Annotated in this window: 55 protein-coding genes and 1 tRNA gene (1 of these 56 running past the window's edge); 18 read left to right on the top strand and 38 right to left on the bottom strand. The window is 67.5% G+C overall.

Translation table 11 applies throughout. From position 1 onward, the window contains the following. Both clpB and B3D50_RS12410 read left to right on the top strand, forming a co-directional pair. Positions 1-2,566, top strand: partial view of an ATP-dependent chaperone ClpB gene (gene clpB, locus B3D50_RS12415; RefSeq protein ID WP_286951562.1) — the 3' portion only. 20 nt of this gene lie to the left of the window's left edge; 2,566 of the gene's 2,586 nt are visible here — the last part of the coding sequence; its start codon lies beyond the left edge, outside the window; its stop codon occupies positions 2,564-2,566. Between the two features lie 242 nt (positions 2,567-2,808). After that, positions 2,809-3,144 carry a GIY-YIG nuclease family protein gene (locus B3D50_RS12410; protein ID WP_286951560.1) on the top strand — a complete coding sequence of 112 codons (336 nt, stop codon included), beginning with the start codon at positions 2,809-2,811 and terminating at the stop codon, positions 3,142-3,144. A 3-nt stretch (positions 3,145-3,147) separates the two neighbouring features. Here B3D50_RS12410 and B3D50_RS12405 read toward each other — a convergent pair whose 3' ends face one another. The 7 genes from B3D50_RS12405 to B3D50_RS12375 all read right to left on the bottom strand — a co-directional run bounded on the left by B3D50_RS12405 (position 3,148) and on the right by B3D50_RS12375 (position 10,817). Next, the gene (locus B3D50_RS12405; protein ID WP_286951557.1) at positions 3,148-3,504 is read right to left on the bottom strand and encodes a hypothetical protein; all 357 of its coding nucleotides are present in this window, start codon (positions 3,502-3,504) and stop codon (positions 3,148-3,150) included. Positions 3,505-4,487: 983 nt separating this feature from the next. Beyond that, the gene (lpdA, locus tag B3D50_RS12400; protein ID WP_286951555.1) at positions 4,488-5,888 is read right to left on the bottom strand and encodes a dihydrolipoyl dehydrogenase; all 1,401 of its coding nucleotides are present in this window, start codon (positions 5,886-5,888) and stop codon (positions 4,488-4,490) included. Next, positions 5,885-6,337 carry a hypothetical protein gene (locus tag B3D50_RS12395; RefSeq protein ID WP_286951553.1) on the bottom strand — a complete coding sequence of 151 codons (453 nt, stop codon included), beginning with the start codon at positions 6,335-6,337 and terminating at the stop codon, positions 5,885-5,887. The genes lpdA and B3D50_RS12395 overlap by 4 nt, the downstream gene beginning before the upstream one ends. Further along, positions 6,334-6,828: a hypothetical protein gene (locus tag B3D50_RS12390; protein WP_286951552.1), complete on the bottom strand. Its 495-nt coding sequence runs from the start codon at positions 6,826-6,828 to the stop codon at positions 6,334-6,336. Before B3D50_RS12390 ends, B3D50_RS12395 begins: the two co-directional genes overlap by 4 nt. A 1-nt stretch (position 6,829) precedes the next feature. Beyond that, entirely contained in the window at positions 6,830-8,467 is a 1,638-nt protein-coding gene (locus tag B3D50_RS12385) for a 2-oxo acid dehydrogenase subunit E2 (protein WP_286951549.1), read from the bottom strand. Between the two features lies 1 nt (position 8,468). Continuing rightward, positions 8,469-9,479, bottom strand: coding sequence for an alpha-ketoacid dehydrogenase subunit beta (locus tag B3D50_RS12380; RefSeq protein ID WP_349680882.1), 1,011 nt, complete (start codon positions 9,477-9,479; stop codon positions 8,469-8,471). A gap of 108 nt (positions 9,480-9,587) precedes the next feature. Continuing rightward, positions 9,588-10,817: a 3-methyl-2-oxobutanoate dehydrogenase (2-methylpropanoyl-transferring) subunit alpha gene (locus B3D50_RS12375; RefSeq protein ID WP_286951544.1), complete on the bottom strand. Its 1,230-nt coding sequence runs from the start codon at positions 10,815-10,817 to the stop codon at positions 9,588-9,590. A 148-nt stretch (positions 10,818-10,965) separates the two neighbouring features. Here B3D50_RS12375 and B3D50_RS12370 point away from each other — a divergent pair, with 148 nt between their 5' ends. Further along, positions 10,966-11,454: an Lrp/AsnC family transcriptional regulator gene (locus B3D50_RS12370; protein WP_003166242.1), complete on the top strand. Its 489-nt coding sequence runs from the start codon at positions 10,966-10,968 to the stop codon at positions 11,452-11,454. Between the two features lie 24 nt (positions 11,455-11,478). Here B3D50_RS12370 and pdeM read toward each other — a convergent pair whose 3' ends face one another. Both pdeM and B3D50_RS12360 read right to left on the bottom strand, forming a co-directional pair. Beyond that, positions 11,479-12,222 (bottom strand): ligase-associated DNA damage response endonuclease PdeM, encoded by a 744-nt coding sequence (gene pdeM, locus B3D50_RS12365; RefSeq protein WP_286951542.1) that lies wholly within the window; start codon positions 12,220-12,222, stop codon positions 11,479-11,481. A gap of 166 nt (positions 12,223-12,388) precedes the next feature. Next, positions 12,389-15,019, bottom strand: a complete 2,631-nt coding sequence (locus tag B3D50_RS12360; protein ID WP_286951541.1) for a ligase-associated DNA damage response DEXH box helicase — start codon at positions 15,017-15,019, stop codon at positions 12,389-12,391. A gap of 52 nt (positions 15,020-15,071) precedes the next feature. Between B3D50_RS12360 and B3D50_RS12355 the strand changes: the two genes are divergently transcribed. Beyond that, entirely contained in the window at positions 15,072-17,927 is a 2,856-nt protein-coding gene (locus B3D50_RS12355) for an ATP-dependent DNA helicase (protein WP_409516106.1), read from the top strand. Between the two features lie 2 nt (positions 17,928-17,929). After that, complete coding sequence (gene ybaK / locus B3D50_RS12350; protein WP_286951539.1) at positions 17,930-18,403, top strand: Cys-tRNA(Pro) deacylase; 474 nt, start codon at positions 17,930-17,932, stop codon at positions 18,401-18,403. Positions 18,404-18,408: 5 nt separating this feature from the next. Here the strand turns inward: ybaK and B3D50_RS12345 are convergent, their stop codons facing one another. Beyond that, complete coding sequence (locus B3D50_RS12345; protein ID WP_286951538.1) at positions 18,409-18,843, bottom strand: VOC family protein; 435 nt, start codon at positions 18,841-18,843, stop codon at positions 18,409-18,411. A 102-nt stretch (positions 18,844-18,945) separates the two neighbouring features. On the opposite strand from B3D50_RS12345, the gene B3D50_RS12340 reads away from it, so the two are divergent. From B3D50_RS12340 to hisC, 3 genes are read left to right on the top strand one after another with little or no spacing between them, the layout of a single operon-like run. Next, positions 18,946-20,004, top strand: coding sequence for a DUF2125 domain-containing protein (locus B3D50_RS12340; RefSeq protein WP_286951537.1), 1,059 nt, complete (start codon positions 18,946-18,948; stop codon positions 20,002-20,004). Next, positions 20,004-20,696 (top strand): hypothetical protein, encoded by a 693-nt coding sequence (locus tag B3D50_RS12335; protein ID WP_286951536.1) that lies wholly within the window; start codon positions 20,004-20,006, stop codon positions 20,694-20,696. Before B3D50_RS12340 ends, B3D50_RS12335 begins: the two co-directional genes overlap by 1 nt. A gap of 30 nt (positions 20,697-20,726) precedes the next feature. Continuing rightward, complete coding sequence (hisC, locus tag B3D50_RS12330) at positions 20,727-21,842, top strand: histidinol-phosphate transaminase (RefSeq protein WP_286951535.1); 1,116 nt, start codon at positions 20,727-20,729, stop codon at positions 21,840-21,842. 64 nt (positions 21,843-21,906) lie between these two features. Here the strand turns inward: hisC and B3D50_RS12325 are convergent, their stop codons facing one another. From B3D50_RS12325 to B3D50_RS12305, 5 genes are read right to left on the bottom strand one after another with little or no spacing between them, the layout of a single operon-like run. After that, complete coding sequence (locus tag B3D50_RS12325) at positions 21,907-22,713, bottom strand: MipA/OmpV family protein (protein WP_286951533.1); 807 nt, start codon at positions 22,711-22,713, stop codon at positions 21,907-21,909. A gap of 51 nt (positions 22,714-22,764) precedes the next feature. After that, positions 22,765-23,478: a lysophospholipid acyltransferase family protein gene (locus B3D50_RS12320; RefSeq protein ID WP_286951531.1), complete on the bottom strand. Its 714-nt coding sequence runs from the start codon at positions 23,476-23,478 to the stop codon at positions 22,765-22,767. Beyond that, positions 23,475-24,125, bottom strand: coding sequence for a YdcF family protein (locus B3D50_RS12315; protein ID WP_286951530.1), 651 nt, complete (start codon positions 24,123-24,125; stop codon positions 23,475-23,477). The genes B3D50_RS12320 and B3D50_RS12315 overlap by 4 nt, the downstream gene beginning before the upstream one ends. A 10-nt stretch (positions 24,126-24,135) precedes the next feature. Beyond that, positions 24,136-25,017, bottom strand: a complete 882-nt coding sequence (locus tag B3D50_RS12310; protein WP_286951529.1) for a cell division protein FtsX — start codon at positions 25,015-25,017, stop codon at positions 24,136-24,138. Beyond that, complete coding sequence (locus B3D50_RS12305) at positions 25,014-25,745, bottom strand: cell division ATP-binding protein FtsE (RefSeq protein ID WP_286951528.1); 732 nt, start codon at positions 25,743-25,745, stop codon at positions 25,014-25,016. The genes B3D50_RS12310 and B3D50_RS12305 overlap by 4 nt, the downstream gene beginning before the upstream one ends. A 69-nt stretch (positions 25,746-25,814) precedes the next feature. Here B3D50_RS12305 and B3D50_RS12300 point away from each other — a divergent pair, with 69 nt between their 5' ends. Then, entirely contained in the window at positions 25,815-26,612 is a 798-nt protein-coding gene (locus B3D50_RS12300) for a DUF3426 domain-containing protein (protein ID WP_286951526.1), read from the top strand. Between the two features lie 68 nt (positions 26,613-26,680). Next, entirely contained in the window at positions 26,681-27,220 is a 540-nt protein-coding gene (locus B3D50_RS12295; protein ID WP_046652372.1) for a phosphoribosyltransferase, read from the top strand. 3 nt (positions 27,221-27,223) lie between these two features. Here the strand turns inward: B3D50_RS12295 and lysA are convergent, their stop codons facing one another. The 3 genes from lysA to argH are packed head-to-tail and all read right to left on the bottom strand — an operon-like array spanning position 27,224 to position 30,201. Continuing rightward, the gene (gene lysA / locus B3D50_RS12290; protein WP_286951524.1) at positions 27,224-28,498 is read right to left on the bottom strand and encodes a diaminopimelate decarboxylase; all 1,275 of its coding nucleotides are present in this window, start codon (positions 28,496-28,498) and stop codon (positions 27,224-27,226) included. 36 nt (positions 28,499-28,534) lie between these two features. Beyond that, on the bottom strand, positions 28,535-28,786 hold the full coding sequence (gene lptM, locus B3D50_RS12285) for an LPS translocon maturation chaperone LptM (RefSeq protein WP_223850705.1): 252 nt from the start codon (positions 28,784-28,786) through the stop codon (positions 28,535-28,537). Continuing rightward, the gene (gene argH / locus B3D50_RS12280) at positions 28,783-30,201 is read right to left on the bottom strand and encodes an argininosuccinate lyase (RefSeq protein ID WP_286951523.1); all 1,419 of its coding nucleotides are present in this window, start codon (positions 30,199-30,201) and stop codon (positions 28,783-28,785) included. The genes lptM and argH overlap by 4 nt, the downstream gene beginning before the upstream one ends. Between argH and B3D50_RS12275 the strand changes: the two genes are divergently transcribed. Next, on the top strand, positions 30,200-30,838 hold the full coding sequence (locus B3D50_RS12275) for a TlpA family protein disulfide reductase (RefSeq protein WP_286951521.1): 639 nt from the start codon (positions 30,200-30,202) through the stop codon (positions 30,836-30,838). The genes argH and B3D50_RS12275 overlap by 2 nt on opposite strands. Before the next feature lie 53 nt (positions 30,839-30,891). On the opposite strand, the gene B3D50_RS12270 is transcribed toward B3D50_RS12275, so the two are convergent. Next, entirely contained in the window at positions 30,892-31,197 is a 306-nt protein-coding gene (locus B3D50_RS12270; RefSeq protein WP_269296913.1) for a hypothetical protein, read from the bottom strand. 70 nt (positions 31,198-31,267) lie between these two features. Beyond that, positions 31,268-32,554, bottom strand: a complete 1,287-nt coding sequence (locus B3D50_RS12265; protein WP_286951518.1) for a hypothetical protein — start codon at positions 32,552-32,554, stop codon at positions 31,268-31,270. A gap of 137 nt (positions 32,555-32,691) precedes the next feature. On the opposite strand from B3D50_RS12265, the gene B3D50_RS12260 reads away from it, so the two are divergent. Next, positions 32,692-32,768 (top strand) — tRNA-Arg (locus tag B3D50_RS12260). Here B3D50_RS12260 and B3D50_RS12255 read toward each other — a convergent pair. Further along, a complete protein-coding gene (locus tag B3D50_RS12255) occupies positions 32,739-33,593 on the bottom strand; it encodes a hypothetical protein (RefSeq protein WP_286951516.1) in 855 nt (284 codons plus the stop codon). The two genes, B3D50_RS12260 and B3D50_RS12255, sit on opposite strands and share 30 nt — an antisense overlap. A 108-nt stretch (positions 33,594-33,701) precedes the next feature. Then, on the bottom strand, positions 33,702-34,223 hold the full coding sequence (locus tag B3D50_RS12250; RefSeq protein WP_286951515.1) for a hypothetical protein: 522 nt from the start codon (positions 34,221-34,223) through the stop codon (positions 33,702-33,704). Positions 34,224-34,329: 106 nt separating this feature from the next. Here B3D50_RS12250 and B3D50_RS12245 point away from each other — a divergent pair, with 106 nt between their 5' ends. The 4 genes from B3D50_RS12245 (at position 34,330) to B3D50_RS15795 (ending at position 39,646) form a co-directional block, all read left to right on the top strand. Next, positions 34,330-34,533 carry a helix-turn-helix domain-containing protein gene (locus B3D50_RS12245; RefSeq protein ID WP_087138713.1) on the top strand — a complete coding sequence of 68 codons (204 nt, stop codon included), beginning with the start codon at positions 34,330-34,332 and terminating at the stop codon, positions 34,531-34,533. A gap of 123 nt (positions 34,534-34,656) precedes the next feature. Further along, complete coding sequence (locus tag B3D50_RS12240) at positions 34,657-36,096, top strand: SIR2 family protein (protein ID WP_286951511.1); 1,440 nt, start codon at positions 34,657-34,659, stop codon at positions 36,094-36,096. A gap of 963 nt (positions 36,097-37,059) precedes the next feature. After that, on the top strand, positions 37,060-39,198 hold the full coding sequence (locus B3D50_RS12235) for a GNAT family N-acetyltransferase (RefSeq protein ID WP_286951510.1): 2,139 nt from the start codon (positions 37,060-37,062) through the stop codon (positions 39,196-39,198). Then, positions 39,188-39,646, top strand: a complete 459-nt coding sequence (locus B3D50_RS15795; RefSeq protein ID WP_414632915.1) for an ASCH domain-containing protein — start codon at positions 39,188-39,190, stop codon at positions 39,644-39,646. Before B3D50_RS12235 ends, B3D50_RS15795 begins: the two co-directional genes overlap by 11 nt. Before the next feature lie 211 nt (positions 39,647-39,857). Here the strand turns inward: B3D50_RS15795 and B3D50_RS12230 are convergent, their stop codons facing one another. The 4 genes from B3D50_RS12230 to B3D50_RS12215 all read right to left on the bottom strand — a co-directional run bounded on the left by B3D50_RS12230 (position 39,858) and on the right by B3D50_RS12215 (position 45,890). Beyond that, on the bottom strand, positions 39,858-43,247 hold the full coding sequence (locus tag B3D50_RS12230) for an error-prone DNA polymerase (protein WP_286951508.1): 3,390 nt from the start codon (positions 43,245-43,247) through the stop codon (positions 39,858-39,860). Beyond that, positions 43,244-44,803, bottom strand: coding sequence for a Y-family DNA polymerase (locus B3D50_RS12225; RefSeq protein WP_286951506.1), 1,560 nt, complete (start codon positions 44,801-44,803; stop codon positions 43,244-43,246). Before B3D50_RS12225 ends, B3D50_RS12230 begins: the two co-directional genes overlap by 4 nt. Beyond that, positions 44,694-45,482, bottom strand: a complete 789-nt coding sequence (locus B3D50_RS12220) for an ImuA family protein (protein ID WP_286951505.1) — start codon at positions 45,480-45,482, stop codon at positions 44,694-44,696. The genes B3D50_RS12225 and B3D50_RS12220 overlap by 110 nt, the downstream gene beginning before the upstream one ends. A 102-nt stretch (positions 45,483-45,584) precedes the next feature. Beyond that, entirely contained in the window at positions 45,585-45,890 is a 306-nt protein-coding gene (locus B3D50_RS12215) for a hypothetical protein (RefSeq protein ID WP_003166169.1), read from the bottom strand. Positions 45,891-45,942: 52 nt separating this feature from the next. On the opposite strand from B3D50_RS12215, the gene B3D50_RS12210 reads away from it, so the two are divergent. Together B3D50_RS12210 and B3D50_RS12205 are read left to right on the top strand one after the other, a co-directional pair. Then, positions 45,943-46,545, top strand: a complete 603-nt coding sequence (locus B3D50_RS12210) for a hypothetical protein (protein WP_286951503.1) — start codon at positions 45,943-45,945, stop codon at positions 46,543-46,545. 402 nt (positions 46,546-46,947) lie between these two features. After that, positions 46,948-48,066, top strand: coding sequence for a tyrosine-type recombinase/integrase (locus B3D50_RS12205; protein WP_286951501.1), 1,119 nt, complete (start codon positions 46,948-46,950; stop codon positions 48,064-48,066). Positions 48,067-48,305: 239 nt separating this feature from the next. On the opposite strand, the gene B3D50_RS12200 is transcribed toward B3D50_RS12205, so the two are convergent. From B3D50_RS12200 to B3D50_RS12145, 12 genes are all read right to left on the bottom strand, one after another. Continuing rightward, the gene (locus B3D50_RS12200) at positions 48,306-48,554 is read right to left on the bottom strand and encodes a hypothetical protein (protein ID WP_286951499.1); all 249 of its coding nucleotides are present in this window, start codon (positions 48,552-48,554) and stop codon (positions 48,306-48,308) included. Continuing rightward, a complete protein-coding gene (locus tag B3D50_RS12195; protein WP_286951497.1) occupies positions 48,551-49,780 on the bottom strand; it encodes a tyrosine-type recombinase/integrase in 1,230 nt (409 codons plus the stop codon). Before B3D50_RS12195 ends, B3D50_RS12200 begins: the two co-directional genes overlap by 4 nt. A gap of 229 nt (positions 49,781-50,009) precedes the next feature. Further along, positions 50,010-50,408 (bottom strand): ClpXP protease specificity-enhancing factor SspB, encoded by a 399-nt coding sequence (locus B3D50_RS12190; protein ID WP_286951494.1) that lies wholly within the window; start codon positions 50,406-50,408, stop codon positions 50,010-50,012. A 51-nt stretch (positions 50,409-50,459) separates the two neighbouring features. Further along, a complete protein-coding gene (locus B3D50_RS12185; protein WP_286951491.1) occupies positions 50,460-50,657 on the bottom strand; it encodes a hypothetical protein in 198 nt (65 codons plus the stop codon). After that, on the bottom strand, positions 50,654-50,923 hold the full coding sequence (locus tag B3D50_RS12180; protein WP_286951488.1) for a hypothetical protein: 270 nt from the start codon (positions 50,921-50,923) through the stop codon (positions 50,654-50,656). The genes B3D50_RS12185 and B3D50_RS12180 overlap by 4 nt, the downstream gene beginning before the upstream one ends. Beyond that, positions 50,923-51,270 (bottom strand): hypothetical protein, encoded by a 348-nt coding sequence (locus B3D50_RS12175; RefSeq protein WP_286951485.1) that lies wholly within the window; start codon positions 51,268-51,270, stop codon positions 50,923-50,925. The genes B3D50_RS12180 and B3D50_RS12175 overlap by 1 nt, the downstream gene beginning before the upstream one ends. Then, on the bottom strand, positions 51,267-52,127 hold the full coding sequence (locus B3D50_RS12170; protein ID WP_286951483.1) for a hypothetical protein: 861 nt from the start codon (positions 52,125-52,127) through the stop codon (positions 51,267-51,269). The genes B3D50_RS12175 and B3D50_RS12170 overlap by 4 nt, the downstream gene beginning before the upstream one ends. Further along, entirely contained in the window at positions 52,124-52,966 is an 843-nt protein-coding gene (locus B3D50_RS12165; protein WP_286951480.1) for a DNA cytosine methyltransferase, read from the bottom strand. Before B3D50_RS12165 ends, B3D50_RS12170 begins: the two co-directional genes overlap by 4 nt. Continuing rightward, a complete protein-coding gene (locus B3D50_RS12160; RefSeq protein ID WP_286951479.1) occupies positions 52,963-53,301 on the bottom strand; it encodes a hypothetical protein in 339 nt (112 codons plus the stop codon). The genes B3D50_RS12165 and B3D50_RS12160 overlap by 4 nt, the downstream gene beginning before the upstream one ends. Then, the gene (locus B3D50_RS12155; protein WP_286951478.1) at positions 53,298-53,981 is read right to left on the bottom strand and encodes a hypothetical protein; all 684 of its coding nucleotides are present in this window, start codon (positions 53,979-53,981) and stop codon (positions 53,298-53,300) included. Before B3D50_RS12155 ends, B3D50_RS12160 begins: the two co-directional genes overlap by 4 nt. Beyond that, positions 53,978-54,454, bottom strand: a complete 477-nt coding sequence (locus B3D50_RS12150) for a hypothetical protein (RefSeq protein WP_286951477.1) — start codon at positions 54,452-54,454, stop codon at positions 53,978-53,980. The genes B3D50_RS12155 and B3D50_RS12150 overlap by 4 nt, the downstream gene beginning before the upstream one ends. After that, the coding region (locus B3D50_RS12145) for a hypothetical protein (RefSeq protein ID WP_286951473.1) at positions 54,451-54,770 on the bottom strand (320 nt) is incomplete at its 5' end. The genes B3D50_RS12150 and B3D50_RS12145, both read right to left, overlap by 4 nt.

The following is a 54,770-nucleotide window of genomic DNA, read 5'->3' as shown; positions in this document are numbered from 1 at the left end:
CGACCGCGCCAAACAGGCCGTCCAGTCCGCCCAGTCGCTGGCCCTGGCCCGCCGCCACCAGCAGTTCGCGCCCGAGCATCTGCTCAAGGTGCTGCTCGAGGAGCGCGACGGCCTGGCCCGCAAGCTGATCGACCAGGCGGGCGGCGACCCGTCCGCCGTCGAACTCGTCACCGAGGGCCTGCTGAAGAAGCGGCCCCAGGTTTCGGGCGGCTCGGGCCAGATCTATCTGGACGGCGACACCGCCCGCGTCTTCAACGCCGCCGAGGAGGCCGCGAAAAAGGCGGGCGACGCCTTCGTCACCACCGAACGCCTGCTGGCCGCCATCGCCAAGGAGGGCGGCGCCGCCGCCGAGGCGCTGAAGTCCGCCGGGGTCACGGCCAAGAAGCTGGACGACGCCGTCGCCGAAATCCGCAAGGGCAAGACCGCCGACAGCGCCGGCGCCGAGGACAACTTCGACGCCCTGAAACGCTACGCCCGCGACCTGACCGAGGCCGCGCGCGACGGCAAGGTCGACCCCGTCATCGGCCGCGATGAAGAAATCCGCCGCACCATTCAGGTGCTGGCCCGCCGCACCAAGAACAACCCCGTCCTGATCGGCGAACCCGGCGTCGGCAAGACCGCCATCGTCGAGGGTCTGGCCCTGCGCATCGTCAACGGCGACGTGCCGGAAAGTCTGAAGGACAAGAAAGTCCTGTCGCTGGACATGGGCGCCCTGATCGCGGGCGCCAAATACCGCGGCGAGTTCGAGGAACGCCTCAAGGCCGTGCTGAACGAGGTCGCCGCCGCCGAGGGCCAGATCGTGCTCTTCATCGACGAGATGCACACCCTGGTCGGCGCGGGCAAGGGCGACGGGGCCATGGACGCCTCCAACCTGCTGAAGCCCGCCCTGGCGCGCGGCGAACTGCACTGCGTCGGCGCCACCACGCTGGATGAATACCGCAAGCACGTCGAGAAGGACGCGGCCCTGGCCCGTCGCTTCCAGCCGGTCTTCGTTTCGGAACCCACCGTCGAGGACACGGTGTCGATCCTGCGCGGCCTTAAGGAGAAGTACGAGGTCCACCACGGGGTGCGCATTTCCGACAGCGCCATCGTCGCCGCCGCCACCCTGTCGAACCGCTACATCACCGACCGCTTCCTGCCGGACAAGGCCATCGACCTGATCGACGAGGCCGCGTCGCGCGTCCGCATGGCCGTGGATTCCAAGCCTGAGGCTCTGGACGAGATCGACCGCCGTCTGGTCCAGCTCAAGATCGAGCGCGAGGCCCTGAAGAAGGAGAGCGACAGCGCCTCGCAGCAGCGTCTGGAGAAGTTGGAGGACGAGATCGCCGACCTCGAGGGCCAGTCGGACGACATGACCGCCCGCTGGAAGTCGGAAAAGGACAAGGTGGGCCAGGGCGCGCAACTGCGTGAGACCCTGGACCGTCTGCGCGCCGAACTGGCCGCCGCCCAGCGCGCCGGCGACCTCGGCCGCGCCTCAGAGATCGCCTATGGCCAGATCCCGCAGTTGGAGAAGCAACTCGCGGACTCCGAATCCCCGGCGGCGGTCGCCGCCCCGCTCACCCCCGAGGTCGTCGACGGCGAACAGATCGCCGCCGTGGTCAGCCGCTGGACCGGCGTGCCCGTCGACAAGATGCTGGAGGGCGAGCGCGAGAAGCTGCTCAAGATGGAGGACGAACTGGGCCGCCGCGTGGTCGGTCAGGACGAGGCCCTGGCCGCCGTCTCCGACGCCGTGCGCCGCGCCCGCGCCGGCCTGAACGACCCCAACAAGCCGCTAGGCAGCTTCCTCTTCCTGGGCCCCACGGGCGTCGGCAAGACCGAGCTGACCAAGGCGCTCGCCGGCTATCTGTTCGACGACGACAACGCCATCACCCGCATCGACATGTCCGAATACATGGAGAAGCACTCGGTCAGCCGCCTGATCGGCGCCCCTCCCGGCTATGTCGGCTATGACGAGGGCGGCGCCCTGACCGAGGCCGTGCGTCGTCGCCCCTATCAGGTCGTCCTGTTCGACGAGGTCGAGAAGGCCCACCCCGACGTCTTCAACGTGCTGCTTCAGGTGCTGGACGACGGCCGCCTGACCGACGGTCAGGGCCGCACCATCGACTTCAAGAACACCCTGATCATCATGACCTCCAACCTGGGCAGCCAGTATCTGGCCGATCAGCCCGAGGGCGAGGACGTCGAGGCCGTTCGCCCGCTGGTCATGGAGCAGGTCCGCGCCCACTTCCGGCCTGAGTTCCTGAACCGCATCGACGAGATCATCCTGTTCCACCGCCTCGGCCGCGAACAGATGGGCGGCATCGTCCGCATCCAGCTGGCGCGTCTGGAGAAGCTGATGGCCGACCGCCGCCTGACGCTGGCCCTGGACGACAGCGCCCTGACCTGGCTCGCCGACAAGGGATACGACCCAGTGTACGGCGCCCGCCCCCTGAAACGCGTCATCCAGAAGGAACTGGTCGACCCGATGGCGAAGAAGCTGCTGGCTGGCGAGATTGAGGACGGCAGCGTGGTCGCCGTATCAGCGGGCGCCGACGGGCTGGAGATCGGGAAGGCGCGGGTGCATTAACGCGCCTTCCAGCGTCGATCCGAGAAAGGGGCCGCGTCATTGCGGCCCCTTTTTTCTTTCGTCATCCTCCGGCAAGCCGCGTCAGCGGCGCAGACCGGGGGACCCAGCGGCGCGCGGGAGCGCGAAAGATCCACGCTCGGCGGCCGCGCTAAGATCGCCTTCGGCGCCGCTGGGTCCCCCGGTTCCGCGCTGCGCGCGGCCCGGAGGATGACGAAAGAGGGGGAGCGGCATAGGCTGTGTGCATGGCGACCCATCGCACCTTCATCGCGACCTACATCATGGCCAGCGGGCGCAACGGGACGCTCTACGCCGGCTCGACCTCCAATCTGGAAAGCCGCGTGTGGAAGCACAGGACGCGCGCCTTTCCCGGCTTCACCGACGCCTATGACTGCACCCGTCTGGTCTGGTTCGCGCAGCACGCCCTGATGCTGGATGCGATCCGGCGCGAGCGGCGGATCAAGAAATGGCTGCGCGACTGGAAGCTGGCCCTTATCGAGAAGGACAACCCGGACTGGCGCGACCTCGCGGCCGACTGGTTTTCTGATCCGAACTGGACCCCGCCGCCCGGCGCCGACTGAGCCTCACCCCAGCACCGGCATCACCTCCACTCCGTCGCAGGGGAAGGGGTTCATGTGCGGGTGGTTCTCGAACAGGCGGGCCGCCGCCTCGTGGCTGTCGGCGCGTACGACCATGAAGACGGTCAGCAGGTTGACCACGTCGGTCACGGCGCCGTCGTCGTCGATGCGTTTGGTCGGGCCCAGCGGGCCGCCCTGAAAGACGATGGAGTCGCGGTGCGCCTCCTCCCAGGCGGCGACGGCGGCGACGCCGAGGCGGGCCGTCTCGGCCTGGTCGGCCTCGCTCATGGCGCGCCAGGCCCGCCATTTGGGGCCGGTCTTGTCGCTGGTGAAGACGGCCAGGTAGTGGGTCTGCGCGCTCATCGAAGCCTCCCGTTTGCGCAAAGGGTCGGTCTTTCGTCGGCCGTGGGCAAGCGGGACCGCCTCCCCTTGTGGGAGAAGGAAAATCCGCCGGCCTTCACATCAAGGCTTCGCAGCGCCTGATATTTCCCGCCTCCGCGCCCCGCTCGTCCTCATCTCCCCGCCCCACCTCCCGCCTGCCGCATCCTGCCCCTCGTCCCGTCGCAGGGGAGGGCTCGCTCGGCCGGCGAACCGAAGCGGCGGCGGGAGCGGAGAGAACGGGGTCCGTGTCGGACCGTCGGCCTCCCATCGCGCGCGCCGGGCAAGGGGAACCCCAGCGGAAGGCGGCGACGGTTCGGGCGGGCGGTTCAGGATGTCCTGCGGGCGGCGGAACGAGGCGAACGCCTCCAACGCCGTTCCGCGGCCTCAAGCCGCGCGCAAGCGCGACCGGCCGCAGACATCGGGACGCGGAGCCGACGGGGCCTAGCGACGGGGCGTTCGACCCGTCCGCCAGAGAGGCTCCGGCCAGGGTCGAGGGGGTTACTCGGACCGTTCCAGGACCGCGTCGTCGCGCGGCCTGCCCGTCATGGGCGCCGGGGGTAGCCGCGAACAACGGCGCCTGCCCCGAGCTCATGTCCGACTCTTCGCGCGGGGCGTCGGCCTTCGTCGAAACGGTAAATCACATCTTCTCCGGGCGAAGCCCCGGCGCCCCGCCCAGCCCTCTCGCCGCCCGGTCACGCCGAGGCGGGTAAAGCTGTTCCTTCTCCCCTTGTGGGAGAAGGTGGGCGAGCGGAGCGAGGTCGGATGAGGGGTTGCGCGACCTCAAATCCTCGGCCTTCATCCAGCTTCGGAAAGACCCCTCATCCGGCCCTGACGGGCCACCTTCTCCCACAAGGGGAGAAGGATGCTCAGGCCGCGTCGGGTCGGGAGGTCCCGAAGGGCCGACGATCGCGGCCTGCTCGACTGCGCTCAAGCAGCGAGCGACCGCGTCGCGAGCGATAGCGCTCTCAGATGTGTATGGCGTGGCCCAGCGCGCGCAGGGACGCCTCGTGGAAGGCTTCGCCCAGGGTCGGGTGGACGTGGATGGTTCCGGCCACGTCCTCCAGCACCGCGCCCATCTCCAGCATCTGGGCGAAGCTGTTGGACAGCTCCGACACGTGCTGGCCGACGGCCTGGACGCCCAGCAGGCGGTGGTCCGTCTTCGAGGCGATGACGCGGACGAAGCCGCCGTCCTCGCCCGCCTCGATGGCCAGGGCGCGGCCGATGGCGGCGAAGGGGAAGACCGCCTGAATCACGTCGTCGCGGCCCTTGACGTCGTCGGGGCCGAGGCCCGCCGAGACGATCTCCGGCTCGGTGAAGCAGACGGCGGCGATGGTGGTCGGGTCGAAGACGCGATCATGCCCGGCGATGATCTCGGCCACGACTTCGCCTTGCGCCGAGCCCTTGTGCGCCAGCATGGGCTCGCCGGTCAGGTCGCCGATGGCCCAGACGTTCTTCATGCTGGTGGCGCAGCGCTCGTCGATCTTCACGAACGGGCCGTTCATGGCCACGCCCATGTTCTCCAGGCCCCAGCCCTTCGTCCGCGCGCGGCGGCCGACGGTGACCAGCACCTTGTCGGCGTCCAGCTGCATCGGATTGCCGTCCTTGTCGGTGACGTTCAGCTTGCCGTCGCCGAACCCGCCCGCGCGGGCGCCGAGCAGCAGCTGCACGCCGTGCTTCTCCAGCCACTTGGCGACCGGGTCGGTCAGGGCCTTGTCGTAGAGCGGCAGGATGCGCTCGGCCATTTCGACGATGGCGACTTCGGCGCCCAGCTTGCGGAAGGCGATGCCCAGCTCCAGGCCGATGTAGCCGCCGCCGACGACTACCAACTTCTTGGGAACCTCGGGCAGGCTCAGGGCCTCGGTGGACGAGATCACGTCGCCGCCGAACGGCAGGAAGGGCAGTTCGACCGGCTCCGACCCTGTGGCCAGGATGACGTGTTCGGCGGTGATGCGGATGTCGCCGTCGTCGGTTTTGACGGTGCAGGTCTTGGCGTCCGAGAAGTCGGCCCAGCCCTTGATGACCTTGACCTTGGCCTTCTTCAGCAGGGCGGCGACGCCGGCGTTCAGCTTCTTGACCACGCCGTCCTTCCACTCGACCGTCTTGGACAGGTCGATGGCCGGGGTCGAGGCGGTGATGCCCAGGGTGCCCGCGTCAGACGCGGCCTTGGCCACCGTCTCAAACTTGCCCGCCGCGTGAATGATGGCCTTGGACGGGATGCAGCCGACGTTCAGGCAGGTGCCGCCGAGACCGGGCGACGCATCCACCAGCACGGTCTCCAGCCCCAGCTGGCCGCAACGGATGCCTGCGACATAGCCGCCGGTCCCGGCGCCGATGATCAGGACTTTGGTTTTCAGGGTCTGGGTCAACGATAGGCCTCGATGCGAGAGGTGAATTCGGGAGGAATTTGCTGGGGTTCAAAAAGGTGTACGGCGCCGTTCGGGGTTTCCATCCCGAGCACGAGGTCGCCGACTTTCACGCGCTGAAAATCGACGCAGACCATATCGGAGTAGTCACCAAGGCGACGAACGCTCTCGGCTGCTGTCAGGGCATAGGTCGGCTTGGGCTGGCCTTGGATCGCTTCCAGACGCTCGATAGTGGCCTTGGATTCCGAGATTTCCAGGGTCGCTGTGCGACGAGGTTCCTGCAGTCGCTCCACCGTTGTCACGCGCCCGATGAAGAGTGCTGGACCATCGGCGCGCAGAAGCGAAGGCCAGTGAGGCGGAGGCTCAGGAATGCAGGCCCAGGCGGAGGTCGCACTGAGAGCGGCGAGGGCGAACCCAATGATCAGAACTTTGGTTTTCAGAAGCTGGGTCATTCGCGTTGATAGCGCTCTAGGAGATTCTGAATTTTTGAGAGATCGTCGGTGTACGGATGCACTTCCATGGGGGCGCGATAAGCTGATCCGTCAATGGAGGCGGGCGCGCGTGTATCTTCGCCGTGGGAGGGCGTGATGACCTCGGCGAAGAGACGTTGGGCTTCCGCTGGATCAGCTTCGAGCAGCAGCAAAACGCGTTGACCTTCTTTAACGGAGAAAATCGGTTCGCAATCATCCTTCGTAGCCCAGCGATAGCTTGGCAAGGTTCGTAAGCGGGCAGGACCAGTAAGTCGAAAATTGGCTACGTACACGGGACCCATGCCTTCTTCCCACTCTCTGGGCTGCACCCGTCGAACTTCGGCGACCTCAGCTTCGAATGCTGCGGGGGCGGTAAGGAAGGTGAAGTTCAGGGGAAGAAGCGTACAGGCGTTGGTTTTGCCTGCCGCCAACAGCGCGGCTATTGTCAGAGCTATAGCCGCGCTGCGCTTCATCCTAGTTCATCCACAAGGTCGCCGGATTTTCCAGCAGGGTCTTGATCTTCTGCACGAAGACCGCCGCGTCATGGCCGTCGACGATGCGGTGATCGAAGCTGGAGGACAGGTTCATCATCTTGCGCACGACCATCTGGCCGCCTCGCACCACGACGCGCTCCTCGATCTTGTTCGGACCGACGATGGCGACTTCGGGGTGGTTGATGATGGGCGTGTGCACCACGCCGCCGAGCGTGCCCAGCGAGGTGATGGTGATGGTCGAGCCGGACAGCTCCTCGCGCTTGGCGCTGCCGTCCTTGGCGGCGCCCGAGACGCGGGCGATCTCCTCGGCCGTGTCGTAGGCGTCGCGCGCCTCGGCGTGGCGGACGACCGGGACCATCAGGCCGTTCGGCGTCTGGGCGGCGATGCCCAGATGGACGGCGTTGTGCTGGGTCAGCACGCCCGCCTCGTCGTCATAGGTGGCGTTGATGTTCGGCTGGTCCTTCAGGGCCACGACGATGGCGCGGGCGATGAAGGGCAGGACGTTGAGCTTAGGCTTCCCTGTGCCCTTGTTCTGGGCGTTCAGGTGGGCGCGCAGCTCTTCCACCGCCGTCATGTCGATGTCCTCGACATAGGTGATGTGCGGGATGCGACGGACGCTCTCGGCCATCTTCTCCGCGATCTTGCGGCGAAGGCCGATGATGCGGACTTCGTTGGCGCCCTCGGCCCTGGCGTAGAGCGAGCCGCCCGAAGCCGTGGCCGGGGCGAACGTGCCGCCGCGCGCGACGAAGGCGTCCAGGTCGGCGTGCTCGATGCGGCCTGCGGGGCCGCTGCCCGGCACAAAGACAAGGTCGATGCCCAGATCACGCGCGCGGTTGCGCACGGCGGGCGAGGCTAGCGGGCGCTCGCCCGGCTGGCGGCCGGTCAGGGCCGGAACGGGCTTGGCGTCGGCCTTGGGCGCAGCAGCAGGCTTGGCGGCCGGTGCGGCGACAGGCGCCGGCGCAGCCTTCTCGGCCTTGGCGACAGGCGCCGGAGCGGCGGCAGGGGCTTCGGCGACATTGCCCTTGCCCTCGACCTTGAAGCTGACCAGCGGGCCGCCGACGGCGATCTGCTGACCGGCTTCGCCGTGCAGGGCGACGACGACGCCAGAGACCGGGCTGGTCAGTTCGACCGTCGCCTTGTCGGTCATGACTTCGGCCAGGATCTGGTCTTCCTGAACCGTGTCGCCGACCTTGACGTGCCAGCCGACCAGTTCGGCCTCAGCCGTGCCTTCGCCCACGTCGGGCAGTTTGAAGACGTGGTTCGCGCCAGCGGCGGCGACGGGCGCCGCAGCGGCTTCAGCCTTGGGCGCTTCGACGGCGACCGGAGCGGGCTCAGGGGCAGCGGCGGCCGGTTCGTCGGCGGCGGCGTTGCCTTCACCCTCGATCTCGAACTCGGCCAGCGGGCCGCGCACGGCCATCATCTGACCGGGCTCGCCGTGCAGGGCGGTGACGACGCCCGCAACCGGGCTGGTCAGTTCGACCGTGGCCTTGTCGGTCATGACGTCGGCGACGATCTGATCCTCGGCGACCGTATCGCCGACCTTGACGTGCCAGCCGACGAGCTCGGCCTCAGCGGTGCCTTCACCAACGTCAGGAAGCTTGAAAACAAAACGACCCATCTTAGCGACCTCCCGTCATGACGGCTTTCAGCGCGTCGGCGACCCGCTGCGGTCCGGGGAAATATTCCCATTCAAAGGCGTGCGGATAGGGCGTGTCCCAGCCGGTCACGCGCGCCACCGGCGCCTCCAGGTGATAGAAGCAGCGCTCCTGAACCAGGGCGCTCAGTTCGCCGCCGAAGCCCGAGGTTTTCGGCGCCTCGTGCACGATGACGCAACGGCCGGTCTTCTTGACCGAGGCCTCGATGGTCTCGATGTCCAGCGGAACCAGGGTGCGCAGGTCGATGACCTCGGCGTCGACGCCCGCATGTTCAGCGCCCGCCAGCGCGACCCAGACCATGGTGCCATAGGCCAGGATGGTGACGTTGGACCCTTCCTTCATCACGCGGGCCTTGCCGATCGGCTCGACGTATTTGCCGGTCGGGACCTGGGCCAGTTCCTGCGCCTTCCACGGGCTGACCGGCTTTTCGTGCCAGCCGTCGAAGGGGCCGTTGTACAGGCGCTTGGGCTCGAAGAAGATGACGGGATCGTCGTCCTCGATCGCCGCGAGCAACAGGCCCTTGGCGTCATAGGGGTTGGACGGGATCACCACCTTCAGGCCGGCGATGTGGGTGAACAGGCTTTCCGGCGACTGGGAGTGCGTCTGGCCGCCGAAGATGCCGCCGCCGTAGGGGCTGCGCACCACCATCGGCGTGGTGAACTGGCCGCCCGAGCGATAGCGCATCTTGGCCGCTTCGGAGACGATCTGGTCGTAGGCTGGATAGATGTAGTCGGCGAACTGGATCTCGACCACCGGGCGCAGGCCATAGGCGGCCATGCCGATGGCCGTGCCGACAATGCCGGATTCCGAAATCGGGGCGTCGAAGCTGCGGTTCAGGCCGTGCTTCTTCTGCAGGTGGTCGGTGACGCGGAAGACGCCGCCGAAATAGCCCGCGTCCTCGCCGTAGGAGACGACGGTCGGGTCTTCGGCCATCTTGACGTCCAGGGCCGAGTTCAGGGCCTGGATCATGTTCATCGGCGCAATGGGGGGGGCGGCTGCAGAGGCTTCTGGGGCGACCGACGCCGGTGCGTCCTTCTGGTCGACCATGTCGGCTTCAATCTTGTCGTTGATCTCGGCCATCACTCAGACTCCTACTTCGCGGCGCTGTTCGACCAGACGCCAGTCCTCGGTCGCATAGACCTCCTCGAACATGGTCTTCACGCTGGGGCGCGATTGGCCCAGGGTGCCGATGGCCTCGGATTCCTTGGCGGCGGCGCGGACTTTCTCGACCGCTTCCTTCTCGGCCTCTTCCTGCTGTGCGTCCGACCATTCGCCCAGACTGATCAGGTGCTGCTTCAGGCGGGCGATCGGATCGCCCAGCGGCCACTTCTCGTGCTCGTCGCCGGGGCGGTAGCGGCTGGGATCGTCCGAGGTCGAGTGCGGGGCGCCGCGATAGGTGAACAGCTCGATGATCGTCGCGCCCTGATTGGTGCGGGCGCGTTCTTCGGCCCACTGGGTCGCCGCCCAGACGGCCAGGAAGTCGTTGCCGTCGACGCGCAGGGCGGGCAGGCCGTAGCCGATGCCCTTGGAGGCGAAGGTGGTCTCAAGCCCGCCGGCGATGCCCTGGAAGGAGCTGATGGCCCACTGGTTGTTGACGATGTTCAGGATGACCGGCGCGCGATAGACGGCGGCGAAGGTCAGGGCCGAGTGGAAGTCGCTTTCGGCCGTCGAGCCGTCGCCGATCCAGGTGATGGCGATCTTGTCGTCGCCGCGGATGGCCGAGGCCATGCCCCAGCCCACGGCCTGAACATACTGCGTGCCCAGATTGCCCGAGATGGTGAAGAAGCCGTAGTCCTTGGCCGAATACATGATCGGCAGCTGGCGGCCCTTGATGGGGTCTTCGGCGTTCGAATAAATCTGGTTCATCATGGTCGCGAGCGGATAGTCGCGCGCGATCAGAAGGCCCTGCTGGCGATAGGTGGGGAAGCCCATGTCCTCGCGGCTCAGGATCATGCCCTGGGCGACCGCGATGGCCTCTTCGCCGGTGCACTTCATATAGAAGCTGGTCTTGCCCTGACGGTGGGCGCGGTGCATCCGGTCGTCGAAGGCGCGCGTCAGGATCATGGCCTTCAGGCCGCGACGCATCGTCTCAGGGGCCAGCTTGGGATCCCACGGGCCCACGGCCTGGCCTTCATCGTCCAGCACGCGGATCAGGCGGAAGGCGAGATCGCGCATCTCGGCGGGCGCCGTGCTGACCGCCGGGCGGTCGACCGCGCCCGGCGCATCGAGCTTCAGGTGGCTGAAATCAGGCGTGTCGCCCGGCCGACCCGAAGGCTCCGGCACGCGCAGCGACAGCGTCGGGGTGTTCTTCATCAATGCCTCCCGTCCGGTTGAACCGGCCGCGTTTCCTTATGGATGAGGGCATAGCATGGCGTATGATTGTTGGCTCTCCTAAAAACACCCTTGCCAAATGGCGTTTTGGGGTATTTTATTGCGCAGAAAGCTAATTCGGAGAAAGCCTTTGGCCGACGACCTCGACCCTATCGACGCGCGCATCCTCGACATCCTTCAACAGGACGCAGGCCTGTCTGTCGCCGAGGTCGCCGATCGCGTCGGCCTGTCAGCCTCGCCGTGCTGGCGCCGGATCAAGAGACTGGAGGACTCTGGCCTGATACGCAAGCGTGTCACGCTATTGGACGCTGGTCTTCTGGGTCTGGACTTCGAGGTCTACGCCATCGTCAAGCTGAGCCTGCCGACCCGCGACAACCTGCAGATCTTCGAACAGGCCGTCGAAAGCTGGCCCGAAGTGGTGCAGTGCGCCACTATCACGGGGCGCGAGGATTACGTCTTGCGCATCATCACCACCGACATGCACGCCTTCGACCAGTTCCTGCGCGACAAGCTGCTGACGCTGGGCATCGTCTCCAACTGCGAGAGCCACATCGTCACGCGCGGGGTGAAGAACGTCACCACCCTGCCGCTGGGCATCATCACCCCGCACGTCGGCTGAGGCTGATCCCGCCGTCGCCTTTGGTCAGCTCAGGCGGTCGAAGGCGACGGCGTGAACCTTGTCCCGCCCCAGCAGGGCGGTCAGCGGCGGGCTAGGAAACAGGCCTGCGATCGCGGGATCGCGCACGTCCAGCCCGCCGGTGAAGGCGCCGAAGGCGGGCAGGATCAGCCGCCGCCCGTCGGTGACGAAGCAGGGGCGGCGCACGCCCCGGCCATAGGCGGCGACGCGGGCGGCGGGATGCAGATGGCCCGCGATCTCGCCCGGCGTAGGCTCGGCCTGCGGCTCATGGATCAGGAACAGGCCGCCCAGCGCCAGGGTCTCGACCACCCGGCCGGGCAGGCGCTTGAAGGGATTGGCCAGCGCGCCGGCCAAGGCGTCCAGGTCGTGATTGCCCTCCAGCCAGATCCAGTCGCGCCCGGCGGCCAGGGTTTCCAGCCGCGTCAGCTGAGCGCCGTCCATGCGCGACACCGCCTTTGAATCGTGGAAGCTGTCGCCCAGCAGGACGACCGTGCGCGGATCCAGCGCCTCGATCTCGGCCTCGAGCCTGGCCAGGGTCGCGGGGCTGTCATAGGGCGGCAGCATCTGCCCGCGCGCCGCAAAGGCCGAGCCCTTCTCCAGATGCAGGTCCGAGGCGATCAGGGTCTTATGCGTCGGCAACCACAGGGCGCCGGAGCAGCGCAGCACGCAAGGCTCGCCGTTGACCGTCAGCTTCAGCCCGCCACATGGATGGCGGAACGGGGATAGGGCCGCGCGCAAGGCTGCGTTCATCGCCCTTCTCCCCTTGGAGGAGAAGGTGGCTCGCGCAGCGAGACGGATGAGGGGGCTGCAGGCCTCGCCCTCATCGTCTGACATGTAGCTCGCTGAAACAGCCCCCTCATCCGAGCGGCTCCGCCGCCCACCTTCTCCCACGAGGGGAGAAGGAAGCATGATCGCATCACGCCGCCCCCTTCAGCGCCTCGGGCGCGTCTTCCATGACCTCGGCGATCAGGGCCTCGGCGCTTTCGTCCAGGATCATCTCGGCGGCGTCTCCCCCGACCCGCTCGCGCCCGATCTGCACCAGAACCGGCACGCTGAAGGGCGAGGGCCGGTCGAGCACCTTGTGCACGATGCGGCCGTGGATGCGGCTCAGCAGCTGGCCCAGCCGCGCCACGTCCAGCAGGCCCGTCGCCGCATCCGCCCGCGCCGTCCTCAGCAGCAGGTGGTCCGGCTGATGCCGCCGCAGCACGTCGTAGATCAGGTCGGTCGAAAACGTCACCTGCCGCCCGGTCTTCTCCGCCCCCGGCTGGCGTTGTTCGATCAGGCCGGAAATCAGCGCGCAGTTGCGGAACGACCGCTTCATCATGAAGCTTTCCTCCAGCCAGGCCTCTAGATCGTCGCCCAGCATGTCCGGCTCGAACAGGGCGTCCAGATCGAGGCCGTCCATCGGTCGGATCGACCAGATGGCCAGAGAATAGTCCGTCACCACAAAGCCCAGAGGCCCGACGCCCATCCGGTCCAGCCGCCGCGTCAGCAGCATGGCCAGGGTCGTGTGCGCCAGCCGCCCCTCGAACGGATAGGCGACCATGAAATGCCGCGTCCCGCGCGGAAAGGTTTCGACCAGCAGGGTCTGCGACTCCGGGATGGCGCTGCGGACCGCCTGAAGTTCCAGCCACTCCTGCACGTCGGGCGGCAGGACGCGCCAGTGGTCGCGGTCCTGCACCATGCGCCGCACCCGCTCGGCCAATGATGTGCCCAGCGGAAATTTCGAGCCGCCGTAGGAGGGGATCTTCGGGTCTTTATCGACGGCGGGCGAGACGAGGGCGTCCGTCTTCACCATGCCCTGAAAAGCCCACACCTGACCGGCGAAGACGAAGGTGTCGCCCGGCGTCATCTGCTCGAAATACCACTCTTCGGCCTCGCCGATCTTGCGTCCCGAGACCAGATGCTTGCCGCCCGCACGCCGCCCGGCGACGCGCACGTTCAGATTGGCGGCCGAGACGATGGCCCCGACGTTCATCCGGTGCCGCTGGGCCATCTGGGCGTTGCGCACCGTCCACTTGCCGTCGCGGGTGCGCACGATGCGGGCGAAGCGGTCATAGGTCCGCAGCGCATAGCCGCCTGTGGCGACCAGATCGACCACCTCCTCGAAGGCCTCATAGGTCAGGCTGCGATAGGACCCCGCGCTCGTCACCTCGGCGAACAGCTCGGCCAGGTCGAAGGGTTCGGAACAGGCGCAGCCCATGACGTGCTGGGCCAGGGTGTCCAGCGTGCCGGTATGCTCCGGCTCCCAGTCGAAGGCGTTTTCGGCCACGGCCTCCCGCGCGGCCTGGCACTCCAGCATCTCGAAGCGGCTGGCGGGGACCATCAAGGCGCGCGAGGGCTCGTCCAGCCGGTGGTTGGCCCGACCGATGCGCTGGACCAGGCGACTGGCCCCCTTGGGCGCGGCCAACTGGATCACCAGATCGACGTCGCCCCAGTCGATGCCCAGGTCCAGCGTCGAGGTGCACACCACGGCCTTGAGGTCGCCGCGCGCCATGGCCGTCTCGACCTTGCGTCTCTGCTCGGCGGCCAGCGAGCCGTGGTGCAGGGCGATCGGCAGATCGTCCTCATTGATCGCCCATAGCGACTGAAACACGAACTCGGCCTGCCAGCGGGTGTTGACGAAGATTAGGCTGAGGCCCGCGCGCTTGATGGCGTCATAGACCTCGGGGATGGCGTGGACGCCGGTGTGGCCGGCCCAGGGCACGCGGCCTTCGCTGACCAGCACATCCACCACCGGCGGCGCGCCGGGATCGCCGAGAACGACGCGAATCCCTTCTCCCCTTGTGGGAGAAGGTGGGCCCGAAGGGCTCGGATGAGGGGTGTCTCCGGCGCGGTGGGGAGGGGGCTCGGCAACGTCGCGAGACCCCTCATCCGTCAGGCCCCGCCTGCCACCTTCTCCCACAAGGGGAGAAGGAGAGAGCCAGTCGGCGATCTTTTGCGGATCGTCCACCGTCGCGCTTAAGGCCACCCGCCGCATCCCCGGCGCGAACCTCTGCAACCGCGCCAGCCCCAGCGCCAGCAGGTCGCCGCGCTTGCCGCTCCAGATGGCGTGCACCTCGTCCAGCACCACGCATTTCAGGTCGGCGAAATAGTCTCTCGCTCCTTCCCAGGCGCAGAACAGGGCCAACTGCTCCGGAGTGGTCAGCAGGATATCGGGCGGGAAGTCGCGTTGGCGCTGCTTCTTCGACTGTTTGGTGTCGCCGGTGCGGCTTTCGGCGTGGATGTTCAGCCCGATCTCGCGGATGGGTCTCATCAGGTTGCGCTCGACGTCGGTGGTCAGGGCCTTCAGCGGCGACAGATAGAGGGTGTGAACGCCCGATCCCGGCCCCGTCTGCGGCCTCGGTCCCCGTTCGGCCAGATCGATCAGGCTGGGCAGGAAGCCCGCCAGCGTCTTGCCCCCGCCCGTCGGCGCCACCAGCAGGGCGTGCTGCCCGGCCTGCGCCGCCGCCACCATCTCCAACTGATGCCGACGCGGCGACCAGCCCCGACCGGCGAACCAGTCGGCGAACAGGGGCGGAAGCGTTGCAGTGATCGGCGGCGTCACGACAGGCCTATAGCATGTTCCCGTTCCGTTTCGTCACCTCTGGCGCTATCTAATGAGGGTGACTGTCGAATCCGCCGAGATCAGCACCGCGTCGTCCCTGACGTTCGACCTGCCGCCTGCGCTGGCCACACCGCCGGGGGCCGGCGCCGTGTGCGACGATCAGGGCGCGCGCAAGATCGGACGCGGCGCCGCCGAGGGCCTGTTCGCCGGCGGGGACGTCATCGTCGCCCACGCCGGGCTGACGGCGCGGCGTCTGGGTCTGGCGCCGCCGCCCCGCTCTCCCGAAATGCTGGATGCGCTCGAACTGTTCGCCTTCGTGCGCCCGGCGCGGTTCTGCGCCCCGTCGGCCACCGGGCTGGCGCTGGCGCTGGGGCGCGAGGAGCCGAGAGGGGCGGAGGCGCAGGCCGCCGCCCTGCGCGCCGCGGCCGCCGACCTGCTGGCCGAACTGGCCGCGCCCGCCTATCCGGGGCGGGAGGAAGCCTACACCCTGGCCCTGACGCTGGAGAGGGCGGGATGGGGCTGGGCGCCGCGCGTGCTTCAGGCCCTGCGCGCCGGGCCGTTGCGGAGCCGCCAGCAGCGCGGCTCGGGCCTCGACGTCTGGGCGCGGCTTCAGGAGTGGGAGGATGAGGCCCCGCGCGGCGAGGCCGGGTCGTCCGCCGTCGATTCCGAGAGCGCCCGCATCCGTCTGGACAAGCTGCTTCAGGCCTCGGGTCTGGACGAGACGCGGCCCGCCCAGTCCGACTATGCGGCCGAGGCCGCCTACGCCTTCTCGCCCCGCAATGAAGAGGGGCGCCCGCGCGTCCTCCTGGCCGAGGCGGGAACCGGCACGGGCAAGACCCTGGGCTATCTGGCGCCCGCCAGCCTGTGGGCCGAGCGCAACGCAGGCGCAGCGTGGATCTCGACCTACACCCGCGCCCTGCAACGCCAGATCGACCGCGAGAGCCGCGCCCTGTGGCCCGATGAGGCCGAGCGGCGGCGAAAGACTGTGGTGCGCAAGGGACGCGAGAACTACCTCTGCCTGCTGAACCTGCAGGACATGGTGCAGGCGGCGCAGCTGGGGAACGGCGACCTGATCGGCATGGCGCTGGCCGCGCGCTGGGCCGCCCATACCCGCGACGGCGACATGACCGGGGGCGACTATCCCGGCTGGCTGTCCGGCCTCTATGCGACCGCCCCCATGCATCAGGCGGGCCCGGCCAATCTGGTCGACCGGCGCGGCGAGTGCGTCCACGCCGCCTGCCCCCACTATCGCCTGTGTTTCGTCGAAAAGACCATCCGCGCCAGCCGCCGCGCCGATCTGGTGGTGGCCAACCATGCGCTGGTGATGACGCAGGCGGCCTTCGACGGCGCGCGAACCGCGCGGGGGCTGAAGCAGGACGGCGAGACGGCGGCGCTGAAACGCATCGTCTTCGACGAGGGCCACCACCTGTTCGACGCCGCCGACAGCGCCTTCTCCGCCTGCCTGTCGGGGCAGGAGGCGGCCGAGCTGCGCCGCTGGATACGCGGGCCGGAGGGGCGCGGCCGTCGCGGGCGCGGGCTGGAACAGCGTCTGGGCGACCTGACCGCCGACAACGAAGCCGCCGCCAAGGCCCTGAAGGACGCGCTGCAGGCCGCCGCCCAGCTTCCCGGCGAAGGGGTGTCAGGCCGTATCGCCCCGGCGTCGGGCGAGGTGAACCCCATCGGGCCGATCGAGCGGTTTCTGGTCGCGGCGCTGGAGCAGTTGCGCGCCCGGGCGGCCGAGAACGGCGGCGCCGAGTTCGGACTGGAGTGCGCCCTGCGCCCCGTCACCGAGCCGGTGCTGGAGGCTGCGCGCGAGGCCGCCCGCGCCATCGCCGCGGTCGAGGCGCCCCTGCTGGCCCTGTCGCGCCATCTCGAAGACATTCTGGACGAGGAGGCGGCCGAACTGGACGGCGCCGCCCGCGCCCGCATCGAGGGGTCACTGCGCGGACTGGACCGGCGCGCGCGCATGACCCTGCCCGGCTGGCGCTCCATGCTGGCGGCGCTGGAGGAGGGCGGCGACGAACCCGATCCTGACTATGTCGACTGGCTAAGCGCCGAGGCCGCCTTCGGCCGTATCCACGACGTGGCCCTGCGTCGCCACTGGATCGACCCGACCGTGCCGCTGGAAGCCGCCGTGGTCATGCCGTCGCACGGGGTGCTGGTGACCAGCGCCACCCTGTCCGACCCGGCGGCGGAAGACCCTTTCGACCTGGCCCGCCTGCGGACCGGCGCCGCGCGCCTGATCGAACCGGCGCGGACGCTGAAGGTCGACAGCCCGTTCGACTATGCGACCAACAGCCGGGTCATCGTCGTCAATGATCTGGTCAAGGACGACCCGCGCCAGATCGCGGCGGCCATGCGCGAACTGTTCCTGGCGGCGGGCGGCGGAGGCTTGGGCCTGTTCACCGCCATCCGGCGGCTGAAGGCGGTCTATGAGCGGCTGGGGCCGGAACTGGCGCGGGCGGGCCTGCCCCTTTACGCCCAGCACGTCGATCCGCTGGAGGTCGGGGCCCTGGTCGACGTCTTCCGGGCCGAGCGGGACAGCTGCCTGCTGGGCACCGATGCGGTCAGGGACGGGGTGGACGTGCCGGGGCGGTCCCTTCGCGTTCTGGCCTTCGACCGGGTGCCGTGGCCGCGCCCGGACCTGCTGCACAAGGCGCGGCGCGAGCGGTTCGGCACGGGCTCGGGCGGGCGTTCGTGGGACGACGCCCTGGCGCGCGGGCGCATCGCCCAGGCGTTCGGCCGCCTGATCCGTCGGGCCGACGACCGGGGCGTCTTCGTCATGCTGGACGCCGCCTGCCCGACCCGCCTGTTCGCCGCCCTGCCGCCGGGGACGGAGGTGCTGCGTCTGGGGCTGGCCGAGACGGTGGAGTTGACCAAGGGCTTCCTGGCGGAGCAGACCGGCTGACCATGTCGCGCACCACTCCCGCCACTGTCGCCCTGACCAGGGCCGGCGTCGCTTTCGAACTGCATCCCTACGATTACGACCCCGATGCGCCGCGCGTGGGCCTTCAGGCGGCCGAGGCCCTGGGTTGGGCGCCCGAGCAGGTGTTCAAGACACTGATGACCTTGGTCGACGCCAAGCCCGTCTGCGTCGTCGTGCCGTCCGACTGCGAGGTCAGCATGAAGAAGCTGGCCGCCGCAGCCGGGGGCAAGTCGGCCCAGATGATGAAGCCCGCCGACGCCGAGCGTCTGACCGGCTTCAAGGTCGGCGGCGTCAGTCCCTTCGGCCAGAGGAAGGCCGTCCCGACCTTCATCGACGAGACGGCGATCCTGTTCGATCGGGTGCTGATCAACGGCGGCCAGCGCGGCCTGCTGCTGGAGCTGGCGCCGGACGAGGCGGCGCGCGCCTGTGCGGCGACCTGGGCGGACCTAACCGCCTGATCGGCCTAGCTCTCGAACGTCACGACCACGCTGTCGGCGGAACGCTCGGCCTCGCCGTGGAACACCGCCTCGATGTTGTTGCCGTCCGGGTCCAGCAGGAAGGCGGCGTAGTAGCCGGGGTGATAGGGCCGCTCGCCCGGCGCGCCGTTGTCGGTTCCGCCCGCCGCCAGGCCCGCCTTGTGGAAGGCCTCGACCATGGCGCGATCCTTGGCCTGGAAGGCCAGGTGGCAACGGCCGGTCGGACGCCCCGCCGCCGCTATGCTGTCCACCGCCGACACGAACAGTTCGTCGGCCCAGAAGAAGCGTTCGGCCTCGCCGGCGATCGGCACGCCAAGGGCCTCCAGCACCGCGCCGTAGAAGCGACGACTGGCCTCAAGGTCCGGCGTCACCAGTTGCAGATGGTCGATCAGCCGACCGCGATGAAGCTGTTGCGTCTCCATGGTCCTCGTCTCCTGTCAGATTGCGATTCGAACGGACGGCAACCTGGCCTGTTCCTGCTGACAGGACGTGTCAGCAGCCGCGCATCCTGCTAAAGCGCGCTCATGACCGACGCCGCACCGCATCACAGCCGCAAGGGGCTGATCATCCCCTTCGTCATCGTCGCCGTGGGCCTGGTCCTGTGGACCGGCTGGTGGTTCTTCCTGACCCAGCAGATCGAGCGCCGCATGGAGACCAAGATCGCCGGACTGAAGGAGAGCGGCTGGACCATCAAGCACGCCGGAATCGCCACCACCGGCTGGCCCATGCACGCGCGGGTGACGATCAAGCACCTGGATGTCGTCGCTCCGTCCGGCCATGCGATCGCGACGCCCGAGATGATCGCCCAGGCCAACGCCTACAACCCCACGCGCTGGGTGCTGGCGGCGCCCGACGGCCTGACCGTCACGCGCGGCGAAAAGGGCAAGACCGCCATTCGCGCCGAGGGCATCCGCATGAGCGTGCACGGCCTGACCCAGCGGTGGCCCAATGTGGCTTTGGAGCTGGAGAAGCCGGTCTTCACCGCCCTGCCGGAGGCCGAGCCCTTTCCGCTGAAACAGGCGGCGCTGGTGCAGTTCTATATGCGGCCGCATCTGGTCGGCTCGGACACGCCGACGGATGATGTCGACGTGCTGTTCCGTCTGGTCGACGGCGAGGGCCGCGCGAACGGCCCGGTCGAGGGCTTCACCCAGTCGGGGATGCTGAACGCCCAGATCGAGGCGGTGATCGAAAAGGCCTCGGCCCTGCGCAAGGGGGCGGACGCCAAGGGGCTGCTGACCGCCTGGACGGCGGCGGGCGGACGCTTCATCGATGTGAAGGGCCAGCTTCAGGCGGGCGAGAGCAAGGCCTTCGTCTCCAGCGACGCCCTGTCGGCGGACGCCAAGGGGCAGCTGGAGGGTCAGGTCTTCGTGCGCGCCGAGAAGCCGCTGGCGGCCATCGTCGGCCTGGCGGGCGCCCAGCAGGGCGGTTCGCTGGACCGCGCCGCCGCCGCCAAGGCCGCCGCCGCCACGCCTCAAGGCGGGACCGGCGACGACGGCCAGGGCGTGGAGCTGGCCATCCTGTTCCGCGGCGGCCGCACCTATCTGGGGCCGTTCGCCCTGGCGCCTGCGCCGCAGCTGTTCTGATGCTGACGGAGCCGCCCGTCGACGAAGCGCGCCTGTCGCTGGAGCGGGCCGTGGCCGAGGCCGTCCGCGCCCGACTGGCGGCGGGGCCGCGCGGCTCGGTCGACGGCGACGCCATCGCCCTGCGCGCCGTTCTGTCGGGAACGAGCCTGTTGGAAAAAGCGGCGGTGCGCGCCGTGCTAGGGCGGCTGGAAGCGGCGGACGGGCGGCCCTTGATCGCCAGCGGAGCGCTGTCGTCGGTGCTGGCGGCCGATCGCTGGGGGCTGGCGGCGCGGCCGATGGTCGAGGCGGATCAGGCCCTGATCGCCGTGCGCGACGGGGTGGCGCAAAAGACGCGGGCCCTGATCGATCTGTCGGCGCGGCCGTGGTGGGGGCGGCTGCTGGCCCTGCCCATGCTGAAGGTGATCGCCGCCCTGCCGGATGACGCCGCCGGGACGCCGCGCGCCCTGATGGTCGGAACCGAGACGCCGGGGCCGACGGGCGACGACCGCACCTTCTGGGTCACGGACAGCGGCTGGCGGGATGCGCGCATCGTCGAGGCCCTGGGCCAGGCCGGTCTGGCGGCCGAATTTCTGTCGGGCGGAGGCGGGTTGAAGCTGTTCGTTCTGACGGGCTATGTGCAGGCGGAAGACATCAGGCTGGACGGCGCGCCCGGCGGCCTGACCGGCGTCATCGGCGCCGCTCCCGTCTTTTGAACATTGCGGCCGGCAGGGGATGACGCGCGCATGACCGAAGCGAAACAGGTGCCGTCCGGCGGCGCGCCTCAACCCAAGCGCGGCGTGATGGATATCGCCCCCTATGTCGGCGGCAAGAGCGCCATCGCCGGCGTAGCCAAGCCGATCAAGCTGTCCTCCAACGAAAACGCTTTGGGCGCAGGCGAAAAGGCGCGCGAGGCCTTCGCCGCCGCCGTGTCCTCGATCCACCTCTATCCCGACGGCCGGGCCGACCGTCTGCGCGCCGCCGTCGCCGAGGCGCACGGGCTGGAGCCGGAACGGCTGATCTTCGGCAACGGCTCGGACGAGGTCTTCGCCCTGCTGAACCAGACCTATCTGGAGGCCGGGGACAACATCGTCACCAGCCAGTACGCCTTCGTCGCCTATCAGATTTCCGCCCGCGCCTGTCAGGCCGAGGTCAGACTGGCGGCCGAACCGGATTTCCGCGCCGACGTCGACGCCATGCTGGCCCTGGTCGATGCGCGAACCAAGCTGGTCTATCTGTCGAACCCGGCCAATCCGACGGGCAGCTACGCCACGGGCGAGGAGATCCGCCGCCTGCACACGGGCCTGCCGCCGCATGTCATCCTGGTGATCGACGAAGCCTACGCCGAGTTTGTGACCGAGCCGGATTGGGAAAGCGCTTTTGATCTGGCGCGCACGGCGGCCAACGTCGTCGTCACCCGCACCTTCTCCAAGCTGCACGGTCTGGGCGGTCTGCGCGTCGGATTCGGCTATGCGCCGCTGGCGGTCGAGCAGGCCATCGACCGCATCCGCCTGCCGTTCAACGTCTCCGTGCCGGGGATCGAGGCGGCCATCGCCGCCCTGGCCGACGAGGCGCACCAGAAGGCCTCGCGCGATCTGGTGGCCGAGTGGCGGCCGCGCCTGATCCAGGCCATGCGCGGCTTCGGGTTTGAGGTGCTGCCCGCTTCGGGCAACTTCATCCTGATCCGCTTCCCGGATGCGAAGCGCCCGGCCTCGGCGGCGCAGGACTATCTGCAGTCCCAGGGGATCATCGTGCGCGGCGTGGCCAGCTACGGCCTGCCGGACTGCCTGCGGGTGACGGTCGGGACGGCGGATCAGAACCGCGCCGTCCTCGACGCCCTCAGCGAGTTCGCGGCGCGCTGACGCGTTAGAACTTAAGCGGACCATTGATCTGGATCGGGATGGATTATTCCCGATCGATAATGGTCTAGTCCCCGCTGTTGAAGCGCACCACGCCGATCACACCGGCGCGCCAGATGTAGTCGTCCTCGATCAGGGGGCTGTCCTTGATGTCGCCCAGGCGCTGTTCGTAGTTGACGAAGGCGCCCATGCCGTAGCGATCGCCGATCGGGATGGCCAGCAGGGCCGCCGCCCCCGCCGCCGACAGTCCGCCTGAGGGTTCGAAGGCGGTCAAGCCGCTGCTCGCCGCCTCGGCGGCGCTGACGCCGTAATAGCGCTGAACCCGCTCGTCGCTGGCGCCGCGCATATAGGCCATGGTCTGCAGCAGGCCGACGCGAGTCACGCGCTGGTGGCTGATGGAGCCGTAGTATTCCATTCCGGCGTCGTCGCCGGTGGCGTCATGCTGGATACGGCCGCCGACGACGATATTCCCCGGCAGCCGTTTGAAGGCGTAGAGCGCCGCGTCGGCGCCCAGGTCCGGGCGATCCATGCCGTCGATGTCGCCTGCGGCGAAACGCGGACGCAACTGCACCCCCGCGTGGAAGCCGTCGCGCTTGACCGCATTCCAGCCCAGGCCGTCCAGACCGTTGGCGTAGACGATGTCGCGATAGGAGGCCGAGCCCCAGGCGGTGAAGTTGGCCTCGTCACTGTTGCTGCCGGTGGCGCTGAAGCCGCGCACGACGCCGCCGCCGACATCGACCTTCCACGTCTGAGGAGCCTCAGCCGGGATGAACGGCTGCGACTGCGCCATGGCTGAGATAGGCAGGGCCGAGACTGGCAGGACTGAGAGGCCCGCCGCCAGCAGCGCGAGGCGGAGGGGGCTGTGTGCGGTCATGAACGAGTCCCAGGTCAACAGCTGATGATATAGGGTCTCGCTCTCCAAAGCTTAGGTTTTGGGCGGCAACAAGGCGGTTGAGGCCGTTTCGATCCGGCTTTCCAATTCCGCCATGAAGGCGGCGCGCTTCAGCCCGGCCGGGATCGGCGGCAGGAACTCGAAAACGACCGTGCCCGGATAGCGTTTGAAGCCGTGAGCCGGCCAATGCACGCCCGAGTTGGTGGCGACGGGCCAGCAGGGCGCGTCCACGTCGCGATAGATGGCGGCGACGCCGGGTTTGTAGTCCGCCGGTTCGCCCGGCGTCGTGCGGGTGCCCTCGGGGAAGATCAGGATCTGACGGCCCTCGGCCAGACGCGCGCGGGTCTGGCGCACCATGTCCTTCAGCGCCTTGGCGTGGGCGGCGCGGTCGATGGCGATCATCTTCGTCTTCCAAGCGAACCAGCCGAAGAAGGGCAGGGGCATCAGCTCCTTCTTCATCACGAAACAGGCGTCGTCCAGGAAGGCGAACGGGGCGATGACGTCCAGCATGCCCTGGTGCTTGGCGGCGATCAGGGCCGGGCCGGTCGGGCGATGCTCCAGCCCGCGCACCTCGACCTTGACCCCGGCGATCCAACGCAGGCCGAACAGGACGAAGCGCGCCCACAGCTTGATCACCGCAATGGCGACGCCGTGCGGCATCAGCAGCGCCGGCGACAGGCCGATGGCGAACAGCGGCATCGACAGGTAGAGCCACAGGGTGAAGATCAGGGATCGGACAGTCGTCATGCGGCGGCCTTGCTCGGTTCGGAGGCGTCGGCCTCGGCGGTCGAGCCGGGGCGTTCGGGGTGACGGCCGGTCAGGCGGTGCATACCCTCGCGGCCCAGCACGGCCAAGTATTTCATGTATTCCAGCGTCATGCGCCGCGCTGTCTCGGTCGCGCGCCACCATCCGGCGTTGTCCAGCGACGGGGTGGAGACGGCGTAGGGCGTCAGCCGCACGCCCGGCGCGGCGCCGCGGATCTCCAGCAGGCTGCGCGGCATATGATAGTCGGAGGTGACGACGATCAGGTCGTCATAGCCCTTGGATCGCGCCCAGGCGGCGATCTCCTGGGCGTTGCCGACGGTGTTCTCGGCCTCGAAACCCAGGTCGACGCAGCAGTTGAACAGCTTGCTGGAGCCCGGCGTCAGGGCGCGCAGCTCCTGGCGGCGGACCTCACGGTTGACGCCCGAGATCAGCAGCCGGTCGCCCTTGCCCTGCTCCAGCAGGCGGATGGCGGCGTTGACGCGCTCGGCCGAGGGCCCGGTCAGGGAGACGATGGCGTCGGCGCGCGCCGGTTCGGGCGCAGGCGTGAAGCCGCGCACCCGCTCGGCGAAGACGAACAGGCCCGTCAGCCACATCAGCGCCACCACGGCGATCAGCGTCAGGAACTTCATAGGAGACTAACTAGCTACGCTGGCCCAGCTTCGCCAGCGCCGTGAGGCGGGCGGCCAGGACGGCGACGGCGCCCGCCAGCAAGGGGCAGGCGATCAGCACCAGCAGATCGACCCAGGCCAGCGGCAGGGCCGGGGTCAGCCCGCCTTCGCCGCCGATTAGGCGCAGCCCGGCCAGCATCAGCGCCGCCAGGCCCGCGCCCGCCGCGCCCGCGGTCGCGGCCAGCAGGCCGAAACGTTTCTGGAACAGGGTGGCGACGGCGCTGTCCGAGGCGCCGTTCAGGCTCAGCGTCTCGATCACCGCCGCCTGGGCCGCCATGCCCGCGCGCGTGGCGTAGGCGATGGCCGCCGCCGTCGCCGCCGCGATCAGCAGGAAGGCTGCCCCGGCCAGGGCGGTGATCAGGCCCGCCGACCGCTCGACCTCGCCGCGCCACAGGCTGTGGTCGTCCACGGTGGCGTCCAGCCCGGCCTCGGCCAGGGCGCGGCTCAGGCTGGGGGCGCTGGCGGGCGCTTTCGGGTCCAGGTGGACAATGACCAGATAGGGCAGGGGCAGGTCGGGCAGGGCCGCCTCGCCGACCCAGGGGCGCAGCAGGGCCTCGGCGGCCTTGCGGTCCATCGCCTGGGCCTCGGCCACGCCGTCGACGCCAGCCAGGGTCTCGGCGGCGCGGGCGGCGGCGGCCGGGCCGGTCTCGTCGACGCGCGGGCGCACCTGCACGGTCGCTTCGGCCCGCAGTTGCCGCGCCCAGCCGTGCGCGGCCCGGTCGGCGGCCAGGGCGCCCACGGCGGCGATCGAGGCCAGGAAACACAGCACGGCGATGACCACGACCAGCCAGCGTTCGCCGCCCGCCTCGCGCGGGAGCAGCTCGGGTTGGGCGCTGCGGAAGCGGCCGATCATGCGAGGCCCTCCGGTGCGGCGGCGGCGATCTGCTCCAGCCGTCCGCCTTCCAGCCGCAGCACGGCCGCGCCGCTGCGCTCGGCCAGGGCCTCGTCGTGACTGGCGATCAGGACGGTGGCGCCCAGTTTGTTCAGCGACTGGAACAGCCGCATCAGCTTCTCGCCCATCGGCCGGTCGACGCTGCCGGTCGGTTCGTCAGCCAGAATCAGGCGCGGGCGCGCGACCACGGCGCGGGCGATGGCGAGGCGCTGCTTTTCGCCGCCGGACAGGGTTGGCGGCAGGGCGTCCAGCCGCGCGCCTAGGCCGACCCAGCGCAGCATCTCCTGCACGTCGGCGGCGTATTCGGCCGGTCGCTCGCCCGCCAGGCGCAGCGGCAGGGCCGCGTTGTCGAAGGCCGACAGATGGTCCAGCAGGCGGAAGTCCTGGAAGATGACGCCCATGCGGCGGCGAAGCGCGGGAATCTCACGGCGAGGCAGTTGGGTCACATCCTGGCCGAACAGACTGATTCGCCCCGCCTGCGGTCGCGCGGCCAGGGTCAGCAGCCGCAGCAGCGAGGACTTGCCCGCGCCCGAGGGTCCGGTAAGGAAGTGGAAAGAGCCGTTTGGCAGTGTAAGGTTAACGTCCCGCAGCACGGCGGGCCTGTCCGCATAACCGAAGCCCACGCCCCTGAGGCGGACGGCGTCAGGCGCGGAGTCAGGGTCGGCGGCGCGGCGGATCGGATCGGGCATCGAGTTTCGTATTGGACCGGGGCGTTGCGCCGCGACAGGAGGGGGCGATAAGCCTCGCAGTCAGCTGACATGATACTGACCTGCCCCGCCTGCGCCACTAGCTATTTCGTTTCCGACGAGGCGATCGGCCCGAACGGCCGTCGCGTGCGCTGCAAGGCGTGCGGCCACGACTGGCGCGCGACCCTGGAAGACGCCCCTCTGGAACTGGAGCCGGCCGCCGCTCCGGCCGCTGAGGCCGAGGCCGCGCCGCACTATGACACCTTCGCCGAGACCCCGGCGCCGGAACTGCCCCGCGCCTTCCGCGCCAAGGCCGAGCGCAAGCGTCGCGTGCGCCAGGCAGCGGCGGCGGGGGCGGCCTGGGCGGCGGCGGCGGCGGTGGTGTTGGGCCTGCTGACCGGCGGCGTCCTGTTCCGCGAGGAGATCGCCCGCGCCTTTCCCCCGGCGGCGGGGGTCTACAAGTCGCTGGGCCTGGACGTGAACACCGTCGGGCTGGAGGTCGAGGCGCTGCGGGGCCGCACCACGCCGCATGATCCCGGCCGCACCCTGGTGTCAGGCGCGCTGCGCAACATTCGCGACATCGAAGTCGTCCCGCCGCCGCTGGTCGTGGTCCTCAAGGACGCCAAGGGCGCCACGGTGACGCGCCGCGTCGTGCGCCTGGACGGACCGCCCATCCTGCCGGGGCAGGTTCAGGGCTTCGCCGTGGTCATTCCTGATCCACAGGGGCGGGTGGCGGGATTGAGCGTCGACTATCTCCTTGAGGACGCGCCCAGGCCTGCCGCCCAGGCGTCCTCCAAGTCGACCTCCGCGCCGCGCGCAAAGACCTCGGACGACAGCGCCGTGCGGGAAGACGGCGGTCTGCGCCGCTGAGCGGTCTCGACCTGGGTCCAGCCGCTTCGCCTCTCGACACCGCCCCCGTCCAGGCGGTATCGCCGGGCATGGCTGACATCCAAGCGACCCCCGCCCCCACGGTTCTTCTGTCCCAGGCCGAGATCGAGGCCGTCGTGGCCGATCTGGCGCGCCGCATCGCCCCCCATGTCGACGATGAGACGGTGGCCGCCGTCCTTCTGACCGGCGGGCTGTGGTTCGCCGCTGACCTGACCCGCGCCCTGGCGCGCGAGGGCCGCAACGTCCGCTTCGACGCCCTGTGGCTGGCCTCCTACGGCGACGAGCAGACCAGCCGGGGCAGGATCGAGGTCCGCGCCCCCTATCAGCGCTCGCTCGACGGGCGGAAGGTGCTGATCCTGGACGATGTCTTCGACACCGGCCTGTCCCTGGCCGAGGCGGTGCGGATCACCAAGGAAGCGGGCGCGGCCGAGGTGCTGACCTGCGTCTTCGCCCGCAAGCCCTGGCCCAAGCCCCGTGCGCCTGAGCCCGACTTCGTCGGCTGGGAGGCGCCGAACCGCTTCCTGGTCGGCTACGGCCTGGACCACGCGGGCGGCATGCGCGGCCTGCCCGACATCTGCGCTCTGGACTGAGGCTTAAAGCCAGTCGGCCATCGGCTCGCGGGCGAACATTTGCTCATAGGTCGGGCGCGGACGGATGACGGCGTAGCGTTCGCCGTCGACCAGAACCTCGGCGGCCAGGGGGCGGGTGTTGTATTCGCCGCTCATCACCGCGCCATAGGCGCCGGCGCTCATGAAGACGACGAGGTCGCCCGCCTTCAGCGGCGGCAGGTCGCGGTCGCGGGCGAAGGTGTCGCCGGTCTCGCAGACGGGGCCGACGACGTCGTAGGGTAGGGCTTCGCCCGGCGTCGGCCGCACCGGCTTCAGGTCGTGGAAGGCGTCGTAGAGGGCCGGACGCATCAGGTCGTTCATCGCCGCGTCCAGCACCAGGAAACGGCGGCCGTCGGTGCGTTCATTGACCTGGATGACGCGGCTGAGCAGGACGCCGGCGTTGGCGGCCATCAGGCGACCGGGCTCGAAGGCGGCCTCGACGTTCAGTCCGTCCAGCACGCGCGCGGCCATGGCCACATAGTCGGCCGGAGAGGGCGTCGCCGCATCGCCATAATAGGGCACGCCCAGGCCGCCGCCGAGATCGAGCCGGGTGACGCTGTGTCCCTGGGCGCGCAGCTCTTCCGTCATCTGGCGCAGCACGCGGAAAGCGGCTTCCAGCGGGGCCAGATCGGTGATCTGGCTGCCGATGTGGCAGGCCAGACCCACGGGGGTGACGTGAGGCGAGTTTGATGCGCGGGCGTAGAGGGCCATCGCCTCTTCCACCGGCACGCCGAACTTGTCGCCCGCGCCGCCGGTGGTGATCTTGGCGTGGCCGCCCGCGCCGATCTTGGGGTTCACGCGGATGGCGATGGCGGGCGCCGCGCCCTTGTCGGCCGCGACGGCGATCAGACGGTCCAGTTCGGCCGAGGACTCCACATTGATCTGGCGCACGTCGACGTCGATGGCGAAGGCCAGTTCGGCGTCGGTCTTGCCCACGCCCGAGAAGATGATGCGCTCGCCCGGAACGCCCGCCGCCAGGGCACGGCGGATCTCGCCCTCGGACACGGTGTCGGCGCCGCAGCCGAGTTTCGCCAGCGTGGCCAGCACCGACAGGTTGGAGTTGGCCTTGACCGCGAAGGCGATCAGGGCCTCGCCCAGCGCACCCTTATGCGCGTCGCAGGCCTCGCGCAGCAGGCTGTAGTGACGGCGCAGCGTGGCCGAGGAATAGACGTAGGTCGGCGTGCCGACCGTCTCCGCCAGCGCCTCCAGCGAGACGCCCTCGGCGTGCAGGACGCCGTCCTTGAGATCGAAATGGTGCACCGGCGGGGAGTCCAGTCAGAAGGTCGGAGCGAAGGCTCAGTTCATCGGCGGCGGCTTGCCGAACGGGTCGGACGTGCCGTTGTCGATGGGCATCTGGCGCGGCGGCAGGTTCTGCATCGCCGGTTCCGGCAGGTGAGCGGCCGACTTGTCGCGGATGGCGCGCTCGGTCTGCTTCTTCGGCGTGGCGCCTTGCGGCGGTTCGAGGTCGGCCATGCGGCCGCAAGCCGAGAGCAGAAGGGCGGCGGCGCCCGCCAGGATCAGGGTCTTCTTCACAGACGTCTTCGTCACAGGCGGCTTCTCCAGTCGGCGATGCGCGCGCGGACCTGCTCCGGCGCCGTGCCGCCGAAGCTCTGGCGGCTGGCGCAGGAGGCTTCGGGCGTCAGCACTTCATACACGCCTTCGGTGATCCGGCCATCCAGGGCCTGCAATTCAGTCAGCGGCAATTCGCCCAGACCCAGGCCCAGGGCCTCGGCCCGCTTCACGGCGGCGCCGGTGACATGGTGCGCCTGGCGGAAGGGCAGGTTCAGCTCGCGCACCAGCCAGTCGGCCAGGTCGGTGGCGGTCGAGAAGCCCGCGCCCGCAGCGGCGGTCATCTTCTTGGTGTTGGGGCGGATCACGGCGACCATGGCGGTCATGGCCGTCAGCGCCAGATCGAGCGCATCGAACGCCTCGAACACCGGCGGCTTGTCCTCCTGCATGTCCTTGGAATAGGCCAGCGGCAGGCCCTTCATCACCGTGGTCAGGGCGATCAGGGCGCCGTTGATGCGACCCGTCTTGGCGCGCACCAGTTCGGCGGCGTCCGGGTTGCGCTTCTGCGGCATGATGGACGAGCCGGTGGTCAGGTCGTCGGGCAGGGTGGCGAAACCGAACATGGGCGTCATCCACACCACGATCTCTTCGGCCAGACGCGACAGGTGGCCCGCCGCGATCGAGGCGGCAGCCAGGCTTTCCAGCGCGAAGTCGCGGTCCGACACGGCGTCGAGGCTGTTGGCCATCGGGCGGTCGAAGCCCAGCGCCTGCGCCGTCATGTGGCGGTCGATGGGGAAGGGCGACCCGGCTAGCGCCGCGGCGCCCAGCGGGTTCTCGTTCATGCGGACGCGGGCGTCATGGAAGCGCCCGGCGTCGCGGCCGAACATCTCGACATAGGCCATCAGGTGGTGGCCGAAGGTCACCGGCTGGGCCGTCTGCAGGTGAGTGAAGCCCGGCATCAGGTCGCCCGCGTGCTGTTCCGCCCGGTCCAGCAGCGTGCGTTGCAGATCTTTCAGTTGCGCCACGGTGCGGTCGCAGGCGTCGCGCACCCACAGGCGGAAGTCCGTCGCCACCTGATCATTGCGGCTGCGCGCCGTGTGCAGGCGCCCCGACGGCTCGCCGATCAGTTCCGACAGGCGCGCCTCGACGTTCATGTGAATGTCTTCATAGGCGTCGCGGAAGGGGAAGGAGCCGTCCCGGATCTCGCCCTCGATGACGTCCAGACCGCCCAGGATGGCCTCGGCGTCGGCCGGCTGGATGATGCCCTGCTGGGCCAGCATGCGACAATGGGCCCGCGATCCGGCCAGATCCTGCGCCCACAGGCGTTTGTCGACGCCGATGGAGACGTTGATCGCCTGCATGATGTCGGCGGGCTTGGCGCTGAAGCGTCCGCCCCATAGAGACTGGCCCTGAGCGGGGACATCTTGCTGTGGTTTGGAAGGCGTATCGGACATGAGCGGCTCTGGGCGGACTTGGGCGGGCGTGGCGACGTTCGCGGCGATCGGCGTGATCGGCGTGGGCGCGGCGCTGCTATACGTCAATCAGAAGGGCGGAAGCAAAGAGTCCGCACCTGCCGCAGCCGAGACTGTCGACCCGCAGTTGGCGGCCTTCGCCAAGGGATCGCTGGCGGCGCTTCAGACGCCCGCCTCTCAAGACGCCTTTCAGGCGGTGTCCGCCTATGTGTTCAAGAACGCCGACGGCGGCGACGTCCGCCTGGCCGACTTCGCGGGCAAGGTGACGGTGGTGAACCTGTGGGCCACCTGGTGCGCGCCCTGCAAGATTGAGATGCCGACCCTGGCGGCCCTGGCCGACCACTACAAGGCGCGCGAGGATTTCGCCGTCGTCACCGTCAGCATGGATGTGGAGAAGACGGCGGGCGAGGCGCGGGCCTTCATCGCCGAGAACGCGCCGCTGGAATTCTACATCGACCCGAAATTCCAGCTGGCCTTCGAGTTTCCGGGCAAGGGCGCCATGCCCCAGACCATTCTGCTGGATCGTCAGGGCCGGGTGCGCGCCGTCCTGACCGGCGAGGCCGATTGGGCCAGCGCCGAGGCCAAAGCCCTGGTCGATCACCTGCTGGCGGAGGCTTAAGCCGACGAAGGCCCTCCCTCCTGCAGGCGAAGGGAGGGCGTCAGGTTGATGTCCTAGTTCTTGGCCGGGACGCGGGTGTCCGTGGCCGGATCGACGGCGCCGGGGCGGCCCTCGGCGGCGGCCTCGGCCTGTTTGTCTTCCAGCTTGTCGGCGACCTTGCCCGCGCCTTCTTCTACCGCTTGCGCGGCCTTCATGGCGCCGGACTCGACGACTTCGCCCGTCTGGGCGGCGACGTCTGCGGCCTTGTCGCCGGCGGCTTCGGCGTTGGCCTCGGCCTTCTGTTGTTCGGCCTGGGTGCAGGCGGCGGCGCCGAGCGCCAGGACCGAGGCGGCGGCGATGGTCAGGATACGAATACGCATGGGTGAAAGCCCCTCTGAGATTTGAACCTTGGCCTTAACGCCCCTGGCCCGCCGCGGGTTGCGCGCCGCCTCAGTCCAGATCGACCGGCAGCGTCTGGCTGGCCAGCAGCCGTTCCGTCGTCTTCCAGTGGTCCGGCCCCTGCCGCTCAACCCAGGCCTGCACCATGTCCCGGCCCAGGCCGTAGTTGACGACATAGGAGCGGTAGGTCTCGATGAAGCTCAGCCGCTGCGCCGCCCGGTCGCGCGCGACGAGGTTGTATTTCTGCAGCTGGTCCAGAGCCGTCTCGCGGTCGATCCGCCCGGCCAGATAGTCGTCGGCCACTGTATACTCCGCCCGCGCCAGTTCGCGCGTCAGGGCCAGAAGCTGCGTCTGGGCCTCGGCCGTGGCCGGGTCCAGCCCCGCCAGCGGATACAGCACGCGCGCCTCGAACTCGGTGCGCTCATGGCCGGGGAAGGCTAGGTCGATGCCGTAGTTGGCGCTGCCCTCGGCGATGAAGGACATGGGGCTGAACAGGGGGTAGACGCTCATCTCGACCCAGCCCTTGTCCTTGACGAAGGTCTGCTCCAGCAGGGCGTTGTAGACGTGGTGGCCGGGATAGCCTTCGTGGCAGCCCAGATCGACCGCCCGGTCGATGTAGATGGGCAGGTCGGTGTTGACCTGGATCAGGCTGAAGGCGCCGCCCTTGAACCAGTTGTAGCCCGACCACGGCTTGTCGTTGACGAACTCCAGCGTGAAGGTCTCGCCGGCGGGCAGGGTGATGTGGCGCTGGGTGCGCGCCTTGCACTCGGCGATGGCCGCGCGCATCACCGTATCCAGCCGGTCCTTGGGGACGACGTAGCGGGCGCGGAAGGCGGCGACCCGCTCGGCCAGCGGCCCTTCGCCGGGGACCAGGGCGTCGATGCGCGCCAGAACCGGATCATAGGACGACAGCGGCCGCAATTCCGGCCGCACCCCGAACAGGGCCTCGGCCTCGTCGGCGAACCCCAGATTCTCGCCCTGCAGCATCCGCAGCCGCGCCGAGGCCGCCGAGACATGAGCCAGCAGATAGGCGCGGCGCTGGCGGCGTTGGTCGTCCAGTCCCTGTTCAGACAGTGCTTCAAGGCGTCGGGTCAGGGCGGCCGCGCCTTCGGCCAACTGTGGCAGGGCGCGCGGATTGGCCTTGGCCGCCTCGGCCCATTCGGCCGGGCCGTAATAGGCGTCGACATAGCCCGGCTCGCGCTCGCCGATCTCCAGCGTCAGGGCGACATAGTCGCGGGCTACGGCGTCCAGGCTGTCGGCCGTCGGCTTCGGCGATGCGGCGCAGGCGGCCAGCAGGACGGCGGCGCCCGCCAGGGCGGCGATGGTGGTGACGCGCATGGATGCTCCCTCTCTTCAACCGGCACGCTAGGCCGTCGCGCGCCATGCGCCAAGAAGGGACGTCGCGGCGAGATTCAGGGATTGAGGCGATCCGGCCCATGCTGTAAGCACCGCCGTCCGGCCTTCGCGCCGCGCACGCACCCGTAGCTCAGCTGGATAGAGTGCTGCCCTCCGAAGGCAGAGGTCACAGGTTCGAATCCTGTCGGGTGCGCCATTCTCGAACAGAAGTGTCGAATTTCATGAAATCCGACTCCTGTTTCGCCCAACTGACTCGGGTTGCGCTTCTGCCTATTCGATCACCGGCATGCCCTTGAAAATCGCTGGCGACGGCGGCGGACCATCCGTCCAGTGCCAGGTCTCGCGGGTGCGCATCAGCTCCTGCGTGACCTGGGCTGGGACGGCCGGGATGTCGACCGGCGTCGGGGCGTAGGTGCCCGACGGCGCCAGGTTCAATCGGAACCGGTGCGGGAAGCCGCCGAGCCGCACTTCGATCACCATGTCGCGGACCATGCCGTCTGGGATGACGATCTGTTCGGCCAAGATCGCGCCGCCATGCGCCGTGCCAGGATCGATGGTCGTCGTCTCCAGCATTGGTCCGTCCCAGGGTGGAGATGGTCTGGCGCAGACGTCGCTGGATGTGGTCATGCGACGCCTGCAACTGCCCCGAGGCGCTGCGGTAGGCGATGTCGTGGCGGCGCGGATGGTCCTCCATCTCTTGGAGAGTCAGGAAGTACTCCACCGCCGCGTCGGCCCAGGCCAGGTTCATCTCGCGCTGGGCGGTTGTGCGCGCGGTGTGGCGCAGATAGTCGAAGCCCTGAACGCCGTAGGGCTGCCCGTCCAGATAGAGACGAATGTCTTCCGATCCGATGTTGATCGGATAGCCCGAGGTGTTGAATGCGGCGACTGAGAAGTAGAACTTCTGGGTGTCGTTGTACCTGACCGGCAACAGCATGATCGCGCCGGACGGACCGTTCGACACCATCAGGGCGTTGCCGCGCGAGAAGCGAACGCCCACGCCGTGATCGGCGGTGGGGATCATCCGCACCTCCTGTGGCGGCGTGGTGGCGCAGGCAGCCAGAGCGACCATGGCGGCGGCGATCGCAGCCTTAGGAAACATCGACTTTATCCCCACGATCGTCCCCCTCCGTCAGAACTGAACCGGCGTGCCGGCGATGCGGCCGCAGAACTGGTTCCAGGCGCCTTCGAAGTAGGCGGCGTTCAATTCCTCGCCGCCGTCGATCAAGGCCGAGGCGTCGCCTGCGCGATCCACGCCGGCCTCGAACCGTTGAAAGCCCGACATGCCGCCATAGGCGTTTCGGCCATTCACCTCACCGCAGAACATGGTCGAGCCGTTGGAGTGCTCGATTCGGCGTACATTCCGGAACTGGGCTGACGACGGATCGCGCAGTTTGTTCGTGACCGCCTGACGCGCGGCTGTGCGAATACGCGTCGGCGTCCAGTTCACGGGCGGCGTGCGGGCGCGCTGCGCTTCTACGCAGGCCGCGTAGGCGCCGCTGGCGATGTTCCGCATCCGCGCCATGACTGCATTAGGGCTGCCGGGCGGGTAGCCGCCATTCGTCGAGCAGGCGTCGGCTTGCGCAGATGCGGGCCCTGCGGCGGTCAAACTCAACGTCAGCATGGCTCCAGCCAGCAGAATGCCCTTGGTCACGATATGCCTCCCTATCAATAGGCAGCATAGTGCCTATGAAGAGTTGCCAGAAAGTTAGGCAAGATAGTTCCTAGAGCTCGAGCGGCGTCGCAGTCCCCATGCGCCCATGCGATGGGAGGACCGAGTCGGCGCCAATGTGAGGCGATTGAGGCGAGCGAAAGGGCTCAGCCAAGAGGCGCTTGCCCATGAGGCTGGCATGGCAATGCGCTACCTGGCTGGTATTGAGCGCGGCGAGGAGAACCCCTCGTTGGCGTTCCTGGTGAAGTTGGCGGAAGCGCTAGAGATTCATCCCGCACAATTGTTCGATTGAACAGCGGCTTTTGACTCTTTGGCGACGTTCGGAGTGTCTGCTGCAGGGGCAGAGAATCCTCGACTGGCGCGACCAGCGCCGAGGCTCCCGGGCGCGCCGCCGGGTTCAGGAGGACGGGAAGAGATGGTCAAAGCTGCGTTGTCGCGCTTTCTGAAGGAATATCCGGCGGCTCTTGCGGACGGAGTCGGTGTGATGTTCGTGGGCGCGGGCATGTCGATGGCCGCAGGTTATCCATCCTGGGCGACCCTTCTACGCGAGATCGGCGAGGAACTAGGTGTCAGCTCGCGCGATATTCAGGATCTCGCCGCACTCGCGCAGTGGAGCATCCAGGAGAGCGGAAGCGCGACGCGCGTCCGAAATGTCATCAAGGAGCAGATCGGCGCGGACCACGACGTGCCGCCGACGCTAGAAGTCATAGCGCGGCTGCCGGTGCAGCACATTTGGACCACCAATTACGATCGGCTCGTTGAACGCGCCTTTGCCGCCATCGACCGGCCGCTCGATCCGGTATCGGGAGCCAAGGACCTGTCGCTCAAACCGACGCCTGGTGCAGCCCGGCTCTACAAGATGCACGGTTCGATCGACCGGCTCGACGACATCGTTATCTCAACTGACGACTACGAACTGTTTCGTACCCGGCGCGGGGCCTATTTGCCGCTGTTGCAGGCGCATTTGACCAGCATGTCGATCCTGTTTGTCGGCCTGAGTTTTACCGATCCCAATATTCGCCATGTCCTGTCGTTGATCCGCGAAAGCTTCACCGACGCTCCGCCCGAGCATTTCGCAATCGTCCGTCCCCCGCATCAGGAGGATTTCGGTTCCGAAGGCGAGTTCAAAGCCCGGCTCGCGCAGCATAATCTATGGGCGAAAGACCTCAGGCGGTATGGTCTGATCGCTGTCGAAATCGAGAGCTACGACGAGGTTCCAGGCCTTCTCCGCGAGATCGAGCGGCGCGTAGCGACGCGCCGGATTTGGATCAGCGGTAGTTGGCCGGTCGAGGGCGGGGGGCCGGGCGCGGCATCAAATTACGCGCTCGCCGAAGATATTGGTCGGTTGATCGGCAGGTCAGGGCGCGATCTTGTCAGCGGCGCAGGAATGCTCGTCGGCTCGGCGGCGATCGCGGGCTTTCTCGACGCGCTTCGCGACCGTGGGGGATGGGACCTCAATCGGCGCTTGATTACTCGCCCGTTCCCCCAGCCGCTCGCGGGAGCAGCACCCGACGGCTCCAAGTGGACCATGCTGCGTCGGGAGCTCGCAAGGCAGGCCGGGACAGTCATATTTGTCGGTGGCGCCAAGCATGATGGCGGCGACCTCATTGTCGCGGATGGCGTGATGGAAGAGTTCGAGATCGCGCGAGAGGCTGGCGTTTTCCTGCTACCCGTCGGCGCGACTGGCGGGGCTGCAGCCGAGATTGCGCAGAGGCTCATCGGATCAGACATCGCCATCGACGGCCCTGCACTCGCTCGCCCAAGTGATGATGAGCTTAGATTATTGCTCGACAGTGGAACGGACCAGAAGACGATCGTTGAAGCGATCGCCGCAATTCTGAACCGCATCGGGTAGCGTCCGAGGCAGTCGCCAACGCGGATGACGAACCAAACGGTTCAGGGCCGATGAGCCTCGGTGGGTGTCACTTATTAGGTGCCGCCGGTCAGTCTAGACTCTTGCCATGCACCAGCGATTCCATCGTCCGGACCCCCGGTCATGGGCCCCGTCTGGGCCCGGACCGGAAAGCCGAGGGCGAGGTCGCTAGGCTCTGCCGCGCGCTTCGGATTGGCTATGAGGTCGAGCATTTCCCGCTGGTGATGGAAACCCATACCTTGCCAGAGGCGCGGGCGGCGTCGTCCTTCTGCTGGCTCTGCAGAACCTTCGCGACGTCGGCGACATCAGCCTGAACCAAAGACCAGCCATTGCCGACAGTCATCCCGCTCCGGAGGCCGGATTGGACGGTTCGATACGGTCACTGTCGTCCAGCCCTGTGAGTTCGCCTACCTGCACGGCTTCCGTCTGGCGTCCGGCCGGATTCTGCGCACCGTGAGGAAGACCGTCTGCGACGGCACCCGCACCATGTCAAAACAGATCGATTTGTGACGTGATCGCCGGGCCCGAAACGGGCCCGGCGAACATTGCCAAAGGACGAAAGCGCATCTTTTCCTCGAGTGCCAAAGGTCTCCTTTCCGCCTCTGAGCCAATGTCCGCTGCTGGCGCGTTGGCGACACTGTCGAATGGCAGACCTGACTCATCGCGGACTTCCGGGGCGTCTGTTTCCTGCCGAAGTGTTGGCGTCATCTAGACCATATGCTGAGCAGTCGAAAACGGAGCGTGTGTTGGTCGTAGAACTCTCAGTCGCTCTGTTGGCTAGCAGAATCTGATCTTCGAACTAATCGTCTGGCGGAGGCTCCGGGCTTCCTTACAAAAGCAGGTGACTGCGTGGGCCGTCCCCGTTTCACGCATTAGAGTTTGAGGAACTCCGACTGTAGGATTGACCGCCAGCGATCATAGCGCCTCTTATACAAAGGGGGTGCCATGGCTTTTAGAATAACGACAAACCGCGCCGTGATCGGGGCGTTCATCGGCGACGTTCAAAGGGCGGCTGATACCGACAAGGAAGCGCTGGGCTTCATACCTGCCTCCGCTTATCCGGAAGCGCTTCGCAAGGGCGAGATAACCCTAGTGCTGAAGGATAATGTCCAAGGACCGATTTATGCTGGCCATATATGGATCAGCGGGGTCTATCCGCATGCTCGCGTTGTCCAGCTCTTCGTTTTGCCTGAGTTTCGAGGCGAGAAACTTTCGACGCGCCTGCTTCGTTCTGCAATCCAAACTGCCGAAGCGGGAGGGTATCTGACCATTAAGGCCAATGTCGCAGCAGATCTGCCCGCCAATCAGGTCTATGGGCATCACGGCTTCGAGATTGCAAGAACCAGGCCTGGCGGAAGAACACGGAACCGTCGAATTAATGTCCGGGTGAAAAGCTTGGCGACGCCCACGCTCTTCAACTACCGCCCCATATCGTCACTGACCGTAGCCGATATGGAGGCTGGCCCAGAGACGCAGCCACTCTATCTGATGGATTTAAACGTCTTCTTTGACGCCACGCGCAAAAGAAGGACGACCGAGGCTGCCGAGAAAATTCTCGCTGCGGCTCTAAGTAGTGGGGTTCGTCTCGCGGTCACGACGGAATTCGTCAAGGAGCTTCAGCGAACCGCCATCGGCAAGAATGATCCGGTCCTTAGCTTCGCTAAACAACTCCCCGCTGTTTCTGGCCCCTCAAGGGAGGAAATAGATAGTCTCGCGACGCGACTTTCTGCGATCGTTTTCCCAGAAAAGGCACGCCAAGCGCGGCTGTCGATCAATGACCTGTCGGACCTGAAGCATCTCGCAGAAGCTATCTTGGTCGGTGCAGCCGGCTTCGTTACCGGGGAACACGCCATAGTGCGGGCACACTCGGCGCTCCGCCAACAGCATCATCTAAGCGTCTGGTCCACAGAGGATTTCGCAACCTTTGTAACCCCCGAGTTTGAGGAGCTATCCCCCGACGGCGAAGGCGAACATGATCTATCATTCAAGGAAACTGCGCTGACAGAGGAAGCTCAGTCCTTTCTCGCTACGCACGGTGTGTCGGCGACGATGATCACGGCATTCACGCGAAGGGACGCTGCTGACAAGCGGTTCCGGTATGTGGCGGCGAGGGAGTCAACAGCGCTGGTCGCGTTCCTAGCATACAGGTCGGCGACCAGTCCGAACGACAAGGCGCGTCTTCTGCTCGTCGCTGATCCCCGCCATCCGGCGACATCAACTGCGGCAGATTTCTTGATCGAGCATGCCGTACGCGCCTCGGTCCTTTCAAGGCCATCCCGCATCGAGCTGCCTCACGTCGGCGGTCAGTCGGCGATGCGCCGCAGCGCGGTCGTTAATGGCTTCCTGGCATCCGGCCAAGCGGAAGACAAATCTCTTAGAAAGATATCAATCGGGACCGTGATCACGCCTTCATGCTGGCTGAGCCTGCGTAGCCGCGTTGAAAGTGGTACGGGCTTGATGCTCCCGGAGACCTGCCCTCCGTTCGAGAACGATGAACAGGAAATACCAATCGCCCTTGAGGGCAAGAACGCCTCGGTTTCTCTAGCTGATCTAGAAACTATGATGGCGCCTAGCCTCTTCTTTTTGCCTGGTAGACCAGTGGTGGTCGTCCCAATACGCCGCGTATGGGCGGAGGACCTTGTCGGTGGAAACCAGCTAAGCCTATTGCCGAAGCCAGAGGCCGCTTTTCGATCCCGCCGCGTTTATTTCGCCTCGGTCGCCAACCAACACAATCTTGTCAGGGGGCGTCCGATCATCATCTACGAGTCCGGTAAACGCGGGGGGAGCGGAGCGGCGATCGCAGTGGCCAGGGTGTCAAAAGCGGAGGTAGTGCCGAAACGTCAGGCACCTGAAGCTTTGTTAAGGGCGGCGGTCGTGCGCGGCGCTCACCTCGACAATCTTGTGAAGGGTGCGACCGTTTTAGCCGTATGGTTCGACAATATTATGCGTTTCGAAAATCCAGTGTCTTTCAGCCGCATGGAGGCCTTCGGAATGGACGACAAGACCAAGCTGGTTAAAAGCCACATGCTGAAATTCGAAACAGCGGTGCAGATTCTTGAAGCCGGACGTCCCAATGCCCGATGAAGATCCAATCATGCTCTCGGTCTCGCCCGAGTATGCGCGATCGATCTTGGCGGGCGTTAAGGGCGTGGAATTGCGCCGTCGCGCGCCGAGGATTAGTCGAGGGACCAGAGCTTGGCTTTACTCTACGTTGCCGGTCGGAGAGGTCGTAGCGATTCTGACGATTGACGAGGTCGTGGAGGCTCCGCTTGCAGACCTTTGGCGACGCTACGGAGCGCACACAGCCGTCACGCGTGAGGTGTTCAACGCCTATTTTTCAGGTCTCAGCCACGGCGCAGCTCTGATCATACGCGATGTTCAAGCGCTCAAGACGCCGGTCTCGCTGAGTGAGATTCGCAAAGGCGGTGCATTTCAACCTCCCCAATTTTACAGACGCGTGCGCGCTGGGGCCCCGGAGGCTCGGCTGGCGACTAGCGAACTTCATCCCGTGATGCGCCTAGCTGTCGGTTAAGGCCGACTCTCTCCTCCACGATAGAACCTAACTTCGCTGCTGGAGACCGGCGACGATGCTGGTTGGAGCGACTATGATCCGTGTTCTGCCCCGTGGCCGGGCGGCTGCGCCAAGCCAGCTCAGTGCAGAGGGCGATGGCATGGATGTTCATTTTCCGGTCAGCTAGAGAACGGCTGGTTTCGGAGGCTGCCTTGATGACCGCTGTTGGCGCTCAGTGGAAATCCCGCGACCCCGGTAGGATGCGCACGTGGCGCGGGTGCCGGTGCGGCGGATGGCGCGACGGTTGCGGGTGGGCGATGATGTCGGCGCGGGCCAGTTGGATGTCGGTTTCGTGGTCTTCTGACAGGCGGGACAGTTCGGCGCTGCGGTCGATGATGCGGCGGGCGACGACGTGCACGACATCTTCGGGACTTTTCTCGACGACGCCTTCGACCTGCATCAGGCGGGCGCCCATGACCTCGCGCCGGAACTGCTCCAGCATCCGCGCCCACAGGACCACGTTGGTGATGCCGGTTTCGTCCTCCAGGGTGACGAAGACGGCGTTGCCCTTGCCCGGCCGCTGACGCACCAGCACCACGCCCGCGACCTGCACGAGGGAGCCGCCGCGCTTCGCCTCGGTTTCGGCGCAGGACAGGATCCGCTCAGCAGCGAAGACGGGGCGCAGGATGGCCATAGGGTGGGCCTTAAGCGACAGGCGTGCGGTCTGGTAGTCGGCGGCGACATGTTCGCCCAGCGGCATCAGGGGCAGGCGGGCGTCGGGCTCCGCGCCCAGTTCGCGGGCGCCGCGCTCGCGCGCCTCGGCGGCGGCGAACAGGGGCAGGGGGTCGTCGTCGGGCAGGCGGCGCACCGCCCACAGGGCCTCGCGCCGGTCCTGGCTCAGGGAGCGGAAGGCGTCGGCGTCGGCAAGCTTGCGCATGGCGGCGGCGGGCAGTTCGGCGCGGCGGGCCAGGGTTTCGACATCGGCGAAGGGCGCCGCGGCCCGCGCCGCCGACAGGGCCTTGGCCCAGTCCTCCTTGAAGCCGTCGATCTGGCGCAGGCCCAGACGCAGGATGGGCGCGCTCGCCGGCCCTTCCAGACTGTTGTCCCAGTCGCTGTGCGAGACGTCGATGGGGCGCACCTCGACCCCGCCGACCTCCTGCGCCTCGCGCACGATCTGGGCGGGGGCGTAGAAACCCATGGGCTGGCTGTTCAGCAGGGCGCAGGCGAAGGCCGCCGGGTGGCGGTGCTTGATCCAGGAAGAGACATAGACCAGCCGGGCGAAACTGGCGGCGTGGCTTTCGGGGAATCCGTAGGAGCCGAAGCCCTTGATCTGTTCGAAGCAGCGCCGCGCGAAATCTGGATCATAGCCGCGCGCGATCATCCGTCCGACCATGCGGTCTTCATAGGTGTGCAGGGTCCCGTCGCCGCGAAACGTGCCCATGGCCTTGCGCAGGCCGTTGGCCTCGGCGTCCGTGAACCGGGCGGCGACCATGGCGACCTTCATGGCCTGTTCCTGGAACAGGGGCACGCCCAGGGTTCGGTCCAGCACCTGCTCCAGCTCGTCAGGCGGACCATAGAGGCGGCCGGGCGGAGGATAGTGAACCTCCTCCACGCGGTTGCGGCGACGCAGATAGGGATGGACCATGTCGCCCTGGATCGGGCCGGGACGCACGATGGCGACCTGGATCACCAGATCATAGAACTCTCGCGGCTTCAGCCGCGGCAGCATGTTGATCTGGGCGCGGCTCTCGACCTGGAAAACGCCGATGGACTGGCCGCGACAGAGCATGTCGTAGACCTCGGGTTCCTCCGGCGGGACGGAGGCGAGGTCGTGCTCGACGCCTGAATGGGCTTTCATCAGGTCGAAGGCCTTACGGATGCAGGTCAGCATGCCCAGGGCCAGGACATCGACCTTCATCAGGCCCAGGGCGTCGATGTCGTCCTTGTCCCATTCGATGAAGGTGCGGTCCGGCATGGCGGCGTTGCCGATGGGCACGGTCTCGTCCAGCCGTCCCTGGGTCAGGACGAAGCCCCCGACATGCTGGGACAGGTGGCGCGGAAAACCCAGCAGGCGCGTCGCCATGCGCACGGCGCGATCGACCATGGGATTGGCGGCGTCCAGACCGGCCTGCTCGATCTGGCGGCCGCTGATCTCCGATCCCCAACTGCCCCACTGGGTCGAGGCCAGGCGCGCGGTGACGTCTTCGGTCAGGCCAAGGACCTTGCCGACTTCGCGGATGGCGCTGCGGGGGCGATAGCGGATGACGGTGGCGGCGATGCCGGCGCGATGACGGCCATAGCGCTCATAGACGTACTGGATGACCTCCTCGCGCCGCTCGTGCTCGAAATCGACGTCGATGTCGGGCGGCTCGTCGCGGTTGGAGGACAGGAAGCGCTCGAACAACAGGTCGTGGCGGGCCGGATCGACGCTGGTGATCCCCAGGACGTAGCAGACCGCTGAATTGGCGGCCGATCCGCGCCCCTGGCACAGGATGCCCTTGTTCTCGGCCGTGCGGACGATGTCGTGGATGGTCAGGAAGTAGGGAGCCAGGCTGCGCTCGGCGATGAACTCCAACTCTCGCTTGAGCAGGGCTGCAACCTTAGGTGGCGCGCCATCGGGATAGCGAACGAGGGTGCGGCGTCGGACCAGCTCTTCCAGCCAGCTCTGGGGCTCCCATCCCGGCGGCACGGGCTCTTCAGGGTATTCATACTTCAGGTTGTTCAGATCGAAGGTCGCGCGCGACAGGAAGGTGGTCGTCTCGGCCACCGCCTCGGGCGCGTCTTTGAACAGACGGGCCATTTCATCCTCGGGCTTCAGCCAGCGTTCGGCGTTGGCCTCCAGCCGCCGGCCGGCGGTCTCTATGGTCGCGCCTTCGCGGATGCAGGTCAGGACGTCCTGCAGGTCGCGGTCATGGGGAGCGGCGTAGAGGACGTCGTTGAGCGCCAGCAGGGGAACCTTCACCCGATCCGCCATGCCCTTGAGCCGGGCCAGCCGGCGCCGGTCGTCGCCGCGTCTGTGCAGGGCGGCGCCCAGCCAGACCGCCCCCGGCGCCACCTCGGCCATACGGGCCAGAACCGCCTCCAGTCCCGTCAGCCGATCCGGCGGGACGAGGATCAGCAACAGGTCCTCAGGATCGGCCAACAGGTCGCGCAGGCCGATCTCGCATTCGCCCTTCCTGGCGCGGCGGTTTCCCAGGGTCAGCAGACGCGTCAGCCGACCCCAACCCGCCCGCGTCTCCGGATAGGCGATGACGTCCGGCGTTCCGTCGTTGAAGACCAGCCGCGTCCCGGTCAGCAGGCGGAAGTCCGCCGCACGGCGCTTCACCTCCTCGGTCAGGGCCGGATCGTTCAGCGGGTCCTCGATGAAGGCGATCTCTCCGGGACTGCCGCCCTCGCGCACCCTGTCCGGCGGGGCCAAGCCCTCAGCCCGCAGTTCCTTCAGCGCGCTCCAGGCCCGCACCACGCCCGCCACGGTGTTGCGATCGGCCAGCCCCAGTCCGGCATGGCCGCGCAGGATCGCCGTCAGCACCAGGTCCTTGGGATGCGAGGCGCCGCGCAGGAAGGAGAAGTTGCTGGCCGTCGCCAGCTCGGCGTAGTCGCCGCAAGGATCGAGCCTCCTCATGCGAATAGGCCGTGGATGAACCAGCGCGGCTCGAGCGTCTCGCCATAGAGGCCTTGGCGGAACAGCCAGAAGCGACGGCCGTCCCGGTCCTCGACCCGGTAATAGTCGCGGATGCGCTGGCCCGGCGCGCGCCACCATTCGCCGCTGATCCGCTCGGGCCCTTCGGCGCGCGTCACCTCGTGCAGGACGCGGCGCCAGCGGAACTTCAGCGGATAGCCGTCGGGGACCTCGGCCAGGGTTTCGACCGGCTGGGGCGGGTCGAACATCTGAAACGGTCGCAAGGGCGGATCGTCGGGATCGAGGTCGGGCCAGGTCTCGTCGCCATGACGGACGGCGGCCGTGACCAGTCGCGCCGCGCGTTCGGGAATGTGCGAGGCGAAGGGTTCGAAGCGCAGCACGGCCTCCGGTCCCAGACGCGCGGTCAGCCGATCGATCAGGCGGCTGAAGGCCTCCTCGCCGGGCGTCTCGCGCTCCAGCCCCTGCTGGGTCGGCGCCAGAACCTGGGTCCAGGGCACGGACATCCGCATCTGGTCGAAGCCGAAGCCGGGGTCCAGCGGGGCGGCCAGGGCCGCCATCCGCTCGCGGAACAGCCGCAGGGTCGCGGGGGCGTCGCGGGTCGGGCGGCCGGTGCGGACGACGATGCGGCGCGTCTCGCCGTCCACCCGATAGAAGCCGGCCTCGAAGGCGCGGCCGCCCAGACCCGTCTGATCCAGCCGGTCCATGGTCTCGACCAGCAAATCGGACAGGACCCGCTCCACGTCCTCGGGCGCGGAGATCGGTTCGAAGAAGACGCGGTCGACCACCACGGGGGCGGGCGGACGATGCGGGGTGATGCGCATGTCCTCGTCGCCCAGAACCCGCGCCAGTCGGGTCGGGAAGTCGGCGCCGAAGCGAGCCGCCAGGGGCGCGCGAGGCCGGTTGTCCAGATCGCCCAGCCGCTTCAGGCCCAGACGGCGCAGGGCCTCATCCTCCTTGTCCGAAAGCTCCAGGGCGGCGACCGGCAGGCGGCGCGTGGCGGCGCGGTCCTGGCCGGGCTCGAATCGGCCGCCGGGGCCGAAGCGGGCCAGGGCGCGCGCGACCTGGGGCGTGCCGGCCAGGGCGCACCGGATTTTGAGTCCGGCGCGTTCGGCTCGCGCCTGAACCGTCCGCATCAGGCCCGTCTCTCCGCCGAACAGGTGGGCGCAGCCGGTCACGTCCAGTATCAGGCCGTGCGGCGGGTCCAGCGCGATCATGGGGGTGAAGCGCCCGAAATCCTCCAGCACCCGCCCCAGCAGGGCGTCGTCGAGGTCGGGTCGATGGGCGACGACGCGCAGGGCCGGGGTCCGCGCCCGCGCATCGGCCAGGGCCAGGCCGGGGATCAGTCCCGCCCGCGCCGCTGCCGGATCGACAGCGGCCAGCCGTAACGCGCCCTTGATCCTCTCCGCCAGGACGACCGGCGGCGCATCCTCAGGCGGCGTGTCGTCCCGCCGTTCTTGACGCCGCAGTCGGTCGCTGGGCAGCCAGGGGAACCAGACCGCCAGATAGCGGCGCGGGCGAGCGGAAGGTTCGCTGTTCACGATCCCACTCCATGATCCAGGTTCCGGTCGCCCCGCCGCCGCGCCGCCGCAGCAGGGTCGCGGAAAAAGACGGCCGCCCCGGCGCTCCGCCTTCCAGGGGTTCCGAAGCGCAGGACGCCACCGACCAGCGGGTCTCGGCCGCGCTGGGGCAGGGCAGGGCGCCCGCCCGCGCCAGGAACAGGGTCGCACCGCCCGTCTCGGCCGCCAGCGCCAGTCGCCGGCTGGCCGTCAGGCTGAAGGCCTTGGCCTCGCCCCAGGCGCTCAACAGCACGGCGCCCACGGCAGGACTGCGCAGAGCTTCTTCGCCGACGGCCAGCAGGGTCTGCACGTCGCGCGTCCGCACTAGCAGCAGGTCGCGCGGCGACAGGCCCATCTCATGCAGGCCCGGACCGTGCGGCCGTCCCGCCTCCTGGGCCATCATCTCATGCAGGCCCCAGACGATGGGCCGCCCCGCCGCCGCCCGCAGCGCCATGCCCAGCCCGAAGGCGTTGACCGTTACGGCGTCGGCAGGGGCGGCGGCGTAGAGATCATGCAGAACGTTCGTGGCCAACGGCGCAAAGGCGTCGTCGCCTCCCGCGCGCACGCCCGCGCCGACGCGACGACCGCCGGCCCGATCCAGGGCCTCCAGGCGAGTCTTCAGCGCCGCCAGAGCGTCAAGCTGAGAATGAATGTTCCGCATATGTTCTTATATGCGCGCCAACCCCCTGGGGGAGTCAAGCGAAGCAAGAGACAAGGCTCGATACGGTCACTGACAACGACCGATTCTGGCGTTTGGTTGGCCTCAATCCCCACTTCGACGTCGTGCAAACGCGGGCGTGTCTGAAGCCTCCAGCCGAACGCCCGCCCCGACCACTTCGTCTGCGGGCAGAAACACCACCCCCAAGTTTTGAAGCACTGTGACCAACAGGTTGGCGTTGGCGCGGTTGATGGGGGCGAAGTCGTTCGTCGCTTCGGCGCGCTTGATGGTGTTCACGGCCAGGCCGGTGCGCTCCGACAGGTCCAGAACCGACAGATTCAGAAGGCCTCGGGCGCCGCGCAGTTGGGCGCCTGTGGGGTGGTTGGGGGAGCGCGCTCGAGGTGTCTTCATAATTAAATTTGACTCTTTAGACTCATTTTGAGTTTATGGACTCATTATCAACTTGGAGTCTTATCTGTCCATGAAGAACCAATTCGAATTGAATTGTCCCATTCACGGAACGCAGCTGAAGCGCGCCAGCTGTCGGCGCTGCAACGCCCTCTATATGAGCGCCTATATGCGCCAGCGGCGGCGTCGCGATCCGGTTGCGGCCCTGCTGGAGCGGGCGCGGGAAAGGGCGGCACGTCTGGGGTTGCCTTTCAATCTGCGCCGTCGCGACGTGGTGGTGCCGCCGGTTTGCCCCGTGCTCGGCGTGCCGCTGGCGGCAGGTTCCGAACGGTCGAGCGGTTCGCCTTCGCTGGACCGCATCAGGCCCGCCCAAGGCTATGTGCCTGGGAATGTTCGCGTGATCAGCGATCGGGCCAATCGCCTCAAGGGCGCCTGTACGCGAGAGCAAGCCAAAGAACGCGCTCGGTCGGCTCCGCCGCCGCGTCGGCCTGACCTGGAAAGGATCGCAGCCTATATCGAACGGGAGGAACTTCTGGCCGAGGTGCGCCGAAAGGCCGCGCAGGGCGGTCGTGCGGGGGGCGAATGGGAGAAGGTGGCGATCTTCCTGGACAAGGCGTTCGTCGCTGCCGACTGGTTGCGGAAAGATCAGAAGACGTGATGTGTTGCCAGGCGCAGATCATTTCTTAACAAAAACAACGAGATAGATGGATTTTTTGTTGAAACCGGAATGCCGTTCGTTGTATGTGTGAGTGGACGACAACTGACGCCCGTCGGGGCGTCTGTCCCGGTATCCCGCCGGGCGCCTCTAGCGATTGTCGTCTCTGACGATCGAGTTCGCTGTTTTGTCCCATGTAGAGCGTTGTCTTCACGACCGCAGGTCTGACGCCATCACGTCTTCGACCCCGCTTCGTCTGTCCGTGGCGGCGCGTCTCGCCTTTCCCGACGGCTCCGTCTCGGTGCGCACGCTGCGGTTGGAGGCCAGCCGGGGGCGCCTGGTTATCGAACGGATCGGCAACAAGGATTTCACCACTCTGGCCGCCATCGAAGCGATGAGGGAACTGTGCCGCGTCCCGCCCAACCCCCGCGCCTCTATCTGCGTGAACGAAAGGGCCGAGAGGCCCGCTATGTCATCCTCGACCGTGGACGTGAAATCGGCACGGGCTTTGGCGAGTCGGACCAGCGAGGCGCTGAAGAAGCGTTCGGCCGCTATCTAGCCGACAAGCACCGGCCTGATTTCGGCGATGGCCATCCGTCCAAGGTCGCCGTCGCCGACGCGCTGACCTATTATCTGGAATCTTTGCGGGACGATCATTCCGGTCCCGAGCCCTATCATGTCGACCGTCTGCTGGAGGGTTTGGGGGACCTGACCTGCGACGCGATCAACATCGACGCCTGCCGGAAGTACGTGAAAGCGAGAACCGGCGGCGCCTATGGGCGCAGACCGGTGGTGGAGGCCACCGCCCGGCGTGAACTCGAGACCTTGGCGGCGGCGCTGAACCTGCTCCATCGCCATGGAAAACTGGATCGGCCGATCCCGATCGCGAAGCCGGATGCGGGGCAGCCCAATGAGCGTTGGCTCACGCGGATGGAAGCGGCGCGGCTTCTGCGCGGGGCATTGGGGTATGAGGCGGTCGGCGTTGACGATCAGGGCGGCGTCGAGGCGTGGCGTCGTGTCGCCGAGCCCAACTATCATGTGGCCCGTTTTATTCTGATCGCCCTCTATACGGCGACGCGCCATTCGGCCGTTTTGGCCCTGCGCTGGACGCGGAGCCCGACGGCAGGCTCGGTCGATCTGGTCACGGAAACCATTCATCGTCGGGGCACGGCGGAACGGGAAACGCGGAAGCGTCGGCCGCCCTGTCCGATCCCGCATCGGCTGATGCCGCACCTGCGGCGATGGCGTCGGCTGACGATCCATGGCCCGTGCGAATACGAAGGGGAAATCATCCAGCGTCAGCGCAGCGGCTTTGAAAGCGCCAAGGAGCGGGCGGGCCTGGGGGCGGACGTGACGCCGCACACGCTGAAGCACACCTGCATCACTTGGCTGCTTCAGAAGGGGGTTCCGACCTGGCAGGTCGCCGGCTTCACCGGCACCAGCGAAGGGCTGATCACCAGGGTCTATGGGCATCACAGCCCGAACTATATGGAAGAGGCGCGCTCAGCGATTGGTCGGCGATAACCTGGGCGGGGAGCATTTCATGGGCGTTTCCTGGGCAGGACGACTTCCCGAGAGGGGAGCAGTTCCAAAAAGCCTAAGGAAAAGAATGGTGGACGCGACAGGGATTGAACCTGTGACCCCTACGATGTCAACGACACGGCAACCCGCCAAAAGCCTGAGTTTCCGCGCTTTGACGTTCTCGGTCTTCCCGTTCTGTTCACGGTCTGTCGCGCCCATTCTGGGTAGTAACTGGGTAGCGACTACAGCGGGCCGACGCGAAGCCACCGAGCGCCGTAGTCGCCTTGGAGCTGATCTTCCAGCTCTTCGGGGGCATCGGCCGGGAAGGTGACGTTGTACCCGTACAGCACGCCGTCGTCGCTCTCGTGCGGTTCGATCTCATACTCGAACTGCGCGAGGTAGTCGGGATCAAGGCCGAGAGCCACCGCAAGGGCGGCGTGTTGCTCAGCCTCCGCGCGCTCCTCCATTGCTTCGTCGAACTGCCTGCTCATGACTTCCTCCCCATCGCCTTCAAGGCGCTGCTCTGGTGTCCCGGCCGGTGGTGGCCGTAGTTGTCCTCGAGGGTCTTCATGGTCATGCCCAGGAAGCCCGCCGCGTCCCACGGCTTGGCGTCCCGCTCCATGAGCCAGGTCGCGGCCGTGTGACGATGCCAGTGTGGCGTAACATCGTCAGATAGGCCAGCGTCAGCGACGCAGGCGGCATAGCCACGCCTGATCTTGCTCGTGATCGGCTGGCCGCCGTGGTGCAGGACGTTGTTGCAGGTCGGCAAGCCCTCACGCTCGCGCCTCGCCATCTCGATCTTGTCCATGTCTCGCCAGCGCCGTAGGTGCGCCAGTAGCCGGTCGGGGATTCGAACGAGGGTGCGCTTCTTGGTCTTGTGCTCGCGCTCGTCTCGGCCGCGCCGGTAGATGACGCCATCGTCGAGGTCCACCCACGCGGATGTCGGGCTTTCCTCCCAGAGGAGCTTGGGCACGACGCCCGGCCTGGTGCCGGTGTAGAGGCCGATCAGAACGAAGCGGCGAAGGTGGCCGCGATTAGCACGCGCAGACAGACCCCGGCGCTTGGGCATCCCCTTAGCGTCCCGGTGCCAGCCCAGGGCTGCGAGCAGCAGGGCAGCGGCTTGCGAGCGCGTCAGAGCGTCACGGGGGCTTTCCGGCTTCTCGGGCAGCGTCACCTTCGGGCGCCGGTCGAGGGGATGTTCCCCGGCCCAATAGCCGATGGCCGACGACAGGTCTTCCAGCTCACGCCTCGCCCCTTGAGCCGACACTCGGCGGGCGGTGGTCGGGTCTTTGGCGCTGGCTATGGGGTGAGTGATCCGCTCAGCGACATATGCCTCGCAGGTTGATCGCTTCACATCCGCCAGGGTCATCTCGCCCCAGAAGTCGAGCAGGGCCTTGAAGCGAGCCTTCACGCCTGACGGGTCGGGCGCCCTGGGCGCCTTCTCCAGAAGATAGAGCGCCGCTACCTCGGCGATGAAGATTGAAGCCGGATCACCTGAGCGCTGGCCCGTGTCGGTGGTGGCTTCCGGGGACCACTTCTCAGCGATGTAGTCGGCAAGCTGGCGCTCTGCGTCTGCAATGCCTTCCGGGCCGCAGCCAGTGCTGCGTTCCTTCTGTCCGTCGCGGATGAAGTAGATGTCTGGGAGCCGCTGGCCTGAGCGGCTGTCGAGCCGCCCCTTGCGGAGGTAGAGGCGCGGGCCTTTTGAGCGTCTGGACATGGCTGCGGCTTGAATAGGGCGCGAAGTTGCGCGGGGGTGATGAAATGCTTCCCGGCGACGACCGAAGGCGTCAACCGGCGTTTTGCGATTGAGGTGCGCAAGCTGGCGACCGTTAAAGGTCCGTCCGGGTAGAAGACGGCGATGATCTCTTTAAGCGTCATCGGCTCATCATCAGGCCAGTCTTCGGGGCGAGGGCGGCGCTCTACTCGGGCGAGGGGGGTGTGACGAGTCACCCTCTTGCCTCCCGGAAAGCGGCCAAGCTCACGACTTTGGATACTGCTCTCTCGATCGCCTGAGGCGGGCTCAACTGGGGGAAATCCATCGCAAATCCGGCGTCCTGGTCGACAAACCGTAGAATGGCGTCGAAGGGGATCACGGCCTTGGACCATCTGCCGTCGACCACGACACCCAATGTGATCGCTCGGCGGTTGATCGAGAGTGGCGAGCTTCGTTCCTGCAGGACGAGGTCGACGTGATCGGGATGCTGGGCGATCATGGCGACCGGCAGGCGCACGCCGGGCGCCTGAGTGCGAACCGTCAGAACGATCGATGCTCTGGCGCCGCTGTCGCGCTTGCGAACGTGGGTCAGTGCGGGCCGCAGGAAGCTGCGCAGGGCTTCGTCAGCCATCCGCTGATAGCTCTCGGCGCTGACAGTAGGGGATGTGAAGGGGCGGGGCACTCAATCCTCCCAATGCTGCATGTCGATGGCAAGAACGTCAGCTGGCTGTGGGATGGCGTCGAAACACTCGGGGTCTTCGGCCATCTCGCGAAGGCTGCGGCTGTATTCCCAGGCGGACGGTAGCGCCCAGCCGAATCCGTTGGACTGCATGTAGCGGACAAGCCGCCAGCGCCAGATCAATCGGGCGATCATCTTCACTCCCCGCCCTCCTTGTCCGAGGGGGTGGGCCAAGCCGCTCGAATGGCCGCCATCGCCTCACCTTCGGCCTTGAGATATTGGCCCTCGCGCTCACGCGATACGTCGCCCTCTCCAAAGCACACCGGACAGTCCCGCTCGCCGTAGTTGTCGCAGACGCACAGATCGCCGCCGCAATGGCAGGACACCGACCCATCGCCCATGCAGCGCGGGCAGATCACGCCCTCGTCACGGTCGTCGTATTCGTATTCGTATTCGGGATCAGTCATCACTTCGCCCCCTGTTCGGCTTGCAAGTCTGCCCTCATGGTCGAGTAGGGAGATTCCAGATCGTGCAGGTCGATCCGATCCTCCATGTGGTCGATGCCCTGTTCGTCGTAATCGCGGACCATCGCCAAACAGCACTCGGCACAACACCGCCCCGTCATCATTTCCCCATCGAACACCTCGACAAAGCAGCGGTGCCGCTCGCCCTTGGCGATAGGGCCTTTGCAGTGGCCGCACTGATGAGGTTTGGCGGCGACGACCATCTTGTTCGACATGGTGCGGTCGCCCGGCTCGCCGAAGTCGCCTGCGAACAGGTCGGTGCCGAGGATTTTTTCGTCGTCGGTGATCACGCCGCACCGCCTTTCTGTTCGGCTTGTAGGGCGGCGAGGCGGCGCAATGCGGCTTCCATGCGGGTCCAGTGGTCGCGGCCAACGGCTATCTGTTCAGCCTGCGTCGCGGCCTTAACCCGGTCGAAGAAATCAACCGCGTCCCGCGCCTCTTCCAAGGCCCCCCGCAGCGCGTCGGGGGCGGGGTGGGTGTAGAGGGGCTGAACGGTGTAACGGTCATCGGCCGGGACAAACGAGCCATAACGAATGAAGACCGGGTTTTCGCCAACCGGGTGCGTCACCCAATACCCAACCGGCTGCGCGTCCTCGCGGGCTGGCGGCTGGACGCGGAGAACCTTCCTGAAGTCGTCGACGCAAGCGGAGAAGACCTCCTTTGATGCGCTGTCAAAGCGAGTGCTGGCGACGGCGCGCTCAAGGCCCTGTATGGCCTCGCCGATCAAGCCGCGAACATCATCCTCCCCCGCCTCTGCCGGGGGTTCCTCGCGGGCGGCGAGGGCGGCGGCGGCTGGGCGATAAAATAGCGGGTCGCTGTCTGCGTTCTGATGATGCCACTCAATGCGTCCAGCGCGATAAGGCCCCGCGACGTTGCCGTTGCGACGAAGCACATGGAGGAGGGTTTCGGGGGCGAGGGCTGGCGGCTCGCCCCAAACGCCATCATGCGGGGTCCAGCCTGCGAGCGGGTCCACAGCCCCGCCTTCCGTCGCGGGGGCTGCGGAGAGCATGGCGGACCAGACGTGGCGAGTCATATCAGGCGACGACATATCGCTGCCCGCCATGGACATTCCTGCGCTTTCGGCCGCCTCAATCATCCCTTCTGTCGGCTCAACCGGCACGGTAACGCGAGGGGTGGTCATGCTCATGCTGCGATCTCCTCGCGCACAGGGTTCGCCGCTGCGATGATCGCGCGGCCTAGGATTTCGGGGATTTGCGGGACGACCGCGTTGCCGAGGCCATGCAGTCGGTGTGACCGAGCGGGAACCCCATGAGCCACTCGACCCACGTCGGGTTCAGCTGACCACCAACCTGCGTCGACAGGGCGGTTCCACCCTGTGGGTAGCGTCCTGTCCGGTGCCCCGTGTCGTCCGCCACCGGCGTTGACCACAGTCCGTCCTTCGTGCGAGCTCGCGGCTCCAGCGCAAACGCCTTGCTCGGCAGCGGCGCGAGAAAGTCCCGCGGCGATCTCCCGCCTGAGCGCATCGCCGTAGCCTTCGTGTTGCTGGCCTCGGGCGTAGGCAACAATCCAGAGCCGGTCGCGGCGGTGAGGGGCGCCAACGGCGGAAGCTGGTATGCAGTCCCACCACGCATCATACCCGAGCGCGGCCAGGTCTCCGAGAACGTCTCCAAGTCCTCGACCAAGGAGCGCTGCGACGTTTTCCACGATGACGAAGGCGGGTCGTAGCTCGCGAACCAGTCGTGCATATTCTCTCCAGAGGCCGGAGCGTTCGCCGGCGAGACCGGCGCCTTTCCCGGCGAAGCTGATGTCCTGGCAAGGGAAGCCGCCGCAGATCACATCCACGGGACCAACCTGTTCGCCGGTCAGCGTCGTCACGTCGTCGAAGCACGGCACATCGGGCCAGTGATGGGCCAGCAGGTGGCGGCAAACCGGGCTGATCTCGCAGAATGCGACCGTCTCCATGCCCGCGCGCTCAAGGCCCAGGCTGAAGCCGCCGATGCCGCTGAACAGGTCGAGGACTTTCATTCCCCACCCCCGTCCTGCTCGCCACGGGCGCGGGCGATGGCGTCTTTGTTGGCCCTCAGCAGCGCTTGCACTTCGTCCTTGAAGGCCGGGTCCGCGAACCTGACGGCGCTGTCGATCACGAGCGCCAGCCGGTCGAGTTCGAGAGCGACGGCGTGATGATCAGGCGCGGAGGCGATCAGGCGGGCGTTGGCTTCGGTGTTCGGCGCGTAACAGAACTGCGTCGTGCACACAGCGTCATGCTCGGCGTCGATTTGCCAGCACTCTGGCATCCCATCGTGGGCCTCAATGGTCTTGTGAGCCTCCCAAGGCCCCGGCGTATGCTTCACCCCGCTCATGCCTCACCCCCACGGATGGAGGCTTGGCGCTCTTCGTCGGAGAGAACGCGGAACGAGACGGCCCAGACCCAAGGGTTGGCCTCAGCCGATCCGGCACCGTTGATGTGGTCCCAAAGCTCGAAGTAGGCCGTGCGGGCTTCATGCGCGATGATGGGCAGCGAGCGATCGACTGACCACATGCCCGGCGTCACCCACTGCAAGCCCTCGGCCTGAGCGTCAGCGTCGCTGCAATCCAGCAGCCGCTCGACGCGCACCTCGGTCACTTCCAACGTCAGACGCGAGGCCCAGCGCGGCATGTGGATAGACGGGCGCCAACGGCCCGGCTTGGACCGCTCCCAATCGGCGAAGTAGACGGCAGCGTCGTGGTTGTCGTCAGGTCGAAGGGTCTGCTGGACGCCTTCGCTCATGGCATATGCGGTGCGCGGGACGACGGCGTGGGTCTCTTTCACCCAGAGCCGATCACCTGGGACACCATAGGGATTGTCCCGCATCCGCCATTCAGCGTTACCGGGGTCCATGATGTAGCTGTCCGCCCAGACGGGGGAGCCATCGTCCTCAATCGCGAAAAGGCTGGCGTGACGGCGCGGCTTCACGATCCGCCGCGTCTGGGTCTTCCGGCCATCCAACAGCGCCCGCACCATCGGGCCGCTGAACAGGATAGGGCGCTCTTTCGGCGTCATGGTTGGGCTCCTGCGCGACGGGCGTCGCGGATGATCTTTTCGGCGGCGGTGGTGTCGCCGGAGACGGCGTAGAGGGCTTGGCACAGGTCGAAGGGGTCGATGCCGAGGGCCTGCCAGAAGGCGAGTTCGGCGCCGGTGTGCTGGCGGGCGTGGCAATCGCGGCAGAGGGGCGTCGTCCAGCGGTCCGAGGGCTTCTCGGCCTTTCCGGTGGGGCGCTTGCCGATGTTCAGGTCGCCTGCGCGCAGGTGCGCGGCGTCGCAGGGGCCGGGGCTGCCGCAGCCGACGCAGGGCAGGCGCCGGATGAAGGCGAGGTGCTTGTTGTCGCGCTCGCGCGGCTGGCGCTGGCCGGGGCCTTCCGGGCGGAACGTGCGGGATCGGACGTGGCCGGGGGTGAAGTGCTTGCGCTTCACGGCCCGGCGCTCGTCGCGCAACCGCTTCATGTCGGCCTCGATCTGGAACAGGGAGCGGCTCATGCGGCGGCCCTCGGATCGGCGATGACGGTGCGGCTGTGCTTGAGCAGGCCGACGCGCACGCGCTCGCCTTCCTTGGTCATCAGAACCGTGAAGGGTCGGGGGGGGATGTTGCGCTCAGGCCAGGCGGGCGCCTCCTGGCCGGACAGAAGCAGGCCCTTGGCGATCATGCCCAGGACGAGGTCTTCGGCGAAGCGGGGAGCGCCGGGATGGGCGCCGACGGGGGCGTTGTGCAGGACGAAGGGCTGGCCGGCGAAGGCCGCCCGACCGAGCTGTTGATCCGGCCGGACCTGACGGAGGAGGTCGGCTTCTTCGGCCG

It is taken from the genome of Brevundimonas sp. UBA7507 (genome assembly GCF_002478355.1).
Lineage (GTDB): Bacteria > Pseudomonadota > Alphaproteobacteria > Caulobacterales > Caulobacteraceae > Brevundimonas > Brevundimonas diminuta_D.
The sequence above is the reverse complement of the archived record's forward strand: the minus strand, read 5'-3'. Positions and strand labels throughout refer to the sequence as shown.

What these genes read in the sequence shown, in the direction of transcription:
- B3D50_RS12230 (WP_286951508.1), bottom strand. Translation starts at nt 43,247, where the DNA reads ATGAGGAGGCTCGATCCTTGCGGCGACTACGCCGAGCTGGCGACGGCC.
- B3D50_RS12375 (WP_286951544.1), bottom strand. Translation starts at nt 10,817, where the DNA reads ATGAAGAACACCCCGACGCTGTCGCTGCGCGTGCCGGAGCCTTCGGGT.
- B3D50_RS12170 (WP_286951483.1), bottom strand. Translation starts at nt 52,127, where the DNA reads ATGAGCATGACCACCCCTCGCGTTACCGTGCCGGTTGAGCCGACAGAA.
- B3D50_RS12255 (WP_286951516.1), bottom strand. Translation starts at nt 33,593, where the DNA reads ATGATCCCCACCGCCGATCACGGCGTGGGCGTTCGCTTCTCGCGCGGC.
- B3D50_RS12320 (WP_286951531.1), bottom strand. Translation starts at nt 23,478, where the DNA reads ATGACGACTGTCCGATCCCTGATCTTCACCCTGTGGCTCTACCTGTCG.
- B3D50_RS12245 (WP_087138713.1), top strand. Translation starts at nt 34,330, where the DNA reads ATGCGATGGGAGGACCGAGTCGGCGCCAATGTGAGGCGATTGAGGCGA.
- B3D50_RS15795 (WP_414632915.1), top strand. Translation starts at nt 39,188, where the DNA reads ATGCCCGATGAAGATCCAATCATGCTCTCGGTCTCGCCCGAGTATGCG.
- B3D50_RS12215 (WP_003166169.1), bottom strand. Translation starts at nt 45,890, where the DNA reads ATGAAGACACCTCGAGCGCGCTCCCCCAACCACCCCACAGGCGCCCAA.
- B3D50_RS12345 (WP_286951538.1), bottom strand. Translation starts at nt 18,843, where the DNA reads ATGGAGACGCAACAGCTTCATCGCGGTCGGCTGATCGACCATCTGCAA.
- B3D50_RS12265 (WP_286951518.1), bottom strand. Translation starts at nt 32,554, where the DNA reads ATGCGCGTCACCACCATCGCCGCCCTGGCGGGCGCCGCCGTCCTGCTG.
- hisC (WP_286951535.1), top strand. Translation starts at nt 20,727, where the DNA reads ATGACCGAAGCGAAACAGGTGCCGTCCGGCGGCGCGCCTCAACCCAAG.
- B3D50_RS12195 (WP_286951497.1), bottom strand. Translation starts at nt 49,780, where the DNA reads ATGTCCAGACGCTCAAAAGGCCCGCGCCTCTACCTCCGCAAGGGGCGG.
- B3D50_RS12200 (WP_286951499.1), bottom strand. Translation starts at nt 48,554, where the DNA reads ATGAGCAGGCAGTTCGACGAAGCAATGGAGGAGCGCGCGGAGGCTGAG.
- B3D50_RS12165 (WP_286951480.1), bottom strand. Translation starts at nt 52,966, where the DNA reads ATGAAAGTCCTCGACCTGTTCAGCGGCATCGGCGGCTTCAGCCTGGGC.
- B3D50_RS12390 (WP_286951552.1), bottom strand. Translation starts at nt 6,828, where the DNA reads ATGAAGCGCAGCGCGGCTATAGCTCTGACAATAGCCGCGCTGTTGGCG.
- B3D50_RS12335 (WP_286951536.1), top strand. Translation starts at nt 20,004, where the DNA reads ATGCTGACGGAGCCGCCCGTCGACGAAGCGCGCCTGTCGCTGGAGCGG.
- pdeM (WP_286951542.1), bottom strand. Translation starts at nt 12,222, where the DNA reads ATGAACGCAGCCTTGCGCGCGGCCCTATCCCCGTTCCGCCATCCATGT.
- B3D50_RS12275 (WP_286951521.1), top strand. Translation starts at nt 30,200, where the DNA reads ATGAGCGGCTCTGGGCGGACTTGGGCGGGCGTGGCGACGTTCGCGGCG.
- argH (WP_286951523.1), bottom strand. Translation starts at nt 30,201, where the DNA reads ATGTCCGATACGCCTTCCAAACCACAGCAAGATGTCCCCGCTCAGGGC.
- ybaK (WP_286951539.1), top strand. Translation starts at nt 17,930, where the DNA reads ATGTCGCGCACCACTCCCGCCACTGTCGCCCTGACCAGGGCCGGCGTC.
- B3D50_RS12220 (WP_286951505.1), bottom strand. Translation starts at nt 45,482, where the DNA reads ATGCGGAACATTCATTCTCAGCTTGACGCTCTGGCGGCGCTGAAGACT.
- B3D50_RS12240 (WP_286951511.1), top strand. Translation starts at nt 34,657, where the DNA reads ATGGTCAAAGCTGCGTTGTCGCGCTTTCTGAAGGAATATCCGGCGGCT.
- B3D50_RS12410 (WP_286951560.1), top strand. Translation starts at nt 2,809, where the DNA reads ATGGCGACCCATCGCACCTTCATCGCGACCTACATCATGGCCAGCGGG.
- B3D50_RS12340 (WP_286951537.1), top strand. Translation starts at nt 18,946, where the DNA reads ATGACCGACGCCGCACCGCATCACAGCCGCAAGGGGCTGATCATCCCC.
- B3D50_RS12295 (WP_046652372.1), top strand. Translation starts at nt 26,681, where the DNA reads ATGGCTGACATCCAAGCGACCCCCGCCCCCACGGTTCTTCTGTCCCAG.
- B3D50_RS12305 (WP_286951528.1), bottom strand. Translation starts at nt 25,745, where the DNA reads ATGCCCGATCCGATCCGCCGCGCCGCCGACCCTGACTCCGCGCCTGAC.
- B3D50_RS12190 (WP_286951494.1), bottom strand. Translation starts at nt 50,408, where the DNA reads ATGGCTGACGAAGCCCTGCGCAGCTTCCTGCGGCCCGCACTGACCCAC.
- B3D50_RS12180 (WP_286951488.1), bottom strand. Translation starts at nt 50,923, where the DNA reads ATGACTGATCCCGAATACGAATACGAATACGACGACCGTGACGAGGGC.
- B3D50_RS12160 (WP_286951479.1), bottom strand. Translation starts at nt 53,301, where the DNA reads ATGAGCGGGGTGAAGCATACGCCGGGGCCTTGGGAGGCTCACAAGACC.
- B3D50_RS12315 (WP_286951530.1), bottom strand. Translation starts at nt 24,125, where the DNA reads ATGAAGTTCCTGACGCTGATCGCCGTGGTGGCGCTGATGTGGCTGACG.
- B3D50_RS12150 (WP_286951477.1), bottom strand. Translation starts at nt 54,454, where the DNA reads ATGAGCCGCTCCCTGTTCCAGATCGAGGCCGACATGAAGCGGTTGCGC.
- B3D50_RS12270 (WP_269296913.1), bottom strand. Translation starts at nt 31,197, where the DNA reads ATGCGTATTCGTATCCTGACCATCGCCGCCGCCTCGGTCCTGGCGCTC.
- B3D50_RS12155 (WP_286951478.1), bottom strand. Translation starts at nt 53,981, where the DNA reads ATGACGCCGAAAGAGCGCCCTATCCTGTTCAGCGGCCCGATGGTGCGG.
- B3D50_RS12395 (WP_286951553.1), bottom strand. Translation starts at nt 6,337, where the DNA reads ATGACCCAGCTTCTGAAAACCAAAGTTCTGATCATTGGGTTCGCCCTC.
- B3D50_RS12310 (WP_286951529.1), bottom strand. Translation starts at nt 25,017, where the DNA reads ATGATCGGCCGCTTCCGCAGCGCCCAACCCGAGCTGCTCCCGCGCGAG.
- B3D50_RS12355 (WP_409516106.1), top strand. Translation starts at nt 15,072, where the DNA reads ATGAGGGTGACTGTCGAATCCGCCGAGATCAGCACCGCGTCGTCCCTG.
- B3D50_RS12325 (WP_286951533.1), bottom strand. Translation starts at nt 22,713, where the DNA reads ATGACCGCACACAGCCCCCTCCGCCTCGCGCTGCTGGCGGCGGGCCTC.
- B3D50_RS12405 (WP_286951557.1), bottom strand. Translation starts at nt 3,504, where the DNA reads ATGAGCGCGCAGACCCACTACCTGGCCGTCTTCACCAGCGACAAGACC.
- B3D50_RS12300 (WP_286951526.1), top strand. Translation starts at nt 25,815, where the DNA reads ATGATACTGACCTGCCCCGCCTGCGCCACTAGCTATTTCGTTTCCGAC.
- B3D50_RS12380 (WP_349680882.1), bottom strand. Translation starts at nt 9,479, where the DNA reads ATGAACATGATCCAGGCCCTGAACTCGGCCCTGGACGTCAAGATGGCC.
- B3D50_RS12385 (WP_286951549.1), bottom strand. Translation starts at nt 8,467, where the DNA reads ATGGGTCGTTTTGTTTTCAAGCTTCCTGACGTTGGTGAAGGCACCGCT.
- B3D50_RS12235 (WP_286951510.1), top strand. Translation starts at nt 37,060, where the DNA reads ATGGCTTTTAGAATAACGACAAACCGCGCCGTGATCGGGGCGTTCATC.